The organism is Shewanella sp. Sh95 (assembly GCF_001308045.1).
GTDB lineage: Bacteria > Pseudomonadota > Gammaproteobacteria > Enterobacterales > Shewanellaceae > Shewanella > Shewanella xiamenensis.
On sequence record NZ_LGYY01000047.1, the window covers coordinates 1 to 55,576 of the forward strand.

The following is a 55,576-nucleotide window of genomic DNA, read 5'->3' on the forward strand; positions in this document are numbered from 1 at the left end:
CGAGTCCCAGTTGGGAGAGGCGCCACCTCAAGTCACAGGACTCACAGTGGACCAGCAGATCATTCTCGACGTGTTAGGCGAACGGTATCGGCAAATTTATTCCTAAATCAGGTGCGGAAAGTCGGTTAGATAGCAATTATCATCCGAATGATAGAGCCGCACGGTTAACTCGCCGGGATCTGCATGCTGGCGAGCATTTTCTAGTAGTGCGATTAGCACCTGACGGATACGGATGGCATCACAGTAAACTTGAAGGCTAGAATCGAGTTCCAACTTAAGTTTGAGTCCTCTGGCATCTAAAGCCGCTGCAAAGGTCTCAATCACAGTACTAAGTTCATCCGCTAAACAAACCTCTACACGATGTAACTCTAAGTGGCCACTGTCGTTAAGGCTCAGCACTCGTAAATCTTCTATCAGGTGATTTAAGCCTTCGACCTGCCGTAACAATCCCTCGAACAACTCACTATTAGGACTAAAAACACCTTCCGCTAAGCCCTGTAATCGACCACGCAAAATGGTGACCGGAGTGCGAAGCTCATGGGCAATAGCCGCATTCCAAAACTCCCGCTCGCGGGTCATACACTCTAATCGCTCAGCCATCGCATTAAAGTCACTGACCAGTTGCGCGGTTTCTCCCATAGTATCTTGATCCATTTTTGCGCGTGCGTTGAGTTTACCTAGAGCGACTTCGCGTAGGCTATATGCCACAGAATTCAACGGATTGAGGATTCGCCGAGACAGACGAACAGCAACAAAAAGCGACATCCCCAATGCGGCGGCGATAGTGCAAACAATCCAGATCATCTCCATCCGAGAAGGCATCCAAGTTTCAGAGATGCTGCCAGGCAAGTAGGTCACCGCAATAGCATAGAAAACATAGGAACCAAATACCGATAGGAAAATAATCCCTAGCGTCATCACTGCTAAGGATTGAATAATTTGTCTGCGTAAGCCTGGTGATTGCTTCATACTTCACCACCAAAGCGATAGCCAACCCCCCAGACGCTGAGCGGTACTCCTTGAATATTAAGGGCTTCAAGTTTTTTACGCAGCTTACTGATATGACTATCTACAGTGCGTTCCTGAGTATCACCTTCGGGCAAGCAATTAATAAGTAGCTCCTCACGGCTAAAAACACGTTTTGGCGCCCGCATCAGACAGGCTAACAGTTTAAATTCAGTGAGTGTCAGATCGAGTATTTGCTGCTGACCTTTCAAGTTCACGCTGGCCTCGTGACTGTCTAAGTCGATTTGAAACTGGCCGACGCGCAATATTTGGCTATTGGTAGACGGGTTAATTCGGACGCGTCGCAAAACAGCTTGAACCCTAGCGACCACCTCAGCAGGATTGAAAGGTTTAACCACATAGTCATCGGCACCGAGGCGTAACCCCATTAACTTATCGATATCTTGGTCAAGCGCGGTGAGCATGATCACTGGTGTATCGCCACGGGAACGAATTTCATTCAATACCTTCCAGCCATCGAGATTAGGCATCTGTACATCAAGCAACAACAGATCGGGCTTAAATGTACCGTGCATGGCTAATGCTTGAATACCATCCGTAGCGTGTTGAGTTCGCAGCCCACTTCGCTGTAAATAGGCAATCAGAATCTCGGCAATCTCGGCTTCATCTTCGGCAATCAGTACAAGTGCCGAAGTCATCTGACTTTTTGTGGCATTGAGATTGGACATAAATAGCTCTAAGGCTGAAATTGAAGAACTTTATCACTCCCTCCACACATTCTCCACAAAGCCTCGAATAATTCGCAATAGCGACTCGTCATAATTCAGTGAGTTCTCAAGCATTGGTCAATGTCATCAGTGAGAACGTAGCAAATAGAGGAGAGTTGGTTATGTTCAGCAAAAAACGGCATTTAAACTTGGTACTCTTGGTAGGAATTGCCGTAATGGGATCGATGGGTTGCGACTCCGCGGAGCAGGAGGAAAATACCCCCTCTCTAATCCAGGTTTCTGTAATCACACTGGATAACGAAGCACTATTGGTCACAGAAGATCTACCTGGTCGCGTTGTTGCTGTTCGCAGTGCAGAGATCCGCGCGCAAGTTAGCGGCATAGTTCAACATCGTCTGTTCGAGCAAGGCAGCGAGGTAACATCTGGCACAGTGCTATTCCAGATTGATCCTGCACAATTTAAAGCCGATGTTGCTATTGCGGCAGCCGCCTTGCAACGAGCCGAAGCCGTATTGGTTCGTTCTCGCCAGGAAACGGCACGCTTGGCCTCCCTGTTAAAAACCGAAGCGGTTAGCCAACAAATGTTTGATGATGCAATTTCCCTGCGCGATCAAGCCGCAGCAGATGTCGCCCAATCCCAAGCGACACTTACGCGGCGCCAGTTAGATTTAGAATTTGCCAGCGTCAAAGCCCCTATCTCAGGGCAAATTGATCAAGCCTTAGTGAGTGAAGGAGCCTTAGTATCACCGACTGATACCACACCAATGGCGAGGATCCAACAAATTGACCAAGTGTATGTCGATGTTCGACTGCCAGCATCTATGTTAGACAGCATGCGTCAGCAAGCAAACGAAGCTAACCCAAAGTTAAGCGTAGAGATCCTGAGCAGCAGCGGTGAGTCTCTTGGCATGAAAGGTCATATCTTATTTTCGGGCTCCGAGGTGGATACAGGTACCGGCGATGTACTGCTGCGTGTACTCGTTGATAATCCACAACATCGCCTATTGCCCGGTCTTTTTGTAAAAGCTCGGGTTCCAAAGACTTACTATTCTTCCACTCTGAGAGTGCCACAACAGACGGTCACCCGTAAGGCGGGTCAACCCCAAGTATGGGTACTCAATGCGGAGGGCAAGGTACATCCAGTAGCAATTAAAGTCGATGAGCTAGTGGCAGGCCGCTACCGTGTGATATCAGGACTATCTGCTGGCCAGCAGATAGTCGTTGAAGGCATCGAACGCCTAAGTCCTGATGCGCAGGTTCATGCTCGGCTTTGGCAACCCACAGCAGAGCAGCAATTAAGTGCCGATGTGCGCTGATTTGGAGACATACCATGCCACAGTTTTTTATTAACCGCCCAGTATTTGCATGGGTGATAGCCCTCTTTATCGTACTGATTGGTGTCATCTCGATTCCGCAATTACCTATCTCTCGCTACCCTTCGGTTGCCCCCGTGTCGGTAAGCATTTATGCCGCTTATCCAGGAGCCACGCCACAAACACTTAATGACTCTGTGATAAGCCTTGTCGAGCGTGAACTATCGGGGGTAAAAAACCTACTGTACTTTGAATCATCAGTTGACAGCTCAGGAAGTGCACAAATTACCGCCACCTTCAAACCGGGCACAGATGCGGAACTTGCCCAAGTTGATGTGCAAAATCGCATTAAGGCAGTCGAACCACGCTTACCTCAAGTCGTACGGCAGAGCGGTCTGCAGGTTGAGTCGGCAGCATCGAGCTTTCTGATGATGATTGGCATGACGTCACCTAATGGTCAATTCGACGAAGTCGCGCTAAACGACTATTTGGCGCGAAATGTTGTCGAGGAACTACGCCGAATCGACGGTGTGGGACGAGTGCAATTATTTGGTGCAGAGCAAGCCATGCGTGTCTGGGTTGACCCCAATAAACTCACCGCCTATGGCCTGACAATGAACGACCTTAGTCTGGCGATTGAACAGCAGAACGCACAAATCGCCCCAGGCCGACTCGGTGATGAGCCAGCCTTACCCGGACAACGCCTAACAGTCCCATTGACCGTACAAGGACAACTGACCACACCCGAGGAGTTCGCCGCTATTGCCCTACGTTCCAGTGTCGATGGCGCCAAATTGGTGTTGGCTGATGTGGCTAGAGTTGAGCTGGGCGCTCAGTCCTATGGTTTTTCGAACCGTGAGAATGGTGTAACGGCAACCAGTGCCGCGATTCAACTATCCCCAGGCGCCAACGCCGTTCGCACCGCTTCAGCAGTGCGAGAACGCTTAGCCGAACTAGCAACCAGCATGCCCTCAGGCATAAGCTATTCAGTGCCCTTCGACACAGCACCTTTCGTCAAAGTGTCTATCAAAAAAGTAATCTATACCCTGTTTGAAGCTATGGGCTTAGTGTTTCTGGTCATGTTCCTGTTCTTGCAGAAGCTGCGCTACACACTAATTCCAGCCATCGTCGCCCCCATCGCATTGCTCGGCACCTTTGCCGTAATGTTGCTGGCGGGTTTTTCAATAAATTCGCTGACTATGTTTGGCATGGTATTGGCCATTGGCATTATTGTTGACGACGCTATTGTGGTGGTTGAAAGCGTGGAACGGCTGATGGCGACCCAAGGGTTATCTCCCAAAGAAGCGACCTCACGGGCGATGAAGGAAATTACTGGTGCGGTAATAGGTATAACCTTAGTGCTAACGGCTGTGTTTATTCCCATGGCCTTTGGTAGCGGCTCGGTAGGCGTTATCTATCAACAATTTAGTTTGGCTATGGCGGTGTCGATCTTAATTTCAGCCTTCCTCGCCCTGTCTTTAACTCCAGCCCTATGTTCGACACTATTGCATCCTGTCAGTGCAGATCACCAACACAAAAGCGGATTTTTTGGTGCTTTTAACCGCGCCTTCGAACGCTTGACGACTCGTTACAGTGCACGGTTAGTACACTTGGTAGGGCGTAGCGGGCGAATGATGGCAGCATTTGCAGTGATCTGCGCTGTACTCGTATTAGCGGTTAAGGAATTACCTTCGTCCTTCCTACCCGACGAAGATCAAGGCTACTTCATGACCTCTATTCAATTACCCACTGGCGCAACAAGCGAACGTACACTAGAAGTGGTAAAAAAATATGAAGCACACGTAGCTACTCGCCCAACATTGGATACCAATATGGTAGTACAGGGCTTTAGCTTTGCAGGCTCAGGCCCAAACGCTGCCATGGCTTTCACTATGCTCAAAGATTGGGATAAACGTAATGGTGCCACAGCGGCAGAGGAAGCAGAACTTGCACAACAAGCTATGGCAAATAACGTCGAAGGCACTGTCATGAGCCTGATGCCACCTGCCATCGACGAGCTGGGGACTTCATCAGGCTTCACTCTATACCTGCAAGATAGAGCCAACCGTGGTGAAACGGCGTTACTTGCTGCACAGGCGCAACTGCTCGAGTTAGCGGCTCAAAGCAAGGTGGTTAGCAATGTCTACCCAGATGGTTTACCGCCCGGTGAAAGCATTAACCTAGATATAAATCGACCAAAAGCCGAGGCTATGGGCCTGTCTTTCGCAGCGGTAAGCAGCACGCTTTCGGCAGCCATGGGATCACAGTATGTCAATGATTTTCCGAATAATGGACGTATGCAACAAGTCATTCTGCAAGCGGAAGCGTCTGCACGTATGCAGCTAGATGACGTGCTAAGCCTGCGGGTGCGTAATACTAGCGGTGGCATGGTACCTCTGCGGGAGGTAGTGACACCCAAATGGAGTGAATCGCCACAGCAAATGATGCGCTTTCAAGGCTTTCCGGCAGTACGAATTTCGGGAGGTGCTGCGCCAGGTGTTTCCAGCGGAGCCTCCATGGCAGAAATGGAACGCCTAGTGGCACAGTTACCACTAGGCTATGCGATAGCGTGGACAGGGGCATCATTACAGGAACGCCAATCGGCTGCACAGGCGCCGCTGCTTATGTTGTTGTCTGCGCTGGTGGTATTTTTAGTTCTTGCTGCACTGTACGAAAGCTGGTCGATTCCGCTATCGGTAATGCTGGTAGTTCCGCTGGGACTCATCGGAGCCGTGGTAGCTGTTATGCTACGAGGCATGCCTAATGACGTGTTTTTCAAGGTGGGGATGATTACCATAATTGGCCTATCAGCGAAAAACGCCATCCTTATCGTCGAATTTGCCCGCCAATTACACGCCGAGGGACGCAGTTTGGTCGATGCAGCAGTAACCGCTGCACGGCTGCGTCTGCGTCCAATCTTGATGACTTCGCTAGCCTTCACCCTTGGCGTCGTCCCTTTGATGCTTGCAAGCGGCGCGAGTGCAGAAACTCAACACGCTATTGGCACCGGCGTTTTCGGCGGTATGCTTAGCGGAACCATACTAGCAATATTCTTTGTTCCTATCTTTTTTGTCTTTGTCATAGGCACACAAGAGCGCATTAATACCAAGCTAGTAAGACGTAATAATTTCAAAACGGCCAAAGGATAAACACCTATACACGTGTACTCAGTTTAGACTACTACGCTCCCCACGGAATAGTAGTAGGCTAGTCCTAACAACGGCTGGCTTACTACTAGCATGTTGTTGTACGGCTAAAGAATAATAAATTATTTAAAAATAAAAGGTTTCAAGCTAATTAATCAAAAGTCTATTTATTATTTCCTACTTTCCCAGATATCCCACTTTTTAAATGCTGAAAATCCCCAAGAATTGATTCCTCCATGGCAAAACCTAATAAAAGGTTGCACTTCACATGTGCACCAATAGCTTTCTAACACTTTGAGTAGTTTTATATTTTTAGTTTCTCTATAGGGAAGTAAAAGAGTAAAACGCATCCGATAAATTAAAATCCATATTATGATTTTTAAATATTTAATTGATGATTAAAAGGTTGCTACCCAAAAAACATATGCCCCTCGTTAACATTTTAACGAGGGGCATTTTTTTGCAAAAAACTGCAATACTGACCACAGAGAAACTATTCCGCAGCAGCGCGGTTTAATCGATCCCAAATATCAGCCCACTCCTCAAGACGAGGTGGCGCTTCAACCAAAAGTGTTTTAATCCCCTTTAGGTCTAATGCGTAAAGAGAGGCATAAAGTGCTTGTCGATATCCTTGGTGGTTGTTCGGTAATATCAGCTTATGTTGGCAATGGATATTTTCCATCTGTGCAGAATATCCCAATATCCCCGTAGCTTCAGGCTCTGCATAAAATTGCGTTGCGAGTGAAGCAGCACAAATTACGACTTTGGCATTAGGTTGATAATGGACTTTCATATTGCCAGAAATAGCTTCTTGATGGCATTCAGGCGTAATAACGGGGAACGGTAAGTAGGGCTGAAAATCCCTCGCGGATAATGGACCACTTCGCAAAATCTCAGCTTGATTTTCACTGATCCGTAAAATAGTCGACTCAGTACCCACACTGCAAATGCCACCATCGAGTACAGCAGCAATCCTTCCATCAAGCCCACTCAATACTTGCTCAGCACTAGTCGGGCTGAGTTTTTTATGTAAGTTTGCAGATGGAGCTGCAACGGCAATATTGAACTGTTGCAGTAGTGATAAAAGCACCGGATGATCAGGCATTCTTATCGCAATACTGGGCAATCCACCAGTTATGACATCCGAAACCGAGGGATGACGCTCAAAGATAAGTGTCAGCGGCCCAGGCCAAAACGCCTCGGCAAGTGGTGCAACCCAATCTGGAATAACGTTAACCCAACGAGAAAGCTGTTCGATGCTGCCAATATGAGTTATGAGTGGATGATTTCTAGGACGTTGTTTAGCCAAAAAAATCTTTTCAACCGCTTCAGGGTTGCTGGCATCCGCCGCGAGCCCGTAGACAGTTTCAGTCGGTACTGCGACTAGTTCGCCCGCAATTAGCAACTCTCCCGCACGTTGTAAATCAGCAGGATTCAGCGCATTAAGTCTTTCTGTTCTCATGGATTACACCAGTGGCAACGATAAGGATCAGCCACACTCTCCTCTTTGGTTTCAATTTGTTGATATTGGCAGTGAAGACATTGACGGATAAAAGCTTTAGCGAGATCTGTTGGCGTACCACACTCGCGGCAAGGCAAACCCACGATGCGATCGCGCAGCCAGAAATCCGCTTGATGACATTGTGGGCAATGTGTTTGAAGGCGCTCAACCAGTTGCAGTGCGGCCTTGATAATATATTGCTGCCGCAGCGGAGAATGCATCGCGCGAAGGTCTGGAGCGACATCAATTGGGCAAGCAAAACGACCATTTTCAGGCCCTAGATTCATCGCTTCTAATGTGGCCAGCAACATATCTAGATTGGCTACACCTTTGATCGTATGGCCATCAACCTTAACTATCCACGCTTGACCCTCTTCAGCACCAGATAACGCCGCACTAAGTGCACTAACATCATCCCCTTGGTAACTTTGCAAGCTTACCGGACCAGATACATTCGCTACGATATCAATATTTTGCCTTGCATCATGCAGTACGATCAGCTCCGTATCCCAATCCATTATTCCTGGCAAAGGCCCTCCCCCAAAACTACCTTCGCTGCCTAACCCCGCCTCTAGACCTGTTAGCTCACAGGCAAGTCGCGCTTTTTTCTTAGCGCACTCTAGTGGTGAAAGCGTACGCTCAACTTCTCCAGAAAAGGTGCCCAGCATGTCGGTATCAAATGCATCCGTTGCGACAATTTCAATCCCAAGTGGCGACAGAATTGGCACAATTTGTGCCGCCTTGCCATGTTTGCTTAACAAGGCAATTCGCTTTGGCATTTTATAATGTGATTGATGATCCATGATGAATACTCACTCCTGAAGTGAGGGGGGTAATTCTTAACTTTAAGCAAACCTAGCCTTACTCAATATTCTCTACAACGCGATAACGACGCTGAATAAGGAAGGCTATTGTTGCCGTATCAGTGATGGGATGTAAAATAGATAGATATTCACATAACGTTCTATATAAGTGAACGATTCTATGAGAAACCTCAATTTTCACCATCTACATTACTTCTGGACTGTCGCTAAAGAAGGACATTTAACTCGAGCCTCCCAGAGGCTAAACATTTCACAATCGGCTTTATCATCCCAGATCAAACAGTTAGAGGAACAACTAGGGCATGAACTGTTTCACCGTCAGGGCCGGGCATTATTACTGACAGAGGTTGGGCATCTCGTTCTCGAGTACGCTGAAGGAATTTTTAATTTAGGTCACGAATTGCTTTCAGTTATGGAAAATGGCGAGCACCAAAGGCTCCAGCTACTAAGAATAGGTGCAGTAGCGACCCTTTCACGCAATTTCCAAGAAAACTTATTACGCCCGGTCATTAAATTAAATAACGTCAAACTTGCTTTAAAATCATCCAACTTTGATGATCTTCTCGAACAATTGCGTGTACATAAATTAGATTTGATCCTCTCAAATCGCCCTGTAGCTTCGGACTCTTCAACCCCTTGGCGCTGTAAATTAATTGCTCAGCAAGGCGTATGCTTAGTCGGCCCAAATAAAGCGGAATTCAATGCATTACGCTTTCCAGAGGATCTAATAAAAGTAAAATTACTATTACCTGGCCCCGACAGTGATATTCGTAGGCAATTTGATTTGTACTGCGAGCAACATGGGCTCTCACTAACCCCTTATGCAGAAGTCGATGATATGGCGATGCTCAGACTATTAGCACGGGATTCGGGTGCGGTGGCCGTAGTACCTGAAGTGGTTGTACAAGATGAGATTCAAGCGGGACTATTGAAAAACTACGCGGCCTTAGATTGTGTGACTGAAAGTTTTTATGCCATAACCGCTAAAAGACACGTTGATTTACCAATCTTACATACTTTGTTAAGTACAAAAATGGAGTAACTGATATCACAATCAGTCGATTGGGATTGATTTTAGTTGCACATAAGCGGCTGGTGCGTTTATTCATCTATTAACCCGATCTGAGGTTAAATAGCATATGTTTGCCAGCCAATTTAGGGCTGAAATTGGCTGGCATTTTGCAGCATCATTGGCTTAAACCAATGAATTACCAAAATTTAAACATCTTAACCAAAAAATATCAGCTCAATCATACCTGCCGGTAGTGATCTTGCATTTGGTATGAACGGGCATACAGTGCAAACACTAATGCCGCCAAAATAGCAAAACCCGCAAAGAAAAACATTTGGAATGCCGTCACGCTCATCCCCGTTTGCATTATTTGCTCAGTCACAGCAGGACTTTTAACACTCACATTGGCAAGCAATACCCAGAGGTTACCAACGGTAACGGAAAGCGTCCAAAAACTCATGATAGTCCCTTTCATCGCTTTAGGCGCTTGGCTATAGGCAAACTCTAATCCTGTCGCCGAAACCAGAACTTCACCAAAAGTCAGCAAAGCGTAAGGTAGAATTTGCCAGAAGATCGAAAGTGCTGAACCACCATCCATCATCAATTGAATCGTCCCCACCACAATCCAACTCAATCCAGTAATGGCAATCCCCGCCCCCATTTTACGTAATGCGGTTAACTTAATCCCCATACGCTCAATCGCGGGGTATAACACAAAGTTATTGAATGGGATCAATAGCATCACTAACAGTGGATTTAAAGCCTGCATCATTGCAGGTTCAAACCACGAAGGTTTAACCATATCATTGGCCTGCAAAATCCAAGTCGAAGCCTTTTGATCGAATAACGACCAAAATGGGGTAACCAACGCAAATAAAACCAAAATTCGAAGGACTGAACGTACACCATCTACCGCAATATCAGGATGACAGCTTCGAGCACGCTCAAGTTGTAATGAAGCGCCAGCCCCTACAAACCCCATCAGTAGCACCATAGCACTACAAAGGCCCGCGACGATTCCTAGAGTTGGGATATTCACCAGCGCATAGGCAGCAGATATCCCACCAATTAGTGCCAACACTAAACCGATATTTCCCTTACCTTCCACTTTAGTAAGCAAGGCGCTGCGGATCACAGGTAAAAAACCATGGGGATCCTTTGGTTCTGGTGGCATATGCACATAACGCTTACGACCTAACCAGAAAAATACCGTCGCAATAAACATCAGCACGCCGGGGATCCCGAAAGCAACAGCGGCACCAAAGTTTTTAAGTAACAATGGCATAGATAAGGATGCGAAGAAAGAACCAAAGTTGATAGTAAAGTAGAACATATCAAAGGCTTTTTGAGCCAATGACTTATTAGTCTGATCAAATTGATCGCCCATAAAGGAAGAAACTAAAGGTTTTATCCCACCAGAACCTAAAGCAATTAAAAATAACCCCGTATAAAAACCTTGTACACTGTGCTCAAAAATCGCCAAAAAAGCATGGCCCACGCAATAAAGTAAGCTTAACCAAAGAATGGTGTTGTACTTACCAAAAAATCTATCCGCAATCCAGCCACCCAATAATGGGAAAAAGTACACACCAATTACAAAGGAATGGAACACATCCTTAGCCACAGCGCCACGGAGATCCTCCGGAATGGACAGCAAAAGTGCTGTCATTAAGAAAGGTGTTAGAATGTTGCGCATGCCGTAAAAGCTGAAACGCTCACAAGCTTCACTGGCAATAATATAGGGGATTTGACGTGGCCATTTTGGCGCATCAACAGGTGTAGTCATCTGTTATCCTATTATAATTGTTATAAAAAACTTAAGGTTATCGGTATAAAACCAAGATTGCAGCCAAGGATACTAACAGACTGCGAATCAATATTGGCTAAATTTATACAACAAAATACGCTAAGTAGATGTAAGCCCCAAAAATGATAGAAAATTAACGACCACAGAGAGCAGTAACAATGACCAAAATTGCTATATTAGTCGGTACCACCCTCGGCAGCAGCGAATATATTGCAGATGAAATGCAGGCTCAGCTGACCAAATTAGGGCATGAAGTAGACACTTTTTTAAGTCCAACACTGGATTTACTGCAACCCTATTCCCTCTGGATCATCGTTTCATCAACCCATGGCGCAGGTGATCTTCCCGATAATCTACAGCCATTTTGTAAAGAAGTTCTACTCAATACACCAAATCTACACCAAATTAAGTTCGCATTATGTGCCATTGGTGATTCGAGTTATGACACCTTTTGCCAAGGCCCAGAGAAGCTTGTTGATGGACTTGAATATAGCGGTGCAAAAGCGTTTGTGGATAAGATCCAGATCGATGTACAACAGGATCCTGTGCCAGAAGACCCAGCTTTAGCGTGGTTGGCACAATGGCAGGATCAAATTTAAGATCCTCATTTTCAAAATACCTGAAACAACCCACAGTTTAGATCTTATTTATCCACAAAAAACTATTTATATGTATATTTTTGTGGATAAACTATTATTTAGATCTGATCAACCTCTGTGCTATTCACATCATGATCCGCTCAAAGATCCACCCTGTGGATAAATAGCGGATCTATCCCCACCTTTAATGACAGTAGATCTCGGTTAGATCACAGGATCAAAAGCTCATTAACCACTGATATAAAAGAGAAATTAGCCTTACCCACAGGAAAGTGCGATCCTAATAGTAAACATAATAAGAAGATCTATATAAAGATCTTAAGATCTATTAGTCCAGATCCACTGGATCTATTTTCGAAAAATGATCATTCACCTCAATCAAAGCAAATGCTAAAATGATCGGCTCTCATTGGGTCACTTAAGTTTTTAAAGGTAAGGTCATGCATTTTCATGAACGGTTTGATGTTATTGTAGTTGGTGGTGGTCATGCCGGAACTGAAGCCGCATTAGCCGCAGCAAGAATGGGTTCTAAGACATTATTGCTAACGCATAATCTTGATACTTTAGGACAAATGTCATGTAACCCAGCGATCGGTGGCATTGGTAAAGGTCATTTGGTTAAAGAAATCGATGCATTAGGCGGTGCAATGGCGATCGCAACCGACTATGCAGGGATCCAATTTAGAACCTTAAACTCGAGTAAAGGCCCAGCGGTTAGAGCAACTCGTGCACAAGCAGATCGCGCGTTATATCGTCAGAAGATCCAAAATATTCTGCAAAACCAACCTAACTTACGTATTTTCCAACAAGCTGTAGATGATCTTGTTGTAGAAAATGATCGCGTTATCGGTGTCGTTACCCAGATGGGACTAGCCTTCGAAGCCGCCGCAGTCGTATTAACCGCAGGGACTTTCCTCAGTGGTAAGATCCATATAGGGTTAGAAAACTACAGTGGCGGTCGTGCAGGCGATCCACCATCTATCGCACTCGCCCATCGTTTACGCGAGTTGCCTATCCGTGTTGGCCGTTTAAAAACCGGTACACCACCACGTATCGACGCCAATACCATCGATTTTACTCAAATGACAGAACAAAAAGGTGATACGCCATTACCTGTAATGTCATTTATGGGCGATTTGAGCCATCACCCGAAACAAATTTCTTGTTGGATCACCCATACCAATGAAAAAACCCACGATATTATTCGTGGAGGTTTAGATAGAAGCCCAATGTACTCCGGTGTTATCGAGGGGATCGGCCCACGTTACTGCCCTTCTATCGAAGACAAGATCCATCGTTTTTCTGATAAATCATCGCACCAGATCTTTATCGAACCAGAAGGCTTAAACACCAATGAGATTTACCCTAACGGGATCTCTACCAGTCTTCCCTTTGATGTACAGTTAAATTTGGTTCGTTCGATCAAAGGGATGGAAAATGCTGAGATCGTACGTCCAGGATACGCGATTGAATACGATTATTTTGATCCTAGAGATCTTAAAAACTCGTTAGAAACCAAAACCATTAATGGATTATTCTTTGCTGGCCAGATCAACGGTACAACCGGTTATGAAGAAGCTGGCGCCCAAGGTTTACTCGCTGGGATGAACGCAGCACTGCAAGTTCAAGGCAAAGAAGCTTGGTGCCCTCGTCGCGATGAAGCTTACATCGGAGTATTGGTTGACGATTTATCGACGTTAGGCACTAAAGAACCCTACCGCATGTTTACCAGCCGTGCCGAATACCGCCTATTGCTGCGTGAAGACAACGCCGATCTGCGTTTAACCGCAAAAGGTCGTGAACTGGGTCTGGTGGATGATGCGCGCTGGGCGTCTTTCAGTGAAAAACTGGAATCGATCGAATTAGAGCTACAACGTCTACGTAGCCAGTGGATCCATCCAAACTCTCCATTAGTGCCAGTGTTAAATCCGCACTTGAATACGCCTATTTCTCGCGAAGCATCTTTTGAAGAATTACTTCGTCGTCCAGAAATGGATTACAACAAACTGATGCAGATTGAAGGCTTTGGTCCTGGTCTTACCGATCCACTCGCCGCTGAGCAAGTACAGATCCAAGTTAAGTACTCTGGCTATATCCAACGTCAGCAGGAAGAGATCAATAAAGCGGTACGTAATGAGAACACGGGTTTGCCATTGAACCTTGATTACAAAGAGGTTCCTGGGCTTTCAAATGAGGTGATTGCTAAGTTAAATAGCCATAAGCCTGAAACCATTGGTCAAGCGTCACGTATCTCAGGTATCACCCCAGCAGCTATTTCAATTCTGCTAGTACATCTGAAAAAACGTGGTTTATTACGCAAGAGCGCGTAAAAGCTAGCTTAATCGCCAGTTTGGTCGCAGAAGGGAAGCATTCAGGCTTCCCTTCGACGTTTCAGGGCTTCATAATAGCCGACGAGTTTATCATTGCATTTTTGTTGAGGTTGTTCAGTGTTATCTGCCCAGTTAGAGGCCTATTTAGCCGAAATTAATCTGCCCGCTACCGCTGAGCAGAAAAAGCAACTGCTTGATTTTGTTGGTATGCTCAACAAATGGAATAAAGCCTATAACTTAACCTCAGTAAGAGATCCCGAGATCATGCTTGTCCGTCATATCATGGACAGCTTAGTGGTATCAAAACATCTGCAAGGTGAACGCTTTATTGATGTTGGAACTGGTCCTGGACTGCCTGGCATCCCATTGGCGATTATGAATCCTGGTAAAACTTTTGTGCTACTTGATAGCTTAGGTAAACGCATTCGTTTTCAAAAACAAGTAGCCTTCGAATTAGGCATTCATAATATCAGTTCGATAGAAAGCCGAGTTGAGGCCTATCAACCTGAGCAAAAGTTCGATGGTGTGCTAAGCCGTGCCTTTGCGTCAATCCATGATATGTTGACATGGTGCCATCACTTGCCAGCTGAGCATGGGCAATTTTATGCGCTCAAGGGACAACTGAGTGATGAAGAGATGCAACAAATCCCCGCTGGCTTTGCGATAACTGAAACCATCGAACTCAAGGTGCCAAAACTCGATGAGCAAAGACATTTACTCAAAATAATCAAAGAATAACAGGCTTAAAGCTCCTCATTTTGAATGGATTTTTAAGTAGGCAATAAACCAGAATTTACATACAGGGTGACATTGTGGGTAAAGTAATTGCCGTGGCCAACCAGAAAGGTGGCGTAGGGAAAACAACAACTTGTGTCAATTTAGCCGCCTCATTAGCCGCGACTAAGCGTAAAGTGCTACTGATCGATCTTGATCCACAGGGCAATGCCACTATGGGCAGCGGTGTCGATAAATACGAAGTCGAAAACACGGCTTACGAACTGCTGGTAGAAGAAAAGCCCTTCGATGAAATAGTGGTCAAAGACACCACGGGAAAATACGATCTAATTGCCAGTAATGGCGATGTGACTGCGGCAGAAATCAAACTCATGGAGTTTTTTGCCCGTGAAGTGCGCTTACGTAATGCGCTCGCGCCGATAAAAGATCAATACGATTATATCTTTATCGATTGCCCTCCTTCGCTCAACATGTTGACGGTTAATGCTATGTCGGCGGCGGATTCTGTGCTGGTGCCAATGCAGTGTGAGTACTTTGCACTGGAAGGTTTAACCGCCTTGATCGATACCATCACCAAATTGGCAGCCGTGGTGAATCCTGGTCTTGGGATAGAAGGGATTTTACGCACTATGTATGATCCGCGTAATCGTCTTTCAAATGATGTGTCCGATCAGCTAAAACAACACTTTGGCGATAAGGTGTATCGCACTGTGATCCCGCGTAACGTGCGTTTAGCCGAAGCGCCGAGCTTTGGTGCACCCGCTATGTATTATGATAAATCGAGCGCGGGAGCTAAAGCATATTTAGCGCTGGCTGGTGAGATGATCCGCCGTTCCGAACAGAAAACTCAGGCTAAGCGAGCGTAAAGGAAAACCATGACGTTAAAGAAAAGAGGGTTAGGTAAAGGCTTAGATGCCTTACTGAGTAATAGCCACGCCGCGAGTAAAAAACACACGGAAGAAGTGGTCGTTGTCGATAAAAAAGAGGAACTTATCCATCTTGATCTCGACCTATTACAGCCGGGAAAATACCAACCTCGTAAGGACATGTCTCCCGAGGCATTGGAAGAACTTGCCCATTCCATCTGTAATCAAGGCATTATCCAGCCGATTGTAGTGCGCCCTGTTAGCAATAACCAGTATGAGATTATTGCCGGTGAGCGCCGTTGGCGCGCTTCCCAATTGGCGGGTGTTGAAAAAATCCCTTGTATCGTTAAAGCGGTTCCCGATGATGCTGCTATTGCTATCGCCTTGATCGAAAACATTCAGCGTGAAGACTTAAATGCCATGGAAGAAGCCATTGCATTACAACGTTTAATGCAAGAATTTGAACTGACTCACCAACAGGTCGCCGATGTTGTGGGAAAATCTCGGGCGAGTGTATCTAACTTGTTACGTTTAAACGGTTTAAATGAGCCTGTTAAGCGTTTACTCGAGTATGGCGATATTGATATGGGCCATGCGCGCGCTTTGCTCGCAATTGAGGGTGAAGAACAAACAAATCTGGCGAGATTAGTGGCAGCCAAGGAATTAACCGTTCGCGAAACTGAACGATTGATTAATCAAACCTTAAATCCACCCAAACCCGTCGAAACTACGACTAAAGATCAAGATGTTTGTCGTTTAGAGCAGCAGTTAATTGAAAGATTAGGTGCCAAGGTTTCGATCGCTCATAGCAGTAAGGGGAAGGGTAAAATTGTAATTAACTATCAGAATCTGGCTGAATTAGACGGAATTCTTAGCAAAATTCGTTAATGTCTGTAGATTAACAGTTTTTAATGTAAATTTGTGACATATGTTAATTTTGGATTTTGACTGTTTTGGCGCTATATCACGTTAAAAGTGCTGTTTTTCCTTATCTCAAAGTTGCAATGAAGGCGTGAAAAGGTATACTTTCGCAAGCTTTTTGTGCATCGACATAAATACGGATATTTGTCATCCGGTCATCGAAACAAAAAGTATAAATGCGGAGAGGATGAGTTGAGTAAGGTTTTAGCGCGTCGTGGCCGGTGGTCAGCCTATAAATTGGTGATGATGCAGGCGGCGGTGGCTGGGGGTGCTTCAATTCTCTTTTTCGTCGTGTGGGGAGTTCAGTTTGGCTATTCTGCATTAGCAGGTGGTTCAATTGCTGTGCTCCCTAATTTTGTATTCGCGACCCTCGCTTTCTCCCATACGGGAGCAAGTTCAGCTGCAAAAGTGATTAAAACTTTTTACTGGGGGGAAGCGGTAAAGTTGCTGTTAACCATCGCAATGTTTTCGCTAGTGTTTATCAATCTTAAGGTCGCATTTATGCCTCTTTTTGTTTGTTACGTGCTGACGTTGATCGTGCATTGGACAGCTCCTTTATACTTCAAGCAAAGTTAAGTGGGATGAATCATGGCTGCAACTGGTGAAGCGTTAACACCGCAGGGCTATATCCAGCATCACCTTACCAACCTACACGTTGGTGAAGGCTTCTGGACATGGCACATTGATTCGTTGTTCTTTTCGGTTGGTCTTGGTGTTCTGTTCCTGTGGATTTTCCGTAGTGTTGGTAAAAAAGCGACTTCAGGTGTTCCCGGTAAGCTGCAATGCTTTATCGAGATGATCGTGGAGTTCGTTGATAACAGCGTGAAAGAAAGTTTTCATGGCCGCAATGCCGTGATCGCGCCTTTAGCTCTGACCATTTTTGTATGGGTATTCATGATGAACTTCATGGATATGCTCCCTGTAGACTGGCTGCCTTGGCTAGCAAGTTTAGCGGGAATTCCATACTTAAAAGTGGTTCCGACGACTGATGTAAACATCACCTTCAGCTTAGCTATCGGTGTGTTTGTGCTGATTATTTACTACAGCATTAAGGTCAAAGGCGTGTCTGGTTTTGTTAAAGAACTGACGCTACAGCCCTTTAACCATAAGGCAATGATACCCGTCAACCTCCTATTAGAGACTGTTACCTTAATCGCTAAACCAATTTCATTGGCATTGCGTCTATTTGGTAACTTGTACGCAGGTGAGTTGATCTTCATCCTTATTGCGCTGATGTATGGTACCAACTTGTTATTATCTTCCCTAGGTGTGACTCTGCAACTAGGTTGGTTAATTTTCCACATTTTGGTTATCACGCTGCAGGCGTTTATCTTCATGATGTTGACCATTGTTTACTTAAGCATGGCCCATGAAGATCATTAAGGATTGCTGAAGAAATTTTAAACTAAATCATCAACTAATTAGATTTAGATTTTAGATACTGGAGATACAGATGGAAACGATTTTAGGCATGACAGCTATCGCTGTTGCTCTGCTGATTGGTATGGGTGCTCTTGGTACTGCAATCGGTTTCGGCTTATTAGGTGGCAAGTTCCTGGAAGGCGCTGCGCGTCAACCAGAAATGGCTCCTATGCTGCAAGTTAAAATGTTCATCGTAGCGGGTCTGTTAGACGCCGTAACAATGATCGGTGTTGGTATCGCATTATTCATGCTGTTCACCAACCCACTGGGTGCAATGCTGTAAGAAAACGCTTCTGTCTTAACTCTAAATAGGAGGCTGTTGTGAATTTCAACGCTACCCTAATCGGTCAGACGGTCGCCTTTATCATCTTCGTGTGGTTCTGCATGAAGTTTGTATGGCCCCCTTTGATGAATGCCATCGAAGCGCGCCAAAAAAGGATTGCTGACGGTCTAGCTGATGCTGATCGTGCGGTAAAAGACCTAGAGTTGGCTCAAGCGAAAGCGACTGACCAACTAAAAGAAGCCAAGGTGACGGCTAACGAAATTATTGAGCAAGCTAACAAGCGTAAAGCTCAAATAGTGGAAGAAGCTAAAGCCGAAGCAGACGCTGAGCGTGCCAAAATCATCGCTCAGGGTAAAGCAGAAATTGAAGCTGAACGTAATCGCGTGAAAGAGGATCTGCGTAAGCAGGTTGCTACTCTTGCCATCATGGGTGCTGAGAAGATCCTTGAGCGTTCTATTGATCCAGCCGCCCACAGTGACATAGTTAATAAACTAGTCGCTGAAATTTGATAAGGGAGTTTGAGTTATGGCTGAATTAACCACCATCGCTCGCCCTTACGCAAAGGCAGCTTTTGACGTTGCTGTTGAACACAACGCAGTGGATACCTGGGCCGAAATGCTCACGTTTGCCGCATTGGTTAGTGAAAACGAAACCATGCAGCCACTGCTGACTGGCTCTTTAGCCAGCACCAAACTCGCCGCACTCTTTATCAGTGTGTGTGGTGAGCAAATCAATGAGCAAGGTCAAAACTTGATAAAGGTAATGGCTGAAAACGGTCGCTTAAAGGTACTACCTGCTGTATCTGAGCTTTTTGCTCAATACCGTAATGAGTGGGCAAAAGAAGTGGAAGCCGATGTGGTTTCTGCAGCTGAGCTCAGCTCTGAACAACAGCAGCAGATCAGTATTTCTTTAGGGAAACGTCTCGCACGCAAAGTTAAGCTGAATTGCAGCACTGACGCCGCGCTTATCGCCGGTGTAATCATTAAGGCAGGTGACTTAGTCATTGATGGCTCTGTCCGCGGTAAGTTATCGCGTCTGTCTGAAAAGCTGCAGTCGTAATTGGGAGTTTGAGCATGCAACTGAATTCCACTGAAATCAGCGATCTGATTAAGCAGCGGATCGAGCAGTTCGAAGTCGTTAGCGAATCTCGTAACGAAGGTACTATCGTTGCGGTTAGTGACGGCATTATCCGCATCCACGGCCTAGCCGATGTGATGCAAGGTGAAATGATCGAACTGCCTGGTAGCCGTTTTGCAATCGCGTTGAACCTTGAACGTGATTCTGTCGGTGCCGTAGTAATGGGCCCTTATGCTGATTTAGCAGAGGGCGTAAAAGTTAAAACTACTGGCCGTATTCTGGAAGTTCCAGTCGGTCGTGGCCTGTTAGGCCGCGTAGTTAACACTCTGGGTGAGCCTATTGACGGAAAAGGAGCTATCAACAACGATGGTTTCTCTCCTATTGAAGTGATTGCTCCTGGTGTTATCGAGCGTAAGTCAGTAGATCAACCCGTTCAAACTGGTTATAAAGCCGTTGACGCTATGATCCCAATCGGTCGTGGCCAACGTGAATTGATCATTGGCGACCGTCAAACTGGTAAAACAGCCATGGCGATCGACGCAATCATCAACCAGCGCGATTCTGGCATTAAGTGCGTATACGTAGCAGTAGGCCAAAAGGCTTCTACTATCGCTAACGTAGTGCGTAAGCTAGAAGAACACGGTGCATTAGCTAACACTATCGTTGTGGTTGCTACAGCTTCTGAAGCTGCTGCGCTGCAATACTTAGCACCGTACTCTGGTTGTGCTATGGGTGAATACTTCCGCGACCGCGGTGAAGATGCTCTGATCGTATACGATGACCTGTCTAAGCAAGCAGTTGCTTACCGTCAGATCTCGTTACTATTGAAGCGTCCACCAGGCCGTGAAGCTTATCCTGGTGACGTATTTTATCTACACTCTCGTTTATTAGAGCGTGCTTCACGCGTAAACGAAGATTATGTAGAAAAGTTCACTAAAGGTGCAGTAACAGGTAAAACCGGTTCGTTAACCGCGCTGCCTATTATTGAAACTCAGGCGGGTGACGTATCTGCATTCGTACCGACCAACGTAATTTCGATTACTGACGGTCAGATCTTCCTTGAGACCGATCTGTTTAACTCTGGCTTACGTCCAGCGGTTAACCCAGGTATTTCTGTTTCTCGTGTTGGTGGTGCGGCTCAGACTAAGATCATCAAGAAACTGTCTGGTGGTATTCGTACTGCTCTTGCACAGTATCGTGAACTTGCTGCGTTCTCACAGTTTGCATCTGACTTAGACGATGCAACTCGTGCTCAGCTAGAGCATGGTGTGCGTGTTACCGAACTGATGAAGCAAAAACAATATGCTCCTATGAGTGTAGCTGCTCAAGCTGTGTCTATTTTCGCAGCTGAAAAAGGTTACCTGAAGGGCATTGAGCTGAAAAAAGTTGGTGATTTCGAAGCCGCTCTGCTCTCGTACATGAACAGCGAGCATGCTGCTTTAATCAAGCTTATCAACGAGACTGGCGATTATAACGCCGATATCGAAGCTGAATTAAAAGCTGGCCTCGACAAGTTCGTAGCAACCCAAACCTGGTAACAATGATAGAGGTGTCTTAAGGCACCTCAGGTCCAGATTGGAGAGTAGAGATGGCCGGCGCTAAAGAGATTAAAACCAAGATCGCGAGTGTGAAAAACACTCAGAAGATCACGTCCGCCATGGAAATGGTGGCAGCCAGCAAAATGCGCAGAGCGCAGGACCGCATGGCTGCAAGCCGTCCATACGCGGAAAACATGCGTAAGGTGATCGGTCACGTAGCGCAAGGTTCTCTCGAGTATAAACACCCCTACTTAGAGGTGAGAGAGGCTAAGCGGGTTGGTTACATTGTTGTAGCAACCGACCGTGGCCTTTGTGGTGGTCTGAACGTCAACCTCTTTAAAAAGGTTGTCGCAGACGTGAAAAGCTGGAAAGAGCAAGGTGCAGAATTTGAATTTTGCCCAATTGGTGCTCGTAGTGTTCAGTTTTTCAAAAGCTTTGGCGGTCATGTATCTGCCCATGCTTCAGGTTTAGGCGATGCGCCAAAGCTCGCTGACCTGATCGGGACAGTACGTGTAATGCTAGATGCTTACAACGAAGGCAAACTGGATCGTCTGTACGTAGTGTTCAACAAGTTTGTAAACACTATGACGCAGACTCCTGTGATCGAGCAGCTGCTACCTTTGCCTAAATCGGAAGAAGATGAGGTTGCTCATCGTTGGGACTATATCTACGAGCCAGATCCAAAAGCCCTTTTGGATACCTTATTGGTTCGTTATGTAGAATCTCAGGTTTACCAAGGTGTTGTTGAAAACATTGCTTCTGAACAGGCTGCCCGTATGGTGGCGATGAAGGCGGCAACAGACAACGCGGGTACACTGATTGACGATTTGCAATTGGTCTATAACAAGGCTCGTCAGGCTGCGATTACGCAGGAACTGTCGGAAATTGTTTCTGGTGCCTCTGCGGTTTAGGTTAGGTAACGAATACAAGTTTTAGAGGATTAATCATGAGCACAGGTACTGTTGTCCAAGTGATTGGCGCGGTTGTGGACGTAGAGTTTCCACAAGATGCCGTACCTCAGGTATATGACGCTCTGAAGATCACAGGTGAAGGCTCCTGTAATGGTTTGGTGCTGGAAGTTCAGCAACAACTAGGTGGTGGTGTAGTTCGTACCATCGCTATGGGTACTTCTGATGGTCTGCGTCGTGGTCTTGAGGTAGTAAACTCAGGTTCACCTATTTCTGTTCCTGTTGGTACCGCCACTCTTGGCCGTATCATGAACGTATTAGGCGACCCTATTGATGAAGCTGGCGCAATTGGCGAAGAAGAACGTTATGTGATTCACCGCAGCGCTCCTTCATACGAAGAGCAATCAAACACGACTGAACTGTTAGAGACTGGTATCAAGGTTATCGACCTTGTATGTCCATTCGCTAAGGGTGGTAAAGTAGGTCTGTTCGGTGGTGCGGGTGTTGGTAAGACAGTTAACATGATGGAACTGATCAACAACATCGCAAAAGCTCACTCAGGTCTTTCTGTATTCGCTGGTGTAGGTGAGCGTACTCGTGAGGGTAACGACTTCTACTACGAGATGAAGGATTCTGGCGTTCTCGACAAAGTAGCCATGGTTTATGGTCAAATGAACGAGCCACCAGGAAACCGTCTGCGTGTAGCACTGACCGGTCTGACTATGGCTGAAAAATTCCGTGACGAAGGTCGTGACGTTCTGTTGTTCGTTGACAACATCTACCGTTACACCCTAGCCGGTACTGAAGTATCAGCACTGTTAGGTCGTATGCCTTCTGCAGTAGGTTACCAACCAACTCTGGCTGAAGAAATGGGCGTTCTGCAAGAGCGTATTACTTCAACTAAGACTGGTTCTATTACCTCTGTACAAGCGGTATACGTACCTGCGGACGACTTGACTGACCCGTCACCAGCAACAACCTTCGCTCACTTAGATGCGACTGTTGTATTGTCACGTCAAATCGCTTCTCTGGGTATTTACCCAGCGGTTGACCCACTGGATTCTACTTCTCGTCAATTAGATCCATTAGTTGTTGGTCAAGAGCACTATGACGTAGCTAACGGTGTACAAACTGTTCTGCAACGCTACAAAGAGCTGAAAGACATTATTGCGATTCTCGGTATGGACGAATTGTCAGATGATGACAAGATGACCGTTTCCCGTGCACGTAAGATTGAGCGTTTCTTGTCTCAGCCTTTCCACGTAGCAGAAGTCTTTACTGGTTCTCCTGGTAAGTACGTTTCTCTGAAAGATACTATCCGTGGCTTCAAGGGAATTCTGAGTGGTGAGTTCGATCACATTCCAGAACAAGCGTTCTACATGGTTGGTTCTATCGACGAAGCTGTCGAGAAAGCTAACAAAAAGAAATAACTAAGTAGTCATACTTAGTTTTTTAAGGAGAACGGGATGGCAGCCATGACAGTACAGCTTGATATAGTAAGTGCAGAGAGCAGCATCTTCTCAGGTCGCGTAGCTAGCCTACAAGTGACCGGTTCTGAAGGTGAGTTGGGCATCATGCATGGCCACGCTCCACTGTTAAGCTATATCAAACCTGGCATGGCGCGCATTGTCAAACAAGACGGCAGCGAAGAAGTGTTTTATCTTTCTGGTGGTTTACTGGAAGTACAACCTTCTTCTGTTTCTGTGTTAGCTGATGTGGTTATGCGTGCCAAAGATATTGATGAGCAGGCAGCATTAGAAGCCAAGCGTCGTGCAGAAGCCCATATGGCAACTGCGGGTGCGGACTTTAATTATGATGCCGCTATGGTTGAGTTAGCGAAAGCAATGGCTCAATTACGTGTTGTTGAAACCATCAAGAAAAACATTGCCAGATAAAGGTTATTGTTTGTGATAAAAGGCGGTTATCGAAAGATACCCGCCTTTTTTGTTGGTTTTTTCCATCGGTTTTAATATCTGCATTTCGCTTTGCTTCGTCTTTCCGTTAAAATTGCGCCATTAAATAGAGCTCAGTTTATCCCTTTGGGATGTTAATCAAGGATATGGCAATGGCATTAAATGTAGTGATCTTGGCAGCAGGAAAAGGAACTCGCATGCGCTCGGATCTTCCCAAGGTATTACATCCTATCGCCCACAAGAGCATGGTGCAGCATGTGATTGATACTGCACACCATATTGGCAGTGATACTATACAGCTCGTTTATGGCTACGGTGCCGATAAATTAAAATCCGCTTTGGGTGAGCAGCAACTCAATTGGATGTTGCAAGCCGAGCAGTTAGGCACTGGCCATGCGGTCGCTCAGGCGATTCCTAATATCGATGATAATGATACTGTGCTGATCCTTTACGGTGATGTGCCGTTAATCCAAGCCTCTACACTTGAAGCTTTGCTCGCTGCGCGTCCCGATAATGGCGTGGCGATTTTAACCGTCAATCTAACCAATCCTACTGGCTATGGCCGTATCGTCCGCGAACAGGGTAAGGTTGTCGGTATTGTCGAACAAAAAGATGCTAATCCCGAGCAACTTGCTATTAATGAAGTTAACACGGGCATTATGGCGGTTCCTGGTAATGCATTAAAAACCTGGCTTGGCCGTTTATCGAATAACAATGCCCAAGGTGAATACTATCTAACGGATATTATCGCCATGGCCCACGCCGATGGGGTTGAGATTAATACTGCTCAGCCGCAATCTGCTATCGAAGTGGAAGGTGCCAATAACCGCGTGCAGCTTGCGCAACTTGAGCGCGCTTATCAGGCCCGTGAAGCCGAAAAGCTGATGATTGCTGGCGCTAATTTGCGCGATCCAAGCCGTATCGATATCCGTGGTGAAGTGACCGTGGGTATGGATGTGATGGTCGATGTGAATGTGATTTTCGAAGGTAAAGTGGTGATTGGCAATAACGTTAGCATCGGCGCTGGTGCAATTCTTATCGACTGTGAAATTGCCGACAATGCCGAGATCAAACCTTACTCTATTATCGAAGGCGCTAAACTCGGCGTAGCAGCCAGTGCGGGGCCTTTTGCCCGTTTACGCCCCGGTGCTGAGTTAATGCAAGATGCCCATATCGGTAACTTCGTTGAGATGAAAAAAGCCGTTTTAGGTGTGGGGTCTAAGGCGGGTCACTTAGCCTATTTAGGCGATGCGCAAATCGGTGCGGGTGTGAATATTGGTGCGGGTACTATTACCTGTAATTACGATGGTGCCAATAAACACTTAACCGTGATTGAAGATAATGTGTTTGTGGGGAGTGATACTCAGCTGGTGGCGCCGGTGACCATTGGTAAAGGCGCGACGCTCGGTGCAGGGTCAACAATTACCCGTGATGTGGGTGAGGATGAGCTAGTGATCACCCGTGTTAAGCAAAAACATCTGACTGGCTGGCAACGTCCGGTAAAGATTAAGAAGTAACGGCTTTATTTTTTGTTATAGAAAGCGGCAATTAGCCGCTTTATGTTTTTTTGTCAAAGGTCTAAATCCTCTCCAAATAAAAATCAGCTAAATTAATGTTGAATTAATACTGTGGTGTTATGGGTAATTCATTGTTTTTATTCAAAGTTGATCTAAGTTACGCCAAATTGTAAATCCATGTAAAGATCCTTAAATAAAAACAATTCTTATTTATATTGCCTGCAATTCTAAGACGAAAGGTCTACTTGAGGTGTTGGCAATGGTATTTAAATATTCAGTTGTAGGTTTGGCCGTTGGGGCTGCATTAATGGCGATGCCTGTTATGGCAGAAGCGCCAAACGATGCAAATATAGAACGTATTAATGTAACAGGCCGTACTTTTAACGATTATAAAGTCGGTAGCGCATCGGGCGCTATGCGTGGCGATATTGACTTAATGGATACCCCGCAGTCCGTTAATGTTATCCCTGATTTTGTGACTGACGAACAATTAGCAACTAACCTTGCAGAAGTCTTAGTTAACGATTCGAGCGTAACGGCGGGTACTACTCGTTGGAACCGCCAAGTCTTCAGTATTCGTGGCTTCGAACTCGATTCGGGCAACGGTTATCTCATCAACGGTCACCAGCAATGGTCTCATTACGTTCAACCTATAGAAACGCTACAACAGGTTGAGGTACTAAAAGGCCCTTCAAGTATGTTGTATGGCCAATCCGGTCCTGGCGGTTTGGTTAATATGGTCACCAAAAAGCCGACCTATGATTCAATGCTCGATTTAGGTTTTGATACTGATGGCTACGGCTCTACCCGTGCGCAGTTAGATGCGGGAGGCAGCTTAAACGATGCTCAAAGCATTCGTTATCGTGGTGTGTTAGTTAAACAAGACACTAAATACTGGCGCGAATATTCAACTACTAATGAAAACCAAGAGCGTGATCGTTGGTTGGGTTACTTAAACTTAGAATTTGATATCAGTGATGATGTTTTGTTATCGGTTAAGTACGACCATACCCAAGACAAAGCGGGCATCGATGCGGGTGGCTGGTTAGATAAACAAGGCAATGTGATTGGCGAGCGTAAAACCGTATGGGACGCGCCTTGGGCCTTTACCGATAATACTGTTTCAAATTTAGGTGCTGATCTGACTTGGCAAATGAGTAACGACTGGAAAGTTAAAGTCGGCTACAACGATCAACAATTTAATCGCCAACGTTTAGACTCTGCGCCAAGTTTGATTGAAGGCTCTGAAGATCCATTCAAAGATGGTTATAGCATCAAACCATTCGACCGTTATGACGATTGGCAGCATAAAACGGCCTATGTGGATTTCACGGGTGAATTTTCTTTGGCAGGAATGGAGCATCAATTCCTTATTGGTGCTAACTATTTAGACTATTTCTATCAGCAGCAAATTCAGAAAGGCAAAAGTCAGCGTGTAATTCCTGGGCAACCAATTATTCAGCAAGATCTTGATTATCATCAAGGTCAGCTAAGCAACCCAAGTGAATACAAGTATTACGGTTTCTATTTGCAGGATTTAATGACATTAAATGAGCAATGGAAGTTGCTTGCTGGTGTACGGTATGACGAACAGAAAAAAGATACCGCTGGCGGTAACAGCTATGCCGTATCGCCTAAATTCGGGGTGATTTATTCGCCTATGGATAATGGCAGTATTTATGTTAACTATTCAAAAAGCTTTACCCCGCAAGGATCTGTAACCAGTTCCGAAGATGTGAATCAAGGGGCTAATCTAAAACCTGAGTATGGCACTCAGTATGAATTGGGAACGAAGTGGGAGCTCTTTAATGACAGTCTACTGCTGACAGCTGCTCTGTTTGATATAACCGTGTCCAATGTCACAACAGTGCTAGATATTCCAGTAACAAGTGATGGTGATAAAACAATAACCACTCAAGGTGGTGAGCAACATCACCGTGGTTTTGAAGTTGGTGCCCAAGGCCAGTTAGGTGATAGCTGGTTTGTGACTTCATCTATGATGTATTTAGATGCGGAATATAATACGGGTGCAGGCAAAATCGGTGGCAAGAATTTAGATGGTAAAACTCCTATTGATGCCCCTGAGTGGTCTGCCAATATCTGGACTCGTTACGAAGTAACTGACAACTTTGCGATGAACTTTGGTGCTATCTACGTTGGTGAGCGTTTTGCTGATACTGCTAACACTATCACCAAAGATGGTTACGTCCGTTTTGATGTTGGTGCTGCCTATACTATGGATATTATGGGTAAAGAAGTTAGCATCCGTGCAAACGTGAGAAACCTATTTGATACTGAATACTTAGATGGTGGTAGCGATAAGATGGTCACTATTGGCCAAGATCGTAACTTCAGCGTGGCGCTTGAGGCTAAGTTTTAAGCTCAGCTCCCCTTTTTAAGTTTCATACAATTAAAGCAGTTTACCTTTGGGTTAACTGCTTTTTTATTATTTTTCATAAAGTTAATTAATCCAACTTAAAGGCTACCCATCTTGATTCGAAATTATCTTTCGAATACTAGCAAAAATGTTTCGTTTCTTTATAATATATCTTTCGATTCGAAACTTAACTGAAAGGTTTTATGAATAAACGAAATACACAGCAACGACGCCACAGTATCATTAGCATCCTGAATGAACAGGGTGAAGTGAGTGTCGATGAGTTGTCATTACGTTTCGAAACCTCAGAAGTGACTATTCGTAAAGATCTGGCCGAACTTGAAAAAACCGGATTACTGCTGCGCCGCTATGGCGGTGCTGTGGCTATACCTGATGAAGTCACGCAACAGTTTTCTGCCAAGATTGCGCCTAACAAGTTATCCATCGCTAAAGCCGCGGCGCAGCTGATCAAAGATCACAATCGCATCATTATCGATAGCGGTACCACCACTTCAGGCTTAATTGCTGAACTCAACCAAAAACGTGGGCTGGTGGTGATGACCAATGCTCTGCATTTGGCTAATGCGATTCACGAACTTGAAAACGAGCCAACCTTATTGATGACCGGCGGCACTTGGGATCCGCATTCTGAATCCTTTCAAGGCCAAGTCGCCGAGCAGGTATTACGCTCCTACAACTTCGACCAACTGTTTATCGGTGCCGACGGTATCGATCTTGAACGTGGTACCACCACCTTTAATGAGCTTACAGGTTTAAGTAAGGTGATGGCTGAAGTTTCCCGCGAAGTCATCGTGATGGTGGATTCGGACAAAATAGGCAAGCGGATCCCTAATTTAGAACTACCTTGGTCGCAAATCAGTGTGTTAGTCACCGACGCTCGCATCGAAGAGAGCGCCCTTAACCAAATTACCGAGCAAGGCGTGAAAGTCATCTTAGCGCCCTACTCGCCTTAGGCATTTGCCCGTGATAAGCCAGAGCAAATGACTCAAATAACTACATTTTTATTTTTCATTTTATAGGTAAAAACTATGTGCGGAATCGTTGGCGCCGTGGCGCAAAGGGATGTGGCCGAAATTCTGGTCGAAGGTTTACGTCGTTTAGAATATCGTGGATATGACTCCGCGGGTGTTGCTGTGATCCACAATGGCGAACTCAATCGCACCCGCCGCGTGGGTAAAGTGCAGGAACTGTCTGCTGCACTCGAAACCGACCCGTTAGCGGGCGGCACTGGTATTGCGCATACACGCTGGGCGACCCACGGTGAGCCAAGCGAGCGTAATGCTCACCCGCATTTGTCTGAAGGTGATATTGCTGTGGTACACAATGGCATTATCGAAAACCATCATAAACTGCGTGAAATGCTTAAAGAACACGGCTACCACTTCAGCTCTGATACCGATACCGAAGTGATTTGCCACTTAGTTCATCACCAATTAAAAACGCACAACACCTTACTGGCCGCGGTGCAAGCCACGGTTAAACAACTCGAAGGCGCTTATGGCACTGTGGTGATTGACCGCCGCGACAGCGAGCGAATGGTTGTCGCGCGCTCAGGCAGCCCATTAGTGATTGGTTTTGGTTTAGGTGAAAACTTTGTCGCGTCTGATCAATTGGCGCTGTTGCCTGTGACCCGTTCATTCGCCTTTTTAGAAGAAGGTGACGTGGCCGAAGTGACTCGTCGCACCGTGAGCATTTTCGATGTGCATGGTAATAAAGTTGAGCGCGAAGTTAAAGAATCAGAAATCACCCACGATGCCGGTGACAAAGGTGAATATCGCCACTATATGCTCAAAGAGATTTATGAGCAGCCATTGGCACTGACACGCACTATCGAAGGTCGTATTGCTAACAAGCAAGTGCTCGACACGGCTTTTGGCGATAATGCTGCTGAGTTTTTAAAAGATATCAAGCACGTGCAAATCATTGCCTGTGGTACTAGCTACCATGCGGGTATGGCGGCGCGTTATTGGTTAGAGGATTGGGCTGGCGTTTCTTGTAATGTCGAAATCGCCTCCGAATTCCGCTACCGCAAGTCGCATTTATTCCCCAACAGCCTGTTGGTTACTATTTCTCAATCCGGTGAAACTGCCGATACGCTTGCAGCGATGCGCCTAGCCAAAGAAATGGGTTACAAGGCGACGCTAACTATCTGTAACGCACCAGGCTCTTCCTTAGTCCGTGAGTCTGACATGGCATACATGATGAAAGCGGGCGCCGAAATTGGCGTTGCTTCAACTAAAGCCTTTACCGTTCAATTAGCGGGTTTATTAATGCTGACGGCGGTGATCGGTCGCCATAATGGCATGTCGGAGCAAATGCAGGCCGAGATCACCCAAAGCCTACAGTCTATGCCTGCCAAAGTGGAGCAAGCATTAGGCTTAGATGATGCGATTGCTGAATTGGCGGAAGACTTTGCCGACAAACACCATGCCTTATTCCTTGGCCGTGGCGATCAGTACCCTATTGCGATGGAAGGTGCGCTGAAACTTAAAGAGATCTCCTATATCCATGCTGAGGCATATGCTTCTGGCGAGCTGAAACATGGCCCACTGGCCTTGATTGATGCCGACATGCCCGTCATAGTGGTGGCGCCAAACAACGAACTGTTAGAAAAGCTGAAATCTAACGTTGAAGAAGTGCGTGCCCGTGGTGGTTTAATGTATGTGTTTGCCGATGTGGATGCGGAGTTTGAATCTGACGAAACCATGAAGGTTATCCCGGTTCCACACTGCGATATCTTTATGGCGCCGCTGATTTACACCATCCCACTACAGTTGCTTTCGTATCACGTTGCCTTAATTAAGGGCACCGATGTGGATCAACCGCGAAACCTCGCTAAATCGGTGACGGTGGAATAAATCGGAAGCAATAAAAAAAACGCCTTGTTGGAGATGAATAAAGTCTCATACTAAGTAATAAAGATTCATACTGAGTATTAAAGTATCATACCGAAATGGCAGCGTTCACATAGGTACGCTGCCATTTCTAACCCTTTATTTGCCCCATTATAATTTACAGCGATTGAATTAGCGCCGTAAGTTAGTGGAAATTTTCCATACAAAACCTTATATGGGCTATGGATAGCTAAGCGCCTAAAAAATACAAAAATCTGAATTTAAGGTCATTATGGCGTGATGTGTCACAACAGAGAATGTCTGTCGCTCTGGGACAAAAGCAATTCAGGCCAAATTTATCTGTGATCCCATAAAAAACCAATAAACAAAGGCTGCGAATGCAGCCTTGTCAATATCACTGTACGTTGAGCGTGTGTATTTTTTAGTTTCTTTTTAAAAGTTTGGCTCTAGCCTCGTTAAACTCTTCTTCTGAGATGTAACCGTCTTCTTTGAGCTTCGCCCACTTAGTTAACTCATCCGCTACAGAATATTGCTTTAGCTTCTCGCCTTTGATGATGTTTACCTCTGAGTGAACATTCGAACTCATGTTTGGTTTAGTTTTTGTAGAAAAGATTCCATTGGTCTCAACCCACTCTCTGTGTTTGTTCATAGGGGAGTAAAACAGAACCTGTACAGCAACCAAGTAAGCGAAAGCGATACCTGAGAAAATTAGCGAAATAAAGAACTCATCATCGTAGTACCAACTATTTTCTTCACTGAAATACATACTACCCCAATAGATGGAGCTGATAGAGCACCCTATTAGAGCTAGGAATGTATAACCTTTAAAGTTTTTAACCGCAGTCTCTATACTGGAGAAATCTTGATTTCTCTTCATCATATAGATACCAAAAGCTAAAAATATGGCTGGGATGATGCCAACCATAAAAACTACTGATGGAGCAAAAAGAAGTGCAAAAATTAGCAATTTACCTTGGTCATTGCTAGTCATTGGTTGATTTTGCAATTTACTTTCCTTTTATAGATTTCAAATTACTTGGATGATTGTTATCGCATTGTACTCGATAAAAAGCTGAAATAAATAGAACTACAGCTCCACAGCTTCGTTTAGAGTAATATTGGGTTGGCTCGGGAAAAGCGCTCCAGAGGCATTTAGGCGCTTTCCTTTCAAGTTGCTAAGTTTAGATACTTCTCAGTTTGGCTGCCAAAGCAGTTTCTAATGAGTCGATACCTTCTCCATTTTTCAAATAAGTTTGAATTCTGTGTCCGTGAAGATCTGACGGGATATGTTCTAGTGTTTGGCTGATCGGTATTACTATCTTGCCTAAAGTGTGTGCAATTCCAACTTCGTACATCACATTAGGGTTACGTCCAGAAAAATCGGCAATGATAATCTTAGAGCGATAGATTAAGGAGAAGATATCTTGAAGTATCGTCGAATGCTCCCAAATGTCATCAGCTCTTTGGCAGCGGTAACCAGCCTGTTCACATGCTCTAACAATACCTTGGTGAACATCGTCAAAACCAGCAAATGGCATCATTATTGACACGAGGTCACTCTCAACTTCAGTGCCCGGTATTTGAAAAATGTTTGGAGTAAAAACAATGGACTTTGTTGACCCTGTTGGAGCAGTAGAAACTGACACATTGTTTGTTAACGGGTGATTTATGTCCAAGAAATACGTTACATCATCAAGAGAGTTTCTATGGTAGGTAAACATACTTTTCAGAACGTCTCCTACAGCAGAAGGGTAGTCAGGGTCGCCAAAATTCAGTGCTCGTAGCAAGCGAGGATGGTTCTCGATTATGTGCTGGCAATCAGTTGCATCTCCAATAGTGATCCAATCTGCTTGGTCAAACCCTTCGATTGCAACTATGCGCTTTCTGAGGGCGTAGATTTTTTGCTGATGTTCTTGCATTTAAATTCTCTCTCCAATGGACTATTTAGGTGGGGGGCGGAGTCTAGTTGTTTCTATCAATTATCAACAACCTCAACAGTCATATGCTGAGCGCCATAATAAGTGCCCTCATCAATGGTATAACGTAGTGTCACGCCACAACTCGGGCAGTCAAACTCTTCATTTGGCTCAATGCACTCGTCTTCAATCCAATCCCAACCAAAATTGTCTTCACATTCTGGGCATTGCATGGTAGTTCCTTCACGCCTCACAACTCTCCGAAATCCTTAGCGCATCTTCAATCTCGACGCCAAGGTATTCAATCGTGCTTTCGAGCTTAGCATGACCCAGAAGTAACTGAATAGCCCTAAGATTCTTGGTCTTGGCGTAGATCAAAGAAGCCTTAGTTCGACGCAGTGAATGCGTCCCGTATTGCGTTTTGTCTAAACCGATATCCGTCACCCAGCGGTTCACTAGCGTTGTGTAGTAATGGTATGAAATTGGCTGGCCCTCTCTGCGTGGACTAGGAAACAAGAAGTCTGTTGGTGCCAACGCATTTTGAATGATCCATTGCGATAACGTCTGCTGAGTCTTGGGAGTGATTTCGAAGTGCACTTCTTGCTGAGTCTTTTGCTGTTTAACGATGGTTCTCGACATCACGCAACCACTGCGGCTAACATCTTGCACCCTGAGGTTCCGCAAGTCACAAGACCTTAGCTTGCTATCAATGGCAAGATTAAACAGCGCCAACTCAAACAAGCGTTCTTCAAGCTCTAAGCGAATTCGAATCCGCCAAATATCCTCTAATTTGAACGCTTTTTTCTGACCAACTCGTTTACCTTTGTTCCATGCAACCATGATGTGCTCCTTACTTCATAAAAATCACTATTAAGTAAGGCAGAAATCAGTGAAAACCCCATGTTTACTGGTAGAATGCACGCAACTTTTTCGAACTCAAGAAACCCGTAATGAACGAACAAGAACAACTATTCCTGAAAGAGCTGGAAAGCAAGCTCTGGACAGCCGCAGACAAACTCCGTGCATCACTCGATGCCTCTCAATATAAACATGCGGTGCTTGGCTTAATATTCGTTAAATACGTGTCTGACGCCTTCACGCTGCGCCAAGAAGAACTAAAACAGGACTTTGCTAACCCTGACCACGAGTATTTCCTTGATCCTGAAGGTTACACGGCAGAAGAACTTGAACAAGAAATCGCGATTGAGCTGGAACAGCGTGATTACTACAAAGAGAAAAACGTGTTTTGGTTGCCTACTGAATCTCGTTGGAAGTTCCTGCAAGACAATGGCCCGATGGTCATTGGCGGTGCCGATTTGGTTATTGATGGTAAGACGAAGAAAATTACGTCTGTTGGTCACCTGATTGATAATGCATTGGAGGGGATTGAGCGCGACAACCAGAAGCTAAAAGGTGTACTCAACAAGCACTACGCATCGCTAAAAATTGATCAGGCAAAACTGAATGAGCTGATCAACCTCATCGCGACTATTCCATTCAATCATAAGTCACTTAACAGCAAAGATATTCTTGGTCATATTTACGAATACTTCTTAGGCCAGTTTGCGCTTGCTGAAGGTAAGAAAGGCGGTCAGTTCTATACGCCTGCATCAATCGTTTCGCTGATTGTTGAGATGATTGAACCGTTTGAAGGTCGTGTGTATGACCCTGCAATGGGTTCTGGCGGTTTCTTTGTGCAATCAGAGAAATTTATTGAACGTCGCGCTAACCAAAAAGAGATTGACCCGCTTACGCAAAAGCAAAGAATTTCGATTTACGGTCAGGAATACAACTACACCACTTGGCAGCTTGCTGGGATGAATATGGCTATTCGGGGACTAGAATGTCAATTTGGTGAGCCTGCCAGTACCTACACCAATGACCAACACCCTGATTTACGTGCCGATTTCATCATGGCTAACCCGCCTTTCAACATGAAAGAGTGGAATACAGGTGTTGATGATAACGATCCGCGCTGGGTATATGGCACACCACCTTCAGGTAATGCTAACTTTGCGTGGATGCAGCATATGTTGTACCACCTTGCGCCTGAAGGATCACAAGCGCTTCTATTGGCAAACGGTTCGATGAGTTCAAGCACCAATAACGAAGGTGAAATTCGTGCTTCATTGATTGAGAACGATTTGGTTGAATGTATGGTGGCACTGCCGGGGCAATTGTTTACCAATACGCAAATTCCAGCCTGTATCTGGTTCTTAACCAAGAATAAGAAAGCACGTACCGATAAAGCAGGTCGTAAATTACGAGATCGTAAAGGCGAAGTGCTATTTATTGATGCGCGTAATCTTGGTTATATGAAAGACCGTGTACTTCGTGACTTCACTCGTGATGATATCCAGAAAGTTGCCGATCTTTACCATGCTTGGAAAACAGGCGAAGAAGTTAACGGCGTCGCGTATGAAGACCAAGCAGGCTTCTGTAAATCAGCAACTTTGGCAGAGATAAAGAAACAAGATTTTGTGCTCACTCCGGGACGTTATGTTGGCGCGGCAGATGAAGAAGATGACGGTATTCCTTTTGCCGAGAAGATGACAACGTTAACTGAGAAACTGAGTGAACAATTTGCTGAATCAGCCAAGTTAGAAACGGAAATCAAGAAGAACTTGATGGGGTTAGGCTATGAGCTTTGAGCCAACAGAACACAACTTACTCTCTGATATCAAGCAGGTTATTGAACAGGCTAGAAGTCAGGTAAAACAGACGGTTAATGCGGCTATGGTGCACGCCTATTGGCAAATTGGGCGTCTGATTGTGGAAGATGAGCAACAAGGGCAAACTCGCGCTGAATACGGCAAAGCGCAGCTTAAGCAACTCTCTGATCTGCTAGCTAGCGATTACGGCAAGGGATTTGATGTAACAAACTTGCGTAATATGCGCCGTTTTTATCTGGCATTTGAAAAACGAGAGACAGTGTCTCTCGAATTAAGTTGGTCGCACTATAATGTGCTTTCTCGGATTGAAAGCCCAACGGCGCGAGAGTGGTATCAACAAGAGGCTGTATCACAAAACTGGAGTGTTCGTGCTCTGGAACGTCAAATCGGAACTCTATATTACGAACGTCTGTTAGCCAGCAAAGATAAATCACTGGTGGAACAGGAAGCTGAGCAAAAGATACAACCTTTGGCGACCACTGCGAAAGAGTATCTGCGCGACCCCTATATTCTCGATTTCCTCAATCTACAAGACAAAACCTATCAGGAATCCGATTTAGAACAAGCCATTATTTCCAACTTGCAGCAGTTTTTATTGGAGTTAGGCAAAGGCTTTGCTTTTGTTGAACGTCAGCAACGGATCCGTTTTGATGATGAAGATTTCTATATCGATTTGGTGTTTTACAACTTTAAGCTTAAGTGCTTTTTACTGGTCGATCTGAAAATCGGCAAGCTCAAACATCAGGACGTTGGGCAGATGGATACCTACGTGCGTCTATATGATGACCAATACAAAGGCGCTGATGATAACCCGACTATCGGTTTGGTGTTATGCAGTGAGAAAAGTGAAGCCGTGGTGAAGTATTCGGTGCTCACTGAACAAAAACAACTATTTGCTGCTAAATATCTGCCTTATCTACCCAGCGAAGAAGAACTAAAGCGTGAATTGCAACGAGAACGTCAACAAGCACAACAAGCATTAACCCAGCAGCAGAAGAGTAATAACGATGAAGAATAAACTAAGTGCTGCCGTGGGATCAGCCAAGTTAGAAGCGGGAATTAAAAAGAATTTGGCGGGGTTAGGTTATGAGCTGGATTGATACTACAGTCGGTGAATTCTGTCCTTTTATATATGGAAAGGGATTACCAAAAACAAAAAGACAAGCTGGAGAACACCCTGTCTATGGATCCAATGGCTGTGTTGATTTCCACAATGACTTTTATATAAATGGCCCCGGCATCATCATCGGGAGAAAAGGAAGTGTTGGCGCAGTACACTTATCAACACAACCTTTCTGGCCTATAGATACGGCATTTTACGTGACCAAGGGTACATTGGGTGAACTGAGGTTTACTTATTACCTATTGAAGTCTCTAGGGTTAGAAAAAATGAACTCCGATAGCGCCGTACCCGGATTGAATCGAGACAATGCACATGCGTTGCCTATTCGAATTCCAGAACTTCCGGAAAGTCGAGAGTCATTGGGCAACCAAATGGCTTTACTGGATGAAAAGATAGCTGCCAATAGTGCTGTAAACCAAACTCTAGAAGAAATGGCGCAAGCCATCTTTAAGTCATGGTTTGTTGATTTCGATCCGGTTAAAGCCAAGATGAACGGCGAACAACCGGAGGGAATGGATGCGGCCACTGCCTCGCTATTCCCCGAAAAGCTCGTTGAGTCTGAGTTGGGTTTGATTCCTGAAGGTTGGACACTTAAACCATTCAAAAAGGTCATCGATAAGTATGTTGATAACCGAGGAAAGACACCTCCTGTCGTAGAGAATGGAATACCTCTTGTTGAGGTGAAACACTTGCCTGAAAACTCTGCATTTCCAAATTTGAACACAGATAAACGAGTTACTGAAGAAACGTTTAATACTTGGTTCAGAGTCCATGTAGAACCTAAAGATGTTCTTATCTCGACAGTTGGCACCATAGGTCGGACATCATTTGTTAAAAATACTAATTTTGGTATTGCTCAGAATGTGTTAGGTCTGCGTTTTGGAAAAGTCGTTGAGCCTGAATATATGTTTTACACAATCAAAGCTCACCGCTTTCAACACGATATGGATGCAAGGTTAGTTACAACTGTGCAATCCAGTATCAAACGTAAAGATCTCGATACAATCGATATATTGGTTCCACCTTCAAATGTTCAGAAAGAGTTCTGCAAGTTAGTTGGCAGTTTGCTCGATGGGCAGTACAGCAAAAATGCTGAAAATATTGAGTTAGCAAGTCTTCGAGATTTACTGCTTCCTAAATTGCTTTCCGGCGAAATCGAGTTAGCAAACGCAGTTGATAAAGTGACTGTGGGGACTTAAGCCTCCGCGTTGAGATTTGCATCAAAAGTTTGCTATCACTGCAATGCAATTAGGTGAATATTGCGTTGTAATGTGAATCACGAGTAGTGTTAAAACATCAAACAAGGAAGTGTATGTTGGATAGTTTATTGGTTAATGTAAGTAAGTATGCCGCGAGTCACCAGACATCACCGATCGAAAATTTTATTACCGAAGCATTCGCGTGGTTATTGAAACATGACTCTGTGGCAAGGAAAGCTTTAAGTGAATTGTTAGTAGGGAAGTTAACTGGGTATTCACATGAGTTGTCATCAATTCACTTGTCCAATGATATTGAAACTCAGGTTAATTTTGGCGGTAAATACCCAGACTTATTGTGGACCACAACAGATGATGATTTTTGTCTGATTTTTGAGCATAAAGTTTGGTCAGAATTACATGATCAGCAACTTAATAATTACAGAAATTATGCAACGTCTCATCTGAATAAGCCTTTCAAAATAGTTCTGATCACGGCTCACATTGGGCAACATCGACAGTCGCCGGATATTGCACTTTGTTGGTATGACATCGCGGGCATTCTGCAGACTTTAATTGACGGTGATGCGAAAGCTTCATGGCTGCGTGACGAGTTTATTAGCTTATTAAAAAGTAATGGCCTTGTTAATTCGACCCCATTAAATCCATTGACGATTTCATACTATAACGATGTAAAAAATATCGATAAGCAGCTATACGAGATGGTCAGTCGATGTGAGTTGTCACAATGGCCAATTTGTCAATCGACAAGCCCTGATATTAAATTTTTACATCCTCCAAGGAATAAGACCTCGCGTGGAAGATATGATGCTTGGGGGCGCATTGGATTAGAGTTTTCTTATACCAACCCAGATAATAATGAAAGTGGCTGGATCCCAGGTGTATTTTGTGGGTTTGTTGTTGATGGTGATGATCATCTAGTTCACGACCTTTTGACTGATGGGCCAATCGCAGCAGTCATTATTAGCGTTAATTCAAAACTTCAGCCTCTACTCAAATCGAATGGATGTTATGACCAGCTGTTAGATGAGCTTAAGGAAACCCTAACTAATGGTTGGAGTTTTAGTGACAGAACAAGAATTGGTAAAAAATTTAATTCATGGCATCCGTTGATTATTTATAAGGGGCTTGCAAGTTTCCTTGGTGATGCCTCGACGCTCGATACTCAAACGGCTTGCTATTTCGATCAAATGTCATTCATTCAAACTTTGCTCGTTGGTAGTAAATCTTTTGCTAATTTTTGCGTAGAAATGCGCCGTCTAAACTCAACTGAATTAGATGAGTAACACTTTTACTGTCAAAAGAATCACATGTTTTTCATGATTTTAAGATTAAGTAAATCATTTTATAGTGTCACTATTTTCGGTAAGCGTCGGAGTTACAAATGATGGAACAACTGTTTCAGGCGAAATCGAGTTAGAAACCGAGAGATAAAAATGTATTTTCGCAAATTATTGAAGCTATTCTTTAAAAACCAGAATGACATCGGAGACGTGAGCACTAAAGCTGCTGAGGCAGTGAATTTGGTTTCTAGTGAGCATTGTGGTGCTTCAACTCAGGTACACTCAATTTTGGAGTTGGAATCTAAACAGGTTCAGCATTGCACTGAAGAGGAGGGCACTCCAACATCGTCAGAAGAGGAGTTACAACATAAAATTCAAGTGATATCTGATAAAGTCTATGCAGAAAGCGGCGCAAGCTTTTACAGTGAAATATTTGCAGATCACGTGAAACTCCCTCATTCTAGCCGACACAACGCTAGAATGGTGCTCAATCCATCAGTGATAAGTGAGTTTTATCCACTATGCAGTGCGAATATCAACCAATTAAAGCCGGGAGATATTTTGCGCGTCAAACAGAATGGTATTTTTAACCATTTAAATGGGTTGGTTTGTGACTTAGCTAACTTAGGGTCTAAATTGGCGTATCGCGATACACTCAAAGTAGAAGAGGTATTTGCAGCTTCTAATACCGCGCCAGCTTATGTGAAAGTAGAGCGAATTGGTCATGAATACTTATTGATTGATTATATCGAAGTGAATCGAAGTCATCTACAAACTAACTATGGGCAACCTCTTCTGTCGATAGCTCGCGATTATTCTGAGAAATCACCTCGCTCAAAAGAGCATTTCGGTTATAAATTGCAACTCGTTGAAGATTTGAATGGTTATGCGGTGATCATCTTTTGGGGACCAATTGTAACTGCAGCAAATGAGATAGACTTTGGTGTCAATGGACAGGGCACAGAAGGGTGTATAGTGTTAGGCACTTTGCCTAAAGGGAGCTTATCAAAATCCACTCTTTCTTATATGACTGCAATCACTGATGATTACGGCAGACCACATCCCTATTTGAACTATCTGAGTGGGAAGCGTCAATTAGAGCTGATTGTCAAAGAACGAAAAATTTATCTTTGTATTTTTGATACTGAAGCGGTGAGAGCAGGAAGAGTTGAAGATTCCAACCAAACAGCATTACCTGTCAATAATTCTGGTACATCTGATTATATTCGGATCGAAAATGGAAAATATCGTTGTTCACAATCAGGTGAAACGTTTGTTTCATCTTGGTACTTTGAAAAGCGACATGGCGTTAAGCTGAGTGATATTGAGGTGTTGAAAGCTGCTCAGGTTGATGGGATTCAGTATGATAAGAAGTGTCACATCGAGTTTGAATCTGCGAGGAAGATTTGGGGAGAATACGTTTATATGTACCCTGAAAGGTGGCTTGAGCAACAAATATCAAGATTATGGTGAATAAGGGTTTGAGGTAGAAATGATAACGGAAGATCAACTTGAACAGCTTTGCCTGGATTGGTTTCAAGAGCTAGGGTACCAATATCAAAATGGATATGATATTGCCCCTGATGGTGATACGCCTGAGCGAGAAGATTATCATCAGGTCACATTGCGCCAACGTTTGGTTGATTGCCTTAGCACGTTAAATCCCAGCCTGCCATACGATACGCTGATCGAGGTGGCGAAAATTGTCGCCACCCCACAAACGCCGGTATTAATTAAAAATAACAAAGCATTCCACAAATTTTTAATTGAAGGTGTACCAGTTGAATACTCTGTCATTGAAGACGGACAGCGGATAACTAAGCATACCCATGTACGCTTGATGGACTTTGAGACGGCTGAAAATAATCAGTTTTTAGTGGTCAATCAATTCACGATCACTGGCACCAAAGTCAACCGTAGACCCGATGTAGTGGTGTTCATCAATGGCTTACCAATCGCCGTCATTGAGCTAAAAAACCCAGCTGATGATCACGCCGACATCTGGAATGCGTATAACCAGATCCAGACATATAAAGAAGAAATTGCGGATCTATTCGTGTTTAACGAGGCGATTGTCATTTCCGATGGATGGACGGCGAGAGTCGGCTCCTTAACCGCCAATAAAGAACGATTTTTGCCATGGAAAACAATTGAAAGCGAAGATGATAAACCACTACTAGAACTCCAATTAGAAACCATGGTACGGGGGTTCTTTAAGCCAGATTTACTGCTTGATTACATTCGTTATTTTGTTCTGTTTGAAAATGATAGCGATAAAATCATCAAGAAAATTGCCGGTTACCACCAGTTCCATGCCGTGAGAGCGGCTGTTAGAGCAACCGTTATTGCGGCTTCAAATCGTCATGGAGTAGAAGAGCCCCGCGCTAACTACGCTGACAGAGTCGTGTCTGGAAGCAAAAAGGCCGGTGTTGTTTGGCATACGCAGGGCAGTGGTAAGAGTATTTCGATGGTGTGTTATGCCAGCAAATTGCTGCAACAGCCCGAAATGAATAACCCAACCTTAGTGGTTGTCACTGACCGCAACGACTTGGATGGTCAGTTGTACAATACCTTCGTCATGGCACAAGAGACGCTCAAGCAAATTCCCCAACAAGCCGAGGATCGTGACTCATTACGCGAATTACTGTTCAATCGCAAATCTGGCGGGATTATTTTTACCACGGTACAGAAGTTTGCGTTGCTTGAAGCGGAGCTTGAGCATCCTATTTTGTCTGAACGCTCCAATATTGTCGTTGTTTCTGATGAGGCCCATCGCAGTCAGTACGGTAACAAAGCCCGCTTGACCGAAGTTAAAGATGAGAACGGAAAAGTGACTGGCCAGCGTTATGTTTATGGTTATTCAAAGTACATGCGAGACGCCTTACCCAATGCGGCTTTTATCGGTTTCACCGGAACGCCAATCTCACTCGACGATAAAGATACCCGTGGTGTTTTCGGTGATTACGTGTCCATCTATGATATTCAAGATGCCGTCAGTGATGGCGCTACAGTACCTATTTACTATGAATCACGCCTTGCCAAACTCGACATTAAGCAAGATGAAATTGAAGCGTTAAATGACCAAATAGAAGACGAGATCGGTGAAGAGGAAGAAACCGATGCTCGCGAGAAAATCAAATCACAATGGTCTGCGTTAGAAAAACTCGTTGGTGCAGAGCCGCGAATTAAGGAAGTAGCTCAAGATCTGGTCGAACATTTGATGACTCGTTGTGCCACCTTTCCTGGTAAAGCCATGATAGTGGCGATGAGCCGAGAAATTTGCGTGGATTTATACAATGCAATCGTGGCTATTAAGCCGGAATGGCACAGCGAAGATCCCAATAAAGGCGCTATCAAAATTGTCATGACAGGCAGCGCCGCAGACAAAGGGAAGATGCAGCCGCACATCCATGACAAAAAAACTAAAAAGCTGTTTGAAAAGCGCTACAAAGACACGGAAGACGAACTGCAATTGGTCATCGTGCGAGACATGTGGCTGACAGGCTTTGATGCACCTTGTTGCCATACCATGTATATCGATAAGCCGATGAAAGGCCATAACTTGATGCAAGCAATAGCTCGAGTTAACCGCGTTTTTAAAGATAAGCCAGGTGGCCTAGTTGTTGATTATATAGGCATTGCGAATGAACTTAAAAATGCCCTGAAAACCTATACGAACAGCCAAGGTAAGGGGCAACCGACCGTCGATACGGCGGAAGCCTTTGCTGTGTTGATGGAAAAAATTGATATCGTGAGAGGAATGTTTGCTACGCCAGTGGATGGCTCGGTGTTCAATTACCGTCCAGATTTTGAAACAAAACCGCTTCAGTTGTTGCCAGGCGCTGCCAACCATATTTCAGGACTCAGCCATACAAGCCGTAACGGAGAAGAAGTGCGTGATGGTAAGCGCCGCTTTCTGGATGTCATGGTGGCGATGATGAAAGCATTCTCACTGTGTAACACCATGGATGAAGTCGATGGTTATAAAGTTGAAATTGCCTTCTATGGTGCAATCAAAACGGCGTTTCTGAAACACTCAACGGTTGATAAAAAACGCAGTGACGAGCAAAGAAACTCTGCGCTACGCCAAATTCTCAACAATGCCATTGTTGCTGATGGGGTAGATGATATTTTTAAAACTGTGGGTCTGGACAAGCCTAACATTGGACTGCTCTCTGCCGAGTTTCTCGAAGATGTGAAGAACATGAAAGAGAAGAATCTCGCGGTTGAGTTGTTAGAGAAACTGCTACGCGATGAAGTCAAAGCGCGGATGAGAAATGATGTGGTTCAGGAGAGGAAATATTCTGACCGTATCATGTCTACGCTACAGAAATATCATAACCGTAATATCGAAACGGCCCAGGTGATTGAAGAGTTAATTCAATGGGCTAAAGAGATGCAAGCCGACGCCGAGATGATGGATAAGCTCAATTTATCCACCGATGAAATGGCGTTTTATCGTGCTTTAGTTACCAACGAAGCCTCCGTAAGAGTCTTAGGAGACGATAACTTACGTCAACTAGCAATTGAGCTGACGAATCAGCTTCGGAAATCGGCAACAGTTGATTGGCAAAAGCGCGAAAGTGTTCGAGCAAGAATGCGGAATCTAGTTAGACGTTTACTTCGTCACTGGAAATATCCACCCGAACAATCAGAAGCCGCGATTAAACTGGTACTCGCACAGGCGGAAGTGCTCGCAGACGGATGGTACAGCTAACAGGAAATTGATAAGGCAAGGTCAATCCTTGCCTTTTACATATTTATTCACTTCAAACTTGAAAATTGTGGTGAATAAACCCGCACATTGGTACAAAAAGTAATGTTACTGCTGAAATTTGAACGAATATTCAAAATCGTTTATGTCCCAAAAAGTGCTTGCAATAAGCAACTATATTAATGTCTTGAACTCCAAGCTATTAGCGTCAAAATAAGTAATAAAGTTGCATACTACTGCTGTTGCAATTATGCTTTTGTGACCGTCAGTTTTGAAATCTGATTATGGCAAAAAGCAAATATGCACCCTCTGAAGCCAAGTATAGTCGTTGGATTAAAGAGGGCCGAGGTCAAGGCGAAGTAGCCAATTACCTGCCTTGGCTTACCGTTAGAGATGTGCCTTCTGATGGCCGTTCTCATCGAGTCTTTGGCCATAAATGCCAACGTACTCATCAGTTACTTTCTGATGTTGAGTTAGCTGTTTTCTTGTCTCTTGAGTGGAAGGCGGATGTTGTCGATATTCGGGAGCAGTTTCCGCTTGAACGAGAGGATACACTGATAATTGCCTCTGAGAATGGTATTCGTCATCCATCAGATAGCGGCGTACAGCTATATATGTCGTCAGATTTTTTGGTTGATTCTCTTGACCCTCAATGTCCTAGATATGCCATTCAAGCTAAGCGCTCGGAAGCTTTAAAAGATCCTCGTATTTTCGAAAAGTTAGAAATTGAACGGCGATTCTGGAAAATGAAACAAATACCTTGGTTTCTGGTGACTGAGCATGATGTTTCTCCGACCCTTGTGCAGAATATTAGCTGGATCTACCCCTTAGAACAGGATGACATAGAAGATGAGTTTTTAGTCGATAAAACCGCGTATTACAGTGAAGTGTTTTATCGTAATGATAGGAAATTCGTAACCGATATTTGTAAGGATATTGACCGTACGTATAACCTGCCAGATGGTTCTTCTATCTATGAAATTAGGCAGTTACTCGCAAATCGTTGCTTTTATTTTGATATGTCCCAGCCGTTTCACCAACTCAGAGGTAAAGATCTGGTGGCCGAAAATATGGGGAACTTAATCGGAGCTCGTCATGTTTCGAATCAATGATGTACTGGAGCTTGATCAGGAACGTTTTCGAATTTTACGTCGATTGGGTGATGTGTTTGTTTGGATATCAATCGATACTCCTAGTCATTTTCCTGCGCTAATTGATTTAGATACGTTAACTGAAGCAATTCATAATGGGGCTTTGCGTAGGGTTGATGATCCATATACGGATTTAATACTGTCATCGCCACCTGACGGCAGCGTAGCCCAAGTGAAAAGGGATCAAAATTACGAGCTGATTGGCCCAATCATTGAGAGCGATGATTTTTTCCTTCCTAAGGTTAGAGCCAAAGCCATCGAAGATGTGATGTCTAACAATAAGACAACTAAGCAAACGTTGTATCGGCTTATTCGACAGTATTGGAAAAGAGGCCAGATCCCTAACGCATTACTCCCCGACTATAAAAACTCTGGCGCGAAGGGCAAAAAGAGAATTCCAGGAGAGAAAAAGCTCGGTCGTCCTCGGAAGTATGAACCTGGGACTGGCATCAATATTGATGAACTCATCGAGAAGTTGTTCAGGATAGCCATTCAAAAATATCTTCTGACCGATAAGGGATACTCATTTCCTTATGCCCACAGGCGCTTTAAGGATATGTATGAGGCTTACTTTCCTGATATTCCAGAAGAGGAAATTCCGACGAACTGGCAGATGAAGCATTTCTATCAGCGTGAATATTCTCAAGTTGAAAAAATTAAAAGTCGGGTCAATCGAAACAAGTACAACAAAGACATTCGTCCGTTAACAGGCACTGCAAATTTGCATGCTTTAGGTCCCGGCTCTCGTTTTGAAATTGATGCGACCATTGCTGATATTTATGTGGTCTCTGATGCAAACCGAAGCTGGATTGTTGGACGACCAGTTGTATACGTTGTCGTTGATGTTTTCAGCCGACTTATCGTAGGGTTCTACATCGGCTTTGAAAACCCATCTTACGTAGCTGCAATCCAGGCCCTAAAGTCGGCTATGACGGATAAAGTGGAGCTATGTCATCAGTTTGGATTGGACATTGAAGCAGAAGATTGGCCAGCAAGAGGTTTACCGGATTGTATTCTGGCTGATCGGGGAGAACTGCTCGGGTACCAGATAGAAAATCTTGAAAAAAGCTTCTCTATTCGAATTGAAAATACGCCGCCATTTCGTGGTGATGCTAAAGGCATTGTTGAGCAGAACTTTAAAGTCTTACAAGCTGACTTTACCCCCTTTGCCCCAGGCGTTGTGACAGGTAACACCGTAAGAAAACATGGGGGTAAGGACTATCGTCTTGATGCCAAGCTGTCTATATCTGATTTTAAAGAAATCATAATTTCTTCAATTGTTTATCATAATAAATATCATGTGTTGAAAAAATATGATCGGTCTGCTGATATGCCAGTGGATCTTCCCAATGTTCCATTAGAATTGTGGAACTGGGGAGTGAAAAATCGTACCGGTCGTTTGCGTTCTGCTTCAGAAGCGTCAATCAGGTTGAGTTTACTCCCGAGAGAAAACGCTACTGTCTCAACCTTAGGAATTTGTGTTTTCGGTGTTTATTACACTTGTCAGGAGATGATTGCAGAAGGTTGGATGCACAGAGCAAAGGAAGTTTCTCGACCTGAAAAAGTGGTTGTTGCCTATGATCCTGATTCTGCGTATGAAATTTATTTATTTCCTTATGCCAATAGTGCTGAGTACTGGGTTTGTAAACTTTCAGAGCGTTCTAGAGAGTTTGTAAATTGTTCCTTTTGGGAAGTGTGGCAGCGTCAAGAGCAGTTGAAGGTTACTGCGGCTAACAGTCGCGTTAGAGCTAGCAAGCATAAAAGAGAGCATGAACGTCGAGTCATAGACAAAATTCAACAGGCAGAAAAATTGAGTCCTGATGTATCGGCTCTGACCAAGGCTGAACGAATAGCTGCAATCAGGCCCAATCGCAAAGCAGCACTTCAAGATGAGCGGGAAGCGCGAAAAACTCGTGTTCCTGATAACCCTGAAGAAACAGCAGAGGTCATCCATTTGCCTAATGTTGTTCAGGAAAACTATGATTACCCTAGCTATGTTGATGAGTTATTTGATGACGCGGATGGTAACGAATGAGCCTGCCAAGTGAGTACGTTACTGCAGTCTATCAGGATACTGGCAACGGCTCCTATAAAGGCAACCCGTTTATTGAGGCTCTTCCTCCAATAATGGAGATCAAACAGCTAAAAGAAGGCTTGGAAGGCAAAGTCGATTTTTCATTGGAGTATTTACGGGAAAAACCACGCCAGCGTGCGCATATGGTTGCTTCGTTGCTGGATGATTTTTTTCAGCCACTATCCCAGCACGTTCTATTGGAAGAGCGCATATCGATCATGATCCGCCGAGGATATGTGAGCAGAAACCTTCAGGATGGTTCTCTCAACCAACATCTTCAAAATGGTTATGAGCGTGTGATGTCTGGCTCATTACAGAGCTATAAATTCAGAAATGTGCTAACGACCGCAACCTGCTTATCACTGATTGGTTGTTCAGGTAGTGGTAAAAGCTCGACGCTTGATCGTATTTTGGCCACTTACCCCCAAGTTATTTATCACGAGAATCACAACTTTTTCCAACTGAGTTATCTGAAAATTGAGTGTCCAAATAACGGGTCACAGCAAAGTCTATGTTTGAACTTTTTTAGGGAAGTTGACAAGCGCCTAGGCACAAAATATGAGTCTGATTATGGCGGGAAACGACATGGCGTCCCTACTTTGCTAGCACTGATGAGTCAGGTTGCTAATCAGCGCGCGATTGGTGTTTTGGTGATTGATGAAATCCAGCGGTTAAAGATTCGTAAGGCCGTCGGTCGAGAGCAGATGCTGGAATTCTTTGTTGAATTAGTCAATACCGTTGGGATCCCTGTCATACTTGTTGGAACTCCGAAAGCTCGCCCCTTATTTGAGATCGAGCTACAGTCGGCAAGAAGAACAACAGGGATTGGTTCATTGTATTGGCAGCCCATGCCGCAATATCCAGACAACCCAGCAGAAAAGAGTGAGTGGGAAGCCTTCACTAAAAAATTATGGCGTTATCAATGGCTGACTCGGCGTGACGAAGTTCTTACTGAAGAAATCCGAGATTGTTGGTATGAGCTATCGCAAGGCGTCTTAGATATTGTCGTTAAACTCTTTGTGCTAGCGCAACTGAGAGCAATCGCTTCCAAATTGGAGCGTATAACGGTGAAAGTTTTGCGAGCTGTGTATGAGACAGAGCTAAAGCCGGTACATCCTATGCTGGATGCGATTCGTCGAGGAAACCCTAACCTTATCGCTAAGTACTCTGATTTGCGGATTGAGGACATCGATAAGAGACTTTTGACTCTTCATCAAAAAATCCAAGCGTTACCCGAAGAACCTGAATTACCGTTTAGCAATAATGAGCAAGCTATGCGCCTCTATAATTTGCTGGTTCAAATGGATTGTCGTTCAGATTTGCTAATACCTTTAGTAGAAAAAATTTTTATTGAGCGACCTAAATTGACGCTCAGAGATATGATGCCGATTGTGTTGGAATGGTATGAAAATGGAAAAGAACAGCCCACTAACGCGCCCAAGCCAGCCAAAGCTGCTTTAGTTAAACGCACTGATTGGAACACGTTGGAAAGTGATGACTTAAGGTTTATCTACTCTCAGGTAGGAAAATCAGAAAGTATTTACGAAGCGCTTAAAGATAATGGGCTTGTCTTAGATCTAAAGAAGGTCAATTGAGTGCTTGGTTTTCCCGTCCCGTATCCTGAAGAGCTGATTTATAGCGTCGTGGCGAGGGCGAGAATTCATAGTGGCATTACTTCACCCAAACAACTTCTTGATGAAGTCTTCGAAAATCGAAAGGTTATTGCTACCGTTGATTTGCCAAGTCATTTAACTGCTATATCGAAGCAATACCCCGAATCATTGAGCCTGACTACACATTCATTGATGTATAACCATACGCTGTTCCCTTTGTATGCGCCCTTCATTGATGAACAACGACGTCAAAATTGTATGCATTGGATGGCGTTGCAGTCCAACGGCAGAGCTCATTTAGCGCTTGGAATAAACGCATCCGTCATTAAAAGAAGCCAATTTCTGCGTTATTGTCCTCTGTGTTTTAATGAGCAGGTACAGCGGCACGGAGAACGGTTTTGGGAGAGAATTTGGCAGATCCCCTACGCTAATTGGTGCGTCAAGCACAGTGCTCCATTGTATGCGTTTTCGATAGTTCCTCATCATGAACACCGTCACTTGTTTTATGCTGCAGATGTGACTACTGAAGATAAGCTTTTAGGCGAGTATGAAATTGAAAGCCTACGGATTGGCCAATTTGCGACTCAATTAATGCAAGTTAAGCCTCAAGAGCCTCCAACGTATTTTCAATGGGACTGTTTTTACCATGATTTGCTTGTTGATGCTGGTTGTAAGCGCGGTGCGAAAATTGAGCATGACGAGGTGTTACAGCGTATCAGGTCTTCATGGCGTGAAGAATGGTTGTCCTATGTCCAGCTAAAGTTGACGATAAGTGACGCATGCTGGGCGAGAACAATCTTAAGAAAACATCGTAAGTCCTTTAATTTTATTCAGCATTTCATCTTACAGAGTTGTTTGCTTAGTAAAGATATATCCCCCTTAGATGTGTTGGAAAAAGTAAAATCCTACCCTAAACAAAAAAGAACCATTCAAAATATTCATGAAATAAATCAAAAGGATATATCGAAGAGGCAAAGGTGGTTTGGACTACTGAAAGAGTTAGGTACTAAACAAGCAAGATTGCATGGTTCTCAGGACTTATATATGTGGTTATATCGGCATGACTATGAATGGTTGATGAAGATCAATAAACGCTATCAAAGACCAATCACTTATGAAGACAAACGTGTAAATTGGCAGAAAAGGGATCGGACCCTCGTCAGAGAATTATTTCGGCTGCTCCACGGGTTCGATGAGGTGCTTGATGCTCCTCGGCTATCGAGTACCTATCTACTATCCCAATTAGGGCTTGGGACTTTGTCAGCGAAGCAATACAGAAAATTGCCTTTAACGGCGGCGTTTTTATCAAAGTACTCAGAATCGATTTATCAGTATCAGATTCGCAGATTGACCCGCCAGTACATAGATTTGTTTCAGCGGCATATCAAAATTGAAAGATGGAAATTACTTCGATGTGCTGGACTTAGTGAAGAGCGTTTACAGCCTTTAACCCAGAGTTTTTTGTCAGGAATATTGGAAGGTAAATGGACGAATACAGATTTAAGCACATCCCCCAAGATGCCTTAGTCTTGGGCATCGGCTCACTTTTTAAGAAGAATAGTAACCAATATTGGGGGGTTAACCTCAGCTTATCAAAGAAGGTCGACCGTCCATCAATCCCATTGGCCGGAGCACCACTAATTAGGCGATTTAAAACCTTAAGCTCTAACCAATCCAACTCTACAAAGGGAAAATTACTTACTTTTGTCGTCGACAACGCACAACTATGGAACAAAAAGCGGTTAAAGGAGTATCCCGCGATCAGCTCAATCGGTCGAGTTCAAAACACAGATCAGTGGTGCTTTGAAATCACAAATTCAGACGGAAAAGTCATCTACTTGCCACAGTTTGAGTTGGCTCGCGTTTTATTCCTTCATGACAACTACATGTCTCGTATCTGTTTAGAACACGATAAATTATCGAGTGATTTTAATATCAGTTATATGGACGATAGCGGTTGGCTCATTGAGGCAATGCCTTCCTCCAGCTACCCGTTAGAGTCGTACAATGACGAGAAATGCAGACGATTTTTGAGTTGGATCTTAATGGACCCTCAGGCTCGTGCTTCTTTTGAAAGCATGCATCAAGTGATGATGAAAGAACACCAAAGTCGTGGGCAATATCGGATGTGGGATTTTTCTTTTTTACCGCCGAGTTTGGAAGGCGTTAAGCTGGAAGTTGCAGGATGGCATGATTGGAATACTGATAGTTTTTTTGTCTGGGAAATCCGTCGTATTGAAGATTTGCCAGCGGACATGCCCGACGACATTGATTTTTTCCATCCAGATTTCGAGCATTCGATTACCGGAAAAGGCGGTGGATCTTACGCAGTTAAACCTGAACGGTTGGAAGCTCATGAAATTGATCCTGATGAAGATGCTGATCCAAATAAAAAAAGGATTGTGCTAGATACTGACTCGGTAAGCCTGACATTCAAAAAACCTTTCAAAACCAATAGGAAGACTAGTAAGTCTAGAAGGACGCCTCGTGGTGCTCCTGATGACAGTGAGCCTGGTGAATTATCTCCGCAAGTTTCGCCAAACGATGATGCTCCTACTGGATCAATTCCTGGGGCTGACTTCGATGTGTCTAATGATGAAAGCGATGATGCCCATCTATACGCAAACAAGTTTAGTTGTTTCTTTAAGATGATTGAGCGCCTAGAAAAAAATCATGGCTGTCAGGTTCATCGATACCCATTAAGAAAGCTTCCTAAGATTGCAGGTTGTAAGAAGCACATGTTAGCTGACAATGCCAATCCAAGGTGTTTAGCACTGATTGAACTTACTTATCAGGAAAAGCGGTGTTATATCGTAGAGGTGGACACGTCCGACGCAAAAGCTGCTATTTCTACAATGATTTTAAAGCTTAAAAACAGTGGGCATTTGCTTGCTCATCTAGATGAACTGGAACAGCAGTTAGTCAAAAAGTCGATTACTTGGCCTCGAGACTACTTGCAACAAATTTGTGGAGAGGGAAACTTTACCGGAGTGTCGCATCCTTCTTGCAAACATAAGGGATTGATAGACCCTGCTGACATTGATAAGTGGGCTGAGAGATTGATTGTGTGGTTAGAAGAGTAATTGTAGGAAAGAGTGATGCTGCACTCATTGATGCTACAACTATGAGTTGATTGTTAGTATTTCATTATTCAGGATGATACTTTATTACTCCGTGTTTGGATTTTTTTAGCATGATAAAACTATTCAGTATGAAACTATATTTTTACAGTGCTAAATTTTACGACCAAGAAATGGGCTGTAGAGCGCTTCCTAGTATGAAACTTTATTCCTCTCCAACACGCCTAAATGGCGGTTTTTTATTGGGGCTTGATTAGAGTTATTTGCTGGTGGCTGAGTCAGTTAAACCGTTATCGCATCAAGCGCGTTCTGCTTTTTTGCCTCGAAACGTTTCCATACTTTATCGTGGAAATAAAACACCACAGTGTTAATTGCGGGCTCAACTAAGGCGACGGCACCACCGACTAGAACACTACCAGTTAATAAGTAGGTAACGGTGAAGGCAACGCTGAAATGTAATACGGCAAAAGTAAGTGTCTTGGTCATGATTCTATCCTCTAATGTAAGCCCCTTTTGGGAATTATTAGATGATAACGATTCTCATTAAAATTTAAAGCCGTATTTTGAGATTAGTTTAAACGGTTTTTTCTATCTATAAGCGCTAAAAAATATAAAGCCCTCAAATGAGGGCGTTATATGGCAATCAGCTTCGATCAGTAATGCCAAGGGAAGGCTGAGAAGTCTTGATCGCGTTTCTCAAGGAAAGCATCGCGCCCTTCTTGAGCTTCTGCACTGGCATAGGCTAAACGCGTGGCTTCACCCGCAAACAGTTGCTGGCCAACCATGCCGTCGTCTGTCATGTTAAAGCCGTACTTCAACATCCGCATTGCTGTCGGCGATTTTGAGTTGATTTCTTTGGCCCATCTTAATGCTTCGACTTCGAGTTCGGCATGGGGAACCGATTTATTCACCATTCCCATGGCAAAGGCTTCATCGGCACTGTAGTTAAAGCCGCAGAAGAAAATTTCTCTCGCGCGCTTTTGGCCAATCATCTTGGCAAGATAAGCACTGCCATAGCCTGAGTCGAAACTCGCGACATCGGGATCGGTTTGTTTGAAGACGGCGTGTTCCTTGGAGGCTAAGGTTAAGTCGCAAACCACATGCAAACTGTGTCCGCCACCCACGGCCCAACCAGGCACGACCGCGATCACTACTTTTGGCATAAAGCGGATCAATCGTTGGACTTCGAGGATATGTAAACGCCCCATTCTGGCTAAATCGGCTTTGCCCTCTTCGGCGCCTTCATATTTATAACCATCTTTACCACGAATGCGTTGATCGCCGCCGGAGGAGAATGAGTATTGTCCTTTAGCCGAGGGGCCATTGCCAGTGAGTAATACACAACCTACATCGGACCATTGACGAGCGTGATCGAGGGCGATATATAACTCATCAACCGTTTTTGGACGAAAGGCATTGAGGCAATCTGGGCGATTGATGGCGATACGCACTGTGCCGTGGGCTTTGGCTCTATGGTAAGTAATATCGTCGAAGTTAAATCCGTCGACTTCATCCCACAGTGTGGGATCAAAAATATCTGATACTGGTTTAGTCATGATGCAAGGCCTATATAATTGAAGCTCAAAGGCTAGGCGGAATCATGTTTCTGGTCAATCGCCTAAGCACCATGCTTAGTGATGAATTGCAAAATTCCGTTTGCCTGTTAGTGGAATTAGAGGTTATCGCAGATAAATAGCAAGTTATCTCGGCTAAAAATGGGATGCTCAGTGGCTGTAGTGCCGCAGTAGTTTTCTTTAAAATCAGCAATGCCATCTTCGGTGAGTGGGATTTTATTAAACTCTTCAGCCTCAGATGCTGATAACCGCTCCAATATCTCTGTTCGTGCTTTCGTGAGATTTTGATTAATTTTAATTATCTGAGTGCCCATTGCTGAGCTCACTTTGCTTTCTATCTTTTGAACCATTTCCTCTGTTTTTGCTATAGGTGCATCTAGTTTGTCTGTTTCGGTGTATAAGTAATATAATGCACCACAAAGGAGCGCTAATATGATCCAACCTTTCATCTTTTAGTCCAACATAAGTGAATAACCATTAATAATATGGGTATAATAAGCCAGTTTTCGTCCAATATTAAAGCAGTAAAAGGCTGTCACGATGAACGCAGAATCTAATAACAAGGACTATTCGAAAACCAATCGAATTAAGATTCACCAGCCTGATGCAGATAAGGCTGATCGCTTTAACCCCCGCAATCGGATTTATGTCCGTGCAATCGATGGATTATGGAGTAGTTTACGCCGCCGCATGGGCTGGATAGCAATGCTCTTCTTCCTGATATTACCTTGGATCCCTTGGGGAGATCGTCAAGCCGTATGGTTTAACCTCGCTGAGCAGAAATTCCATGTCTTTGGCTTAACGATTTGGCCGCAGGATCTGACCTTACTTGCCGCTCTCTTTATGATAGCCGCCTTTGCGTTATTTTTTGTGACAACCTATCTCGGCCGAGTTTGGTGTGGTTACACTTGCCCGCAAACCGTTTGGACGTTTATGTTCATTTGGTTTGAGGAAAAACTCGAAGGTGCCCGTAATAAGCGCATTAAGCTAGATCAAATGCCATGGGGTTTTGACAAAATCTGGCGCAAAACCGCAAAACACACTGCATGGATAGTGCTTTCGCTCATCACGGCAATGACCTTTGTATCCTATTTTGTGCCGAGCCGTGAAGTCTATGTCGATGTATTTACCCTTAATGCATCAGGCGCAATCTACTTCTGGGTGGTGTTTTTTACCTTAGCGACCTACGGTAATGCGGGTTGGATGCGTGAAATCATGTGTATCCATATGTGCCCTTACGCGCGTTTCCAATCGGCGATGTTTGATAAAAACACCTATATCGTTGGTTACGATGCAAAACGCGGTGAGACCCGCGGCCCGCGCTCACGTAAAGCCGACCCCAAAGAAATGGGTCTAGGTGATTGTATTGACTGCGACCTCTGTGTTCAGGTTTGCCCTACCGGTATCGATATTCGTAATGGCTTGCAATATGAATGTATTAACTGTGGTGCCTGTATTGATGCGTGCGACCAAACCATGGAGCGGATGGGATACCCTCTAGGGCTGATTAGTTACACCACCGAAAATAAACTCGAAGGTATTAAAGAGAAGGTACTGCGTCCGAAGCTGGTGGGTTATGGTGTGGTGCTGGCCGCGATGATACTTATCTTTATCTATGCGAGTGCGACAATTGCGCCTGTGCGTATGGATATTATCCGCGACCGTAATCAACTCTATCGAGAAAATGATCGAGGTTTGATTGAAAACACCTTCACCTTGAAGATCCTGAATAAGACAGAGCAAGCTCATGAATACACTATGAGTGTTGAAGGCCTCAACAACTATAAGTGGTATGGACCTACCTCAGTGACGATTGCTGGTGGAGAGGTATTAACTCTACCTATTAGTATCGGGGTCGATCCGGTCGAACTTTCGCGTTCAGTGACAAACATCGAGATAAAAGTGAAAACCCATATTGATGGTGAAGAAGTCGAAGTCGAGCAAGAATCGCGATTCTTTAGCCCATAGTTACTGTTTCGTTAACCAAATGAGTTTAAAAAGGGACTGTTTAGTCCCTTTTTTATTCATGTTGCTGGATATCTAGGCGTCTAGATGATTAATCGTAATTTTCTGACAAAAAGCGCTTGCACAAAAGTTTTCGCTGCCTATAATGCGCATCCACTGACACGGCAGACAGCGAAAGCCAACGCGGTTACAGTGCGAATCGAGTGCAAAATGTGCTGTTGATTCGAAAGCCTCAAGAAGTTTGTAAAAACGCCTTGACGCGACAAGGGAAATGCGTAGAATACGCAGCCCTGACCTGCTGAGCGGTAACGCGAAGTGAATGGTCAAACGCTCTTTAACAATCTAAACAAGAAATCTGTGTGGACACTCACAGGTGTTGAGTTAATCGAAATTACTTTACTTTCGAGTGAGTAATCAAAGAATTAAATCAATGAATGAGTGTTCATAGCAATATGTACATACAGTAATGTATGAATTGAAACGCGATGCTTCTTAGTGAGCAAAGCGGATCAAAACAGTAGAATTCATTGAGTCG

General features: G+C 44.4%; 45 protein-coding genes. 33 read left to right on the plus strand and 12 right to left on the minus strand.

Features of this window, described 5'->3' with window-relative positions; translation table 11 throughout:
* Nucleotides 1–102: 102 nt before the first annotated feature.
* Together AEA42_RS04035 and AEA42_RS04040 are read right to left on the minus strand one after the other, a co-directional pair.
* Nucleotides 103–969, minus strand: coding sequence for a histidine kinase dimerization/phospho-acceptor domain-containing protein (locus tag AEA42_RS04035; protein ID WP_231640353.1), 867 nt, complete (start codon nucleotides 967–969; stop codon nucleotides 103–105).
* Nucleotides 966–1,694 carry a response regulator gene (locus AEA42_RS04040; RefSeq protein ID WP_037429336.1) on the minus strand — a complete coding sequence of 243 codons (729 nt, stop codon included), beginning with the start codon at nucleotides 1,692–1,694 and terminating at the stop codon, nucleotides 966–968. Before AEA42_RS04040 ends, AEA42_RS04035 begins: the two co-directional genes overlap by 4 nt.
* 161 nt (nucleotides 1,695–1,855) lie before the next feature.
* On the opposite strand from AEA42_RS04040, the gene AEA42_RS04045 reads away from it, so the two are divergent.
* Both AEA42_RS04045 and AEA42_RS04050 read left to right on the plus strand, forming a co-directional pair.
* Complete coding sequence (locus AEA42_RS04045; RefSeq protein WP_055647036.1) at nucleotides 1,856–3,010, plus strand: efflux RND transporter periplasmic adaptor subunit; 1,155 nt, start codon at nucleotides 1,856–1,858, stop codon at nucleotides 3,008–3,010.
* Between the two features lie 14 nt (nucleotides 3,011–3,024).
* Nucleotides 3,025–6,156: a multidrug efflux RND transporter permease subunit gene (locus AEA42_RS04050; protein ID WP_055647037.1), complete on the plus strand. Its 3,132-nt coding sequence runs from the start codon at nucleotides 3,025–3,027 to the stop codon at nucleotides 6,154–6,156.
* A 490-nt stretch (nucleotides 6,157–6,646) separates the two neighbouring features.
* On the opposite strand, the gene AEA42_RS04055 is transcribed toward AEA42_RS04050, so the two are convergent.
* A complete protein-coding gene (locus AEA42_RS04055) occupies nucleotides 6,647–7,615 on the minus strand; it encodes an L-threonylcarbamoyladenylate synthase (RefSeq protein WP_055647038.1) in 969 nt (322 codons plus the stop codon).
* Entirely contained in the window at nucleotides 7,612–8,457 is an 846-nt protein-coding gene (locus AEA42_RS04060) for a DUF6671 family protein (protein ID WP_050991376.1), read from the minus strand. The genes AEA42_RS04055 and AEA42_RS04060 overlap by 4 nt, the downstream gene beginning before the upstream one ends.
* A 181-nt stretch (nucleotides 8,458–8,638) precedes the next feature.
* On the opposite strand from AEA42_RS04060, the gene AEA42_RS04065 reads away from it, so the two are divergent.
* Nucleotides 8,639–9,520 (plus strand): LysR family transcriptional regulator, encoded by an 882-nt coding sequence (locus tag AEA42_RS04065; protein ID WP_055647039.1) that lies wholly within the window; start codon nucleotides 8,639–8,641, stop codon nucleotides 9,518–9,520.
* A gap of 208 nt (nucleotides 9,521–9,728) precedes the next feature.
* Here AEA42_RS04065 and AEA42_RS04070 read toward each other — a convergent pair whose 3' ends face one another.
* Nucleotides 9,729–11,276, minus strand: a complete 1,548-nt coding sequence (locus tag AEA42_RS04070) for a POT family MFS transporter (protein WP_037429342.1) — start codon at nucleotides 11,274–11,276, stop codon at nucleotides 9,729–9,731.
* Between the two features lie 179 nt (nucleotides 11,277–11,455).
* On the opposite strand from AEA42_RS04070, the gene mioC reads away from it, so the two are divergent.
* The 18 genes from mioC (at nucleotide 11,456) to glmS (ending at nucleotide 30,662) form a co-directional block, all read left to right on the plus strand.
* Nucleotides 11,456–11,896: an FMN-binding protein MioC gene (gene mioC, locus AEA42_RS04075; RefSeq protein ID WP_037429343.1), complete on the plus strand. Its 441-nt coding sequence runs from the start codon at nucleotides 11,456–11,458 to the stop codon at nucleotides 11,894–11,896.
* Between the two features lie 440 nt (nucleotides 11,897–12,336).
* Nucleotides 12,337–14,226, plus strand: coding sequence for a tRNA uridine-5-carboxymethylaminomethyl(34) synthesis enzyme MnmG (gene mnmG, locus AEA42_RS04080; RefSeq protein WP_037413447.1), 1,890 nt, complete (start codon nucleotides 12,337–12,339; stop codon nucleotides 14,224–14,226).
* A gap of 117 nt (nucleotides 14,227–14,343) precedes the next feature.
* Complete coding sequence (rsmG, locus tag AEA42_RS04085) at nucleotides 14,344–14,964, plus strand: 16S rRNA (guanine(527)-N(7))-methyltransferase RsmG (RefSeq protein WP_037413444.1); 621 nt, start codon at nucleotides 14,344–14,346, stop codon at nucleotides 14,962–14,964.
* A 74-nt stretch (nucleotides 14,965–15,038) separates the two neighbouring features.
* Nucleotides 15,039–15,827: a ParA family protein gene (locus tag AEA42_RS04090; RefSeq protein ID WP_011718840.1), complete on the plus strand. Its 789-nt coding sequence runs from the start codon at nucleotides 15,039–15,041 to the stop codon at nucleotides 15,825–15,827.
* A 9-nt stretch (nucleotides 15,828–15,836) separates the two neighbouring features.
* Nucleotides 15,837–16,715 (plus strand): ParB/RepB/Spo0J family partition protein, encoded by an 879-nt coding sequence (locus AEA42_RS04095; protein WP_055647040.1) that lies wholly within the window; start codon nucleotides 15,837–15,839, stop codon nucleotides 16,713–16,715.
* A gap of 225 nt (nucleotides 16,716–16,940) precedes the next feature.
* Nucleotides 16,941–17,324 carry an ATP synthase subunit I gene (locus AEA42_RS04100; RefSeq protein ID WP_011074336.1) on the plus strand — a complete coding sequence of 128 codons (384 nt, stop codon included), beginning with the start codon at nucleotides 16,941–16,943 and terminating at the stop codon, nucleotides 17,322–17,324.
* Between the two features lie 12 nt (nucleotides 17,325–17,336).
* Nucleotides 17,337–18,131 (plus strand): F0F1 ATP synthase subunit A, encoded by a 795-nt coding sequence (gene atpB / locus AEA42_RS04105; protein ID WP_037413438.1) that lies wholly within the window; start codon nucleotides 17,337–17,339, stop codon nucleotides 18,129–18,131.
* Nucleotides 18,132–18,201: 70 nt separating this feature from the next.
* Nucleotides 18,202–18,453, plus strand: a complete 252-nt coding sequence (gene atpE / locus AEA42_RS04110) for a F0F1 ATP synthase subunit C (protein ID WP_006083840.1) — start codon at nucleotides 18,202–18,204, stop codon at nucleotides 18,451–18,453.
* 38 nt (nucleotides 18,454–18,491) lie between these two features.
* The gene (gene atpF, locus AEA42_RS04115; RefSeq protein ID WP_011624650.1) at nucleotides 18,492–18,962 is read left to right on the plus strand and encodes a F0F1 ATP synthase subunit B; all 471 of its coding nucleotides are present in this window, start codon (nucleotides 18,492–18,494) and stop codon (nucleotides 18,960–18,962) included.
* A gap of 16 nt (nucleotides 18,963–18,978) precedes the next feature.
* Nucleotides 18,979–19,512: a F0F1 ATP synthase subunit delta gene (atpH, locus tag AEA42_RS04120; protein WP_037413434.1), complete on the plus strand. Its 534-nt coding sequence runs from the start codon at nucleotides 18,979–18,981 to the stop codon at nucleotides 19,510–19,512.
* 14 nt (nucleotides 19,513–19,526) lie between these two features.
* Nucleotides 19,527–21,068 carry a F0F1 ATP synthase subunit alpha gene (gene atpA / locus AEA42_RS04125; protein ID WP_037413433.1) on the plus strand — a complete coding sequence of 514 codons (1,542 nt, stop codon included), beginning with the start codon at nucleotides 19,527–19,529 and terminating at the stop codon, nucleotides 21,066–21,068.
* 50 nt (nucleotides 21,069–21,118) lie between these two features.
* On the plus strand, nucleotides 21,119–21,979 hold the full coding sequence (gene atpG / locus AEA42_RS04130) for a F0F1 ATP synthase subunit gamma (protein ID WP_055647041.1): 861 nt from the start codon (nucleotides 21,119–21,121) through the stop codon (nucleotides 21,977–21,979).
* A gap of 35 nt (nucleotides 21,980–22,014) precedes the next feature.
* Nucleotides 22,015–23,406 carry a F0F1 ATP synthase subunit beta gene (gene atpD, locus AEA42_RS04135; protein ID WP_037413426.1) on the plus strand — a complete coding sequence of 464 codons (1,392 nt, stop codon included), beginning with the start codon at nucleotides 22,015–22,017 and terminating at the stop codon, nucleotides 23,404–23,406.
* Between the two features lie 36 nt (nucleotides 23,407–23,442).
* Entirely contained in the window at nucleotides 23,443–23,871 is a 429-nt protein-coding gene (locus tag AEA42_RS04140) for a F0F1 ATP synthase subunit epsilon (RefSeq protein WP_011624645.1), read from the plus strand.
* A 170-nt stretch (nucleotides 23,872–24,041) separates the two neighbouring features.
* Complete coding sequence (gene glmU, locus AEA42_RS04145; protein ID WP_055647042.1) at nucleotides 24,042–25,406, plus strand: bifunctional UDP-N-acetylglucosamine diphosphorylase/glucosamine-1-phosphate N-acetyltransferase GlmU; 1,365 nt, start codon at nucleotides 24,042–24,044, stop codon at nucleotides 25,404–25,406.
* Nucleotides 25,407–25,665: 259 nt separating this feature from the next.
* On the plus strand, nucleotides 25,666–27,786 hold the full coding sequence (locus AEA42_RS04150; protein ID WP_055647043.1) for a TonB-dependent receptor: 2,121 nt from the start codon (nucleotides 25,666–25,668) through the stop codon (nucleotides 27,784–27,786).
* Between the two features lie 200 nt (nucleotides 27,787–27,986).
* Nucleotides 27,987–28,757 carry a DeoR family transcriptional regulator gene (locus AEA42_RS04155; RefSeq protein WP_037413417.1) on the plus strand — a complete coding sequence of 257 codons (771 nt, stop codon included), beginning with the start codon at nucleotides 27,987–27,989 and terminating at the stop codon, nucleotides 28,755–28,757.
* Between the two features lie 75 nt (nucleotides 28,758–28,832).
* Nucleotides 28,833–30,662, plus strand: a complete 1,830-nt coding sequence (gene glmS / locus AEA42_RS04160) for a glutamine--fructose-6-phosphate transaminase (isomerizing) (protein ID WP_055647044.1) — start codon at nucleotides 28,833–28,835, stop codon at nucleotides 30,660–30,662.
* Nucleotides 30,663–31,080: 418 nt separating this feature from the next.
* Here the strand turns inward: glmS and AEA42_RS04165 are convergent, their stop codons facing one another.
* The 4 genes from AEA42_RS04165 to AEA42_RS04175 all read right to left on the minus strand — a co-directional run bounded on the left by AEA42_RS04165 (nucleotide 31,081) and on the right by AEA42_RS04175 (nucleotide 33,415).
* On the minus strand, nucleotides 31,081–31,665 hold the full coding sequence (locus tag AEA42_RS04165; protein WP_055647045.1) for an SHOCT domain-containing protein: 585 nt from the start codon (nucleotides 31,663–31,665) through the stop codon (nucleotides 31,081–31,083).
* 175 nt (nucleotides 31,666–31,840) lie between these two features.
* A complete protein-coding gene (locus tag AEA42_RS04170; RefSeq protein ID WP_055647046.1) occupies nucleotides 31,841–32,578 on the minus strand; it encodes a hypothetical protein in 738 nt (245 codons plus the stop codon).
* 56 nt (nucleotides 32,579–32,634) lie between these two features.
* Entirely contained in the window at nucleotides 32,635–32,808 is a 174-nt protein-coding gene (locus tag AEA42_RS22550; RefSeq protein ID WP_011918427.1) for a hypothetical protein, read from the minus strand.
* A gap of 10 nt (nucleotides 32,809–32,818) precedes the next feature.
* Nucleotides 32,819–33,415, minus strand: coding sequence for a tyrosine-type recombinase/integrase (locus AEA42_RS04175; protein WP_055647047.1), 597 nt, complete (start codon nucleotides 33,413–33,415; stop codon nucleotides 32,819–32,821).
* Nucleotides 33,416–33,525: 110 nt separating this feature from the next.
* Here AEA42_RS04175 and AEA42_RS04180 point away from each other — a divergent pair, with 110 nt between their 5' ends.
* From AEA42_RS04180 to AEA42_RS04230, 11 genes are all read left to right on the plus strand, one after another.
* Complete coding sequence (locus AEA42_RS04180) at nucleotides 33,526–35,226, plus strand: class I SAM-dependent DNA methyltransferase (protein ID WP_055647048.1); 1,701 nt, start codon at nucleotides 33,526–33,528, stop codon at nucleotides 35,224–35,226.
* Nucleotides 35,216–36,265, plus strand: coding sequence for a PDDEXK nuclease domain-containing protein (locus AEA42_RS04185; RefSeq protein ID WP_048626760.1), 1,050 nt, complete (start codon nucleotides 35,216–35,218; stop codon nucleotides 36,263–36,265). The genes AEA42_RS04180 and AEA42_RS04185 overlap by 11 nt, the downstream gene beginning before the upstream one ends.
* A gap of 68 nt (nucleotides 36,266–36,333) precedes the next feature.
* Nucleotides 36,334–37,569, plus strand: coding sequence for a restriction endonuclease subunit S (locus AEA42_RS04190; RefSeq protein ID WP_055647049.1), 1,236 nt, complete (start codon nucleotides 36,334–36,336; stop codon nucleotides 37,567–37,569).
* Nucleotides 37,570–37,682: 113 nt separating this feature from the next.
* Nucleotides 37,683–38,873, plus strand: coding sequence for a PD-(D/E)XK nuclease family protein (locus AEA42_RS04195; RefSeq protein WP_055647050.1), 1,191 nt, complete (start codon nucleotides 37,683–37,685; stop codon nucleotides 38,871–38,873).
* Between the two features lie 150 nt (nucleotides 38,874–39,023).
* Nucleotides 39,024–40,343 carry a hypothetical protein gene (locus tag AEA42_RS04200; RefSeq protein ID WP_055647051.1) on the plus strand — a complete coding sequence of 440 codons (1,320 nt, stop codon included), beginning with the start codon at nucleotides 39,024–39,026 and terminating at the stop codon, nucleotides 40,341–40,343.
* 19 nt (nucleotides 40,344–40,362) lie between these two features.
* Complete coding sequence (locus AEA42_RS04205) at nucleotides 40,363–43,587, plus strand: type I restriction endonuclease subunit R (RefSeq protein WP_055647052.1); 3,225 nt, start codon at nucleotides 40,363–40,365, stop codon at nucleotides 43,585–43,587.
* A gap of 281 nt (nucleotides 43,588–43,868) precedes the next feature.
* The gene (locus AEA42_RS04210; RefSeq protein WP_055647053.1) at nucleotides 43,869–44,696 is read left to right on the plus strand and encodes a heteromeric transposase endonuclease subunit TnsA; all 828 of its coding nucleotides are present in this window, start codon (nucleotides 43,869–43,871) and stop codon (nucleotides 44,694–44,696) included.
* Nucleotides 44,680–46,770, plus strand: coding sequence for a Mu transposase C-terminal domain-containing protein (locus tag AEA42_RS04215; RefSeq protein ID WP_055647054.1), 2,091 nt, complete (start codon nucleotides 44,680–44,682; stop codon nucleotides 46,768–46,770). Before AEA42_RS04210 ends, AEA42_RS04215 begins: the two co-directional genes overlap by 17 nt.
* Complete coding sequence (locus AEA42_RS04220; RefSeq protein ID WP_055647055.1) at nucleotides 46,767–48,404, plus strand: AAA family ATPase; 1,638 nt, start codon at nucleotides 46,767–46,769, stop codon at nucleotides 48,402–48,404. Before AEA42_RS04215 ends, AEA42_RS04220 begins: the two co-directional genes overlap by 4 nt.
* Entirely contained in the window at nucleotides 48,405–49,949 is a 1,545-nt protein-coding gene (locus tag AEA42_RS04225; RefSeq protein ID WP_055647056.1) for a TnsD family Tn7-like transposition protein, read from the plus strand.
* Entirely contained in the window at nucleotides 49,907–51,505 is a 1,599-nt protein-coding gene (locus AEA42_RS04230; RefSeq protein ID WP_055647057.1) for a Tn7-like element transposition protein TnsE, read from the plus strand. The genes AEA42_RS04225 and AEA42_RS04230 overlap by 43 nt, the downstream gene beginning before the upstream one ends.
* Before the next feature lie 279 nt (nucleotides 51,506–51,784).
* Here AEA42_RS04230 and AEA42_RS04235 read toward each other — a convergent pair whose 3' ends face one another.
* The 3 genes from AEA42_RS04235 to AEA42_RS04245 form a co-directional block, all read right to left on the minus strand.
* The gene (locus tag AEA42_RS04235; protein WP_055647058.1) at nucleotides 51,785–51,988 is read right to left on the minus strand and encodes a DUF2061 domain-containing protein; all 204 of its coding nucleotides are present in this window, start codon (nucleotides 51,986–51,988) and stop codon (nucleotides 51,785–51,787) included.
* 167 nt (nucleotides 51,989–52,155) lie between these two features.
* Nucleotides 52,156–53,058, minus strand: a complete 903-nt coding sequence (locus AEA42_RS04240; RefSeq protein WP_055647059.1) for a 1,4-dihydroxy-2-naphthoyl-CoA synthase — start codon at nucleotides 53,056–53,058, stop codon at nucleotides 52,156–52,158.
* Between the two features lie 116 nt (nucleotides 53,059–53,174).
* Nucleotides 53,175–53,525 carry a hypothetical protein gene (locus AEA42_RS04245; protein WP_037424115.1) on the minus strand — a complete coding sequence of 117 codons (351 nt, stop codon included), beginning with the start codon at nucleotides 53,523–53,525 and terminating at the stop codon, nucleotides 53,175–53,177.
* Between the two features lie 91 nt (nucleotides 53,526–53,616).
* On the opposite strand from AEA42_RS04245, the gene ccoG reads away from it, so the two are divergent.
* Complete coding sequence (ccoG, locus tag AEA42_RS04250; RefSeq protein WP_037431664.1) at nucleotides 53,617–55,044, plus strand: cytochrome c oxidase accessory protein CcoG; 1,428 nt, start codon at nucleotides 53,617–53,619, stop codon at nucleotides 55,042–55,044.
* The last annotated feature ends 532 nt before the right edge of the window (nucleotides 55,045–55,576 follow it).

Excerpts from the sequence above, each read along its gene's own strand:
- AEA42_RS04035 (WP_231640353.1), bottom strand. The coding sequence starts at position 969 with ATGAAGCAATCACCAGGCTTACGCAGACAAATTATTCAATCCTTAGCA.
- AEA42_RS04040 (WP_037429336.1), bottom strand. The coding sequence starts at position 1,694 with ATGTCCAATCTCAATGCCACAAAAAGTCAGATGACTTCGGCACTTGTA.
- AEA42_RS04045 (WP_055647036.1), top strand. The coding sequence starts at position 1,856 with ATGTTCAGCAAAAAACGGCATTTAAACTTGGTACTCTTGGTAGGAATT.
- AEA42_RS04050 (WP_055647037.1), top strand. The coding sequence starts at position 3,025 with ATGCCACAGTTTTTTATTAACCGCCCAGTATTTGCATGGGTGATAGCC.
- AEA42_RS04055 (WP_055647038.1), bottom strand. The coding sequence starts at position 7,615 with ATGAGAACAGAAAGACTTAATGCGCTGAATCCTGCTGATTTACAACGT.
- AEA42_RS04060 (WP_050991376.1), bottom strand. The coding sequence starts at position 8,457 with ATGGATCATCAATCACATTATAAAATGCCAAAGCGAATTGCCTTGTTA.
- AEA42_RS04065 (WP_055647039.1), top strand. The coding sequence starts at position 8,639 with ATGAGAAACCTCAATTTTCACCATCTACATTACTTCTGGACTGTCGCT.
- AEA42_RS04070 (WP_037429342.1), bottom strand. The coding sequence starts at position 11,276 with ATGACTACACCTGTTGATGCGCCAAAATGGCCACGTCAAATCCCCTAT.
- mioC (WP_037429343.1), top strand. The coding sequence starts at position 11,456 with ATGACCAAAATTGCTATATTAGTCGGTACCACCCTCGGCAGCAGCGAA.
- mnmG (WP_037413447.1), top strand. The coding sequence starts at position 12,337 with ATGCATTTTCATGAACGGTTTGATGTTATTGTAGTTGGTGGTGGTCAT.
- AEA42_RS04095 (WP_055647040.1), top strand. The coding sequence starts at position 15,837 with ATGACGTTAAAGAAAAGAGGGTTAGGTAAAGGCTTAGATGCCTTACTG.
- atpB (WP_037413438.1), top strand. The coding sequence starts at position 17,337 with ATGGCTGCAACTGGTGAAGCGTTAACACCGCAGGGCTATATCCAGCAT.
- atpE (WP_006083840.1), top strand. The coding sequence starts at position 18,202 with ATGGAAACGATTTTAGGCATGACAGCTATCGCTGTTGCTCTGCTGATT.
- atpH (WP_037413434.1), top strand. The coding sequence starts at position 18,979 with ATGGCTGAATTAACCACCATCGCTCGCCCTTACGCAAAGGCAGCTTTT.
- atpA (WP_037413433.1), top strand. The coding sequence starts at position 19,527 with ATGCAACTGAATTCCACTGAAATCAGCGATCTGATTAAGCAGCGGATC.
- atpG (WP_055647041.1), top strand. The coding sequence starts at position 21,119 with ATGGCCGGCGCTAAAGAGATTAAAACCAAGATCGCGAGTGTGAAAAAC.
- atpD (WP_037413426.1), top strand. The coding sequence starts at position 22,015 with ATGAGCACAGGTACTGTTGTCCAAGTGATTGGCGCGGTTGTGGACGTA.
- AEA42_RS04140 (WP_011624645.1), top strand. The coding sequence starts at position 23,443 with ATGGCAGCCATGACAGTACAGCTTGATATAGTAAGTGCAGAGAGCAGC.
- glmU (WP_055647042.1), top strand. The coding sequence starts at position 24,042 with ATGGCATTAAATGTAGTGATCTTGGCAGCAGGAAAAGGAACTCGCATG.
- AEA42_RS04150 (WP_055647043.1), top strand. The coding sequence starts at position 25,666 with ATGGTATTTAAATATTCAGTTGTAGGTTTGGCCGTTGGGGCTGCATTA.
- AEA42_RS04155 (WP_037413417.1), top strand. The coding sequence starts at position 27,987 with ATGAATAAACGAAATACACAGCAACGACGCCACAGTATCATTAGCATC.
- glmS (WP_055647044.1), top strand. The coding sequence starts at position 28,833 with ATGTGCGGAATCGTTGGCGCCGTGGCGCAAAGGGATGTGGCCGAAATT.
- AEA42_RS04170 (WP_055647046.1), bottom strand. The coding sequence starts at position 32,578 with ATGCAAGAACATCAGCAAAAAATCTACGCCCTCAGAAAGCGCATAGTT.
- AEA42_RS22550 (WP_011918427.1), bottom strand. The coding sequence starts at position 32,808 with ATGCAATGCCCAGAATGTGAAGACAATTTTGGTTGGGATTGGATTGAA.
- AEA42_RS04175 (WP_055647047.1), bottom strand. The coding sequence starts at position 33,415 with ATGGTTGCATGGAACAAAGGTAAACGAGTTGGTCAGAAAAAAGCGTTC.
- AEA42_RS04180 (WP_055647048.1), top strand. The coding sequence starts at position 33,526 with ATGAACGAACAAGAACAACTATTCCTGAAAGAGCTGGAAAGCAAGCTC.
- AEA42_RS04185 (WP_048626760.1), top strand. The coding sequence starts at position 35,216 with ATGAGCTTTGAGCCAACAGAACACAACTTACTCTCTGATATCAAGCAG.
- AEA42_RS04190 (WP_055647049.1), top strand. The coding sequence starts at position 36,334 with ATGAGCTGGATTGATACTACAGTCGGTGAATTCTGTCCTTTTATATAT.
- AEA42_RS04195 (WP_055647050.1), top strand. The coding sequence starts at position 37,683 with ATGTTGGATAGTTTATTGGTTAATGTAAGTAAGTATGCCGCGAGTCAC.
- AEA42_RS04200 (WP_055647051.1), top strand. The coding sequence starts at position 39,024 with ATGTATTTTCGCAAATTATTGAAGCTATTCTTTAAAAACCAGAATGAC.
- AEA42_RS04205 (WP_055647052.1), top strand. The coding sequence starts at position 40,363 with ATGATAACGGAAGATCAACTTGAACAGCTTTGCCTGGATTGGTTTCAA.
- AEA42_RS04210 (WP_055647053.1), top strand. The coding sequence starts at position 43,869 with ATGGCAAAAAGCAAATATGCACCCTCTGAAGCCAAGTATAGTCGTTGG.
- AEA42_RS04215 (WP_055647054.1), top strand. The coding sequence starts at position 44,680 with ATGTTTCGAATCAATGATGTACTGGAGCTTGATCAGGAACGTTTTCGA.
- AEA42_RS04220 (WP_055647055.1), top strand. The coding sequence starts at position 46,767 with ATGAGCCTGCCAAGTGAGTACGTTACTGCAGTCTATCAGGATACTGGC.
- AEA42_RS04230 (WP_055647057.1), top strand. The coding sequence starts at position 49,907 with ATGGACGAATACAGATTTAAGCACATCCCCCAAGATGCCTTAGTCTTG.
- AEA42_RS04235 (WP_055647058.1), bottom strand. The coding sequence starts at position 51,988 with ATGACCAAGACACTTACTTTTGCCGTATTACATTTCAGCGTTGCCTTC.
- AEA42_RS04240 (WP_055647059.1), bottom strand. The coding sequence starts at position 53,058 with ATGACTAAACCAGTATCAGATATTTTTGATCCCACACTGTGGGATGAA.
- AEA42_RS04245 (WP_037424115.1), bottom strand. The coding sequence starts at position 53,525 with ATGAAAGGTTGGATCATATTAGCGCTCCTTTGTGGTGCATTATATTAC.
- ccoG (WP_037431664.1), top strand. The coding sequence starts at position 53,617 with ATGAACGCAGAATCTAATAACAAGGACTATTCGAAAACCAATCGAATT.